This window comes from Nocardia sp. NPDC004654, assembly GCF_040609595.1.
Classification (GTDB): Bacteria; Actinomycetota; Actinomycetes; order Mycobacteriales; family Mycobacteriaceae; genus Nocardia.
Map to the genome: position 1 here is coordinate 230687 of NZ_JBEXKI010000008.1, position 56450 is coordinate 287136.

At 69.1% G+C, this 56450-nt stretch carries 54 protein-coding genes and 1 pseudogene (2 of these 55 running past the window's edge); 26 read left to right on the plus strand and 29 right to left on the minus strand.

Annotated elements, in window-relative coordinates; translation table 11 throughout:
- Positions 1-814, minus strand: the 5' end (the start) of a protein-coding gene (locus ABZV58_RS26390; RefSeq protein ID WP_355002843.1) for a 2-isopropylmalate synthase. Its footprint begins 956 nt before the window's first position; only the first 814 of its 1770 coding nucleotides appear in the window; it begins with the start codon at positions 812-814; the stop codon falls past the left edge of the window.
- Positions 815-984: 170 nt separating this feature from the next.
- Between ABZV58_RS26390 and ABZV58_RS26395 the strand changes: the two genes are divergently transcribed.
- Together ABZV58_RS26395 and ABZV58_RS26400 are read left to right on the plus strand one after the other, a co-directional pair.
- Positions 985-1656: an FCD domain-containing protein gene (locus ABZV58_RS26395; RefSeq protein WP_355002844.1), complete on the plus strand. Its 672-nt coding sequence runs from the start codon at positions 985-987 to the stop codon at positions 1654-1656.
- Positions 1657-1679: 23 nt separating this feature from the next.
- A complete protein-coding gene (locus tag ABZV58_RS26400; protein WP_355002845.1) occupies positions 1680-2483 on the plus strand; it encodes an ATP-binding cassette domain-containing protein in 804 nt (267 codons plus the stop codon).
- A 158-nt stretch (positions 2484-2641) separates the two neighbouring features.
- On the opposite strand, the gene ABZV58_RS26405 is transcribed toward ABZV58_RS26400, so the two are convergent.
- Positions 2642-3148 carry a hypothetical protein gene (locus ABZV58_RS26405; RefSeq protein WP_355002846.1) on the minus strand — a complete coding sequence of 169 codons (507 nt, stop codon included), beginning with the start codon at positions 3146-3148 and terminating at the stop codon, positions 2642-2644.
- The gene (locus ABZV58_RS26410) at positions 3145-3513 is read right to left on the minus strand and encodes a hypothetical protein (RefSeq protein WP_355002847.1); all 369 of its coding nucleotides are present in this window, start codon (positions 3511-3513) and stop codon (positions 3145-3147) included. Before ABZV58_RS26410 ends, ABZV58_RS26405 begins: the two co-directional genes overlap by 4 nt.
- Before the next feature lie 21 nt (positions 3514-3534).
- On the opposite strand from ABZV58_RS26410, the gene ABZV58_RS26415 reads away from it, so the two are divergent.
- Entirely contained in the window at positions 3535-4128 is a 594-nt protein-coding gene (locus ABZV58_RS26415; RefSeq protein WP_355002848.1) for a TetR/AcrR family transcriptional regulator, read from the plus strand.
- A 12-nt stretch (positions 4129-4140) separates the two neighbouring features.
- On the opposite strand, the gene ABZV58_RS26420 is transcribed toward ABZV58_RS26415, so the two are convergent.
- Positions 4141-4794 (minus strand): HAD family phosphatase, encoded by a 654-nt coding sequence (locus tag ABZV58_RS26420; RefSeq protein WP_355002849.1) that lies wholly within the window; start codon positions 4792-4794, stop codon positions 4141-4143.
- 220 nt (positions 4795-5014) lie between these two features.
- Here ABZV58_RS26420 and ABZV58_RS26425 point away from each other — a divergent pair, with 220 nt between their 5' ends.
- Positions 5015-5722 (plus strand): PaaI family thioesterase, encoded by a 708-nt coding sequence (locus tag ABZV58_RS26425; RefSeq protein ID WP_355002850.1) that lies wholly within the window; start codon positions 5015-5017, stop codon positions 5720-5722.
- A gap of 7 nt (positions 5723-5729) precedes the next feature.
- Here the strand turns inward: ABZV58_RS26425 and ABZV58_RS26430 are convergent, their stop codons facing one another.
- The 4 genes from ABZV58_RS26430 to ABZV58_RS26445 form a co-directional block, all read right to left on the minus strand.
- Positions 5730-7193 (minus strand): NAD(P)/FAD-dependent oxidoreductase, encoded by a 1464-nt coding sequence (locus tag ABZV58_RS26430; RefSeq protein ID WP_355002851.1) that lies wholly within the window; start codon positions 7191-7193, stop codon positions 5730-5732.
- A 641-nt stretch (positions 7194-7834) separates the two neighbouring features.
- Positions 7835-8998 (minus strand): sulfotransferase, encoded by a 1164-nt coding sequence (locus tag ABZV58_RS26435; protein WP_355002852.1) that lies wholly within the window; start codon positions 8996-8998, stop codon positions 7835-7837.
- A 17-nt stretch (positions 8999-9015) separates the two neighbouring features.
- Positions 9016-9792, minus strand: a complete 777-nt coding sequence (locus ABZV58_RS26440; RefSeq protein ID WP_355002853.1) for an SDR family oxidoreductase — start codon at positions 9790-9792, stop codon at positions 9016-9018.
- Positions 9792-10955, minus strand: coding sequence for a hypothetical protein (locus ABZV58_RS26445; protein WP_355002854.1), 1164 nt, complete (start codon positions 10953-10955; stop codon positions 9792-9794). Before ABZV58_RS26445 ends, ABZV58_RS26440 begins: the two co-directional genes overlap by 1 nt.
- 84 nt (positions 10956-11039) lie before the next feature.
- On the opposite strand from ABZV58_RS26445, the gene ABZV58_RS26450 reads away from it, so the two are divergent.
- The 11 genes and pseudogenes from ABZV58_RS26450 (at position 11040) to ABZV58_RS26500 (ending at position 24321) form a co-directional block, all read left to right on the plus strand.
- Positions 11040-11948 (plus strand): helix-turn-helix domain-containing protein, encoded by a 909-nt coding sequence (locus ABZV58_RS26450; RefSeq protein WP_355002855.1) that lies wholly within the window; start codon positions 11040-11042, stop codon positions 11946-11948.
- Positions 11949-11980: 32 nt separating this feature from the next.
- On the plus strand, positions 11981-12913 hold the full coding sequence (gene cysD / locus ABZV58_RS26455; protein WP_355002856.1) for a sulfate adenylyltransferase subunit CysD: 933 nt from the start codon (positions 11981-11983) through the stop codon (positions 12911-12913).
- A complete protein-coding gene (gene cysC / locus ABZV58_RS26460; protein WP_355002857.1) occupies positions 12913-14754 on the plus strand; it encodes an adenylyl-sulfate kinase in 1842 nt (613 codons plus the stop codon). The genes cysD and cysC overlap by 1 nt, the downstream gene beginning before the upstream one ends.
- Positions 14751-15434, plus strand: a pseudogene (locus ABZV58_RS26465) (3'(2'),5'-bisphosphate nucleotidase CysQ); the annotation flags it as partial. The gene cysC and the pseudogene ABZV58_RS26465, both read left to right, overlap by 4 nt.
- Positions 15435-15577: 143 nt before the next feature.
- Positions 15578-17374 carry an acyl-CoA dehydrogenase gene (locus tag ABZV58_RS26470; protein WP_355002858.1) on the plus strand — a complete coding sequence of 599 codons (1797 nt, stop codon included), beginning with the start codon at positions 15578-15580 and terminating at the stop codon, positions 17372-17374.
- A gap of 220 nt (positions 17375-17594) precedes the next feature.
- Positions 17595-18350 (plus strand): GntR family transcriptional regulator, encoded by a 756-nt coding sequence (locus tag ABZV58_RS26475; protein ID WP_355002859.1) that lies wholly within the window; start codon positions 17595-17597, stop codon positions 18348-18350.
- Entirely contained in the window at positions 18351-18578 is a 228-nt protein-coding gene (locus ABZV58_RS26480) for a ferredoxin family protein (RefSeq protein WP_355002860.1), read from the plus strand.
- A gap of 13 nt (positions 18579-18591) precedes the next feature.
- Complete coding sequence (locus ABZV58_RS26485) at positions 18592-20019, plus strand: ABC transporter substrate-binding protein (RefSeq protein ID WP_355002861.1); 1428 nt, start codon at positions 18592-18594, stop codon at positions 20017-20019.
- On the plus strand, positions 20016-20849 hold the full coding sequence (locus tag ABZV58_RS26490; protein ID WP_355002862.1) for an ABC transporter permease: 834 nt from the start codon (positions 20016-20018) through the stop codon (positions 20847-20849). The genes ABZV58_RS26485 and ABZV58_RS26490 overlap by 4 nt, the downstream gene beginning before the upstream one ends.
- A complete protein-coding gene (locus tag ABZV58_RS26495) occupies positions 20846-21610 on the plus strand; it encodes an ABC transporter ATP-binding protein (protein ID WP_355002863.1) in 765 nt (254 codons plus the stop codon). The genes ABZV58_RS26490 and ABZV58_RS26495 overlap by 4 nt, the downstream gene beginning before the upstream one ends.
- Positions 21607-24321 carry a fumarate reductase/succinate dehydrogenase flavoprotein subunit gene (locus ABZV58_RS26500; RefSeq protein WP_355002864.1) on the plus strand — a complete coding sequence of 905 codons (2715 nt, stop codon included), beginning with the start codon at positions 21607-21609 and terminating at the stop codon, positions 24319-24321. Before ABZV58_RS26495 ends, ABZV58_RS26500 begins: the two co-directional genes overlap by 4 nt.
- A gap of 303 nt (positions 24322-24624) precedes the next feature.
- Here the strand turns inward: ABZV58_RS26500 and ABZV58_RS26505 are convergent, their stop codons facing one another.
- The 10 genes from ABZV58_RS26505 to ABZV58_RS26550 form a co-directional block, all read right to left on the minus strand.
- Positions 24625-25125, minus strand: coding sequence for a MarR family transcriptional regulator (locus tag ABZV58_RS26505; protein WP_355002865.1), 501 nt, complete (start codon positions 25123-25125; stop codon positions 24625-24627).
- Positions 25126-25399: 274 nt separating this feature from the next.
- Positions 25400-26671 carry an acyl-CoA dehydrogenase family protein gene (locus ABZV58_RS26510; protein ID WP_355002866.1) on the minus strand — a complete coding sequence of 424 codons (1272 nt, stop codon included), beginning with the start codon at positions 26669-26671 and terminating at the stop codon, positions 25400-25402.
- An 8-nt stretch (positions 26672-26679) separates the two neighbouring features.
- Positions 26680-27261, minus strand: coding sequence for a phosphotransferase (locus ABZV58_RS26515; RefSeq protein ID WP_355002867.1), 582 nt, complete (start codon positions 27259-27261; stop codon positions 26680-26682).
- A gap of 76 nt (positions 27262-27337) precedes the next feature.
- A complete protein-coding gene (locus ABZV58_RS26520; RefSeq protein ID WP_355002868.1) occupies positions 27338-28258 on the minus strand; it encodes an NAD(P)-dependent oxidoreductase in 921 nt (306 codons plus the stop codon).
- A gap of 106 nt (positions 28259-28364) precedes the next feature.
- On the minus strand, positions 28365-29810 hold the full coding sequence (gene gndA / locus ABZV58_RS26525) for an NADP-dependent phosphogluconate dehydrogenase (protein WP_355002869.1): 1446 nt from the start codon (positions 29808-29810) through the stop codon (positions 28365-28367).
- Between the two features lie 159 nt (positions 29811-29969).
- Positions 29970-31292, minus strand: coding sequence for an APC family permease (locus tag ABZV58_RS26530; protein ID WP_355002870.1), 1323 nt, complete (start codon positions 31290-31292; stop codon positions 29970-29972).
- A gap of 7 nt (positions 31293-31299) precedes the next feature.
- Positions 31300-32097 carry an SDR family NAD(P)-dependent oxidoreductase gene (locus ABZV58_RS26535; protein ID WP_355002871.1) on the minus strand — a complete coding sequence of 266 codons (798 nt, stop codon included), beginning with the start codon at positions 32095-32097 and terminating at the stop codon, positions 31300-31302.
- A 44-nt stretch (positions 32098-32141) separates the two neighbouring features.
- Positions 32142-32561, minus strand: a complete 420-nt coding sequence (locus ABZV58_RS26540) for a VOC family protein (RefSeq protein ID WP_355002872.1) — start codon at positions 32559-32561, stop codon at positions 32142-32144.
- A 118-nt stretch (positions 32562-32679) separates the two neighbouring features.
- A complete protein-coding gene (locus ABZV58_RS26545; protein WP_067778871.1) occupies positions 32680-33096 on the minus strand; it encodes an organic hydroperoxide resistance protein in 417 nt (138 codons plus the stop codon).
- Positions 33097-33238: 142 nt separating this feature from the next.
- Complete coding sequence (locus ABZV58_RS26550; RefSeq protein ID WP_355002873.1) at positions 33239-33520, minus strand: hypothetical protein; 282 nt, start codon at positions 33518-33520, stop codon at positions 33239-33241.
- Positions 33521-33807: 287 nt separating this feature from the next.
- On the opposite strand from ABZV58_RS26550, the gene ABZV58_RS26555 reads away from it, so the two are divergent.
- Positions 33808-33954, plus strand: a complete 147-nt coding sequence (locus ABZV58_RS26555) for a hypothetical protein (RefSeq protein WP_355002874.1) — start codon at positions 33808-33810, stop codon at positions 33952-33954.
- 84 nt (positions 33955-34038) lie between these two features.
- A complete protein-coding gene (locus ABZV58_RS26560) occupies positions 34039-34392 on the plus strand; it encodes a hypothetical protein (RefSeq protein ID WP_355002875.1) in 354 nt (117 codons plus the stop codon).
- 13 nt (positions 34393-34405) lie between these two features.
- Here the strand turns inward: ABZV58_RS26560 and ABZV58_RS26565 are convergent, their stop codons facing one another.
- Both ABZV58_RS26565 and ABZV58_RS26570 read right to left on the minus strand, forming a co-directional pair.
- Entirely contained in the window at positions 34406-35353 is a 948-nt protein-coding gene (locus ABZV58_RS26565; RefSeq protein WP_355002876.1) for an antibiotic biosynthesis monooxygenase, read from the minus strand.
- 10 nt (positions 35354-35363) lie between these two features.
- Positions 35364-36773, minus strand: a complete 1410-nt coding sequence (locus ABZV58_RS26570; protein WP_355003090.1) for an amidohydrolase family protein — start codon at positions 36771-36773, stop codon at positions 35364-35366.
- Between the two features lie 136 nt (positions 36774-36909).
- Here ABZV58_RS26570 and ABZV58_RS26575 point away from each other — a divergent pair, with 136 nt between their 5' ends.
- The 5 genes from ABZV58_RS26575 to ABZV58_RS26595 all read left to right on the plus strand — a co-directional run bounded on the left by ABZV58_RS26575 (position 36910) and on the right by ABZV58_RS26595 (position 45205).
- On the plus strand, positions 36910-37911 hold the full coding sequence (locus tag ABZV58_RS26575) for a hypothetical protein (RefSeq protein ID WP_355002877.1): 1002 nt from the start codon (positions 36910-36912) through the stop codon (positions 37909-37911).
- A 374-nt stretch (positions 37912-38285) separates the two neighbouring features.
- The gene (locus tag ABZV58_RS26580) at positions 38286-39035 is read left to right on the plus strand and encodes a hypothetical protein (protein ID WP_355002878.1); all 750 of its coding nucleotides are present in this window, start codon (positions 38286-38288) and stop codon (positions 39033-39035) included.
- A 115-nt stretch (positions 39036-39150) separates the two neighbouring features.
- A complete protein-coding gene (locus tag ABZV58_RS26585; RefSeq protein ID WP_355002879.1) occupies positions 39151-40164 on the plus strand; it encodes a glycosyltransferase in 1014 nt (337 codons plus the stop codon).
- Positions 40161-43205, plus strand: coding sequence for a trypsin-like peptidase domain-containing protein (locus ABZV58_RS26590; RefSeq protein ID WP_355002880.1), 3045 nt, complete (start codon positions 40161-40163; stop codon positions 43203-43205). Before ABZV58_RS26585 ends, ABZV58_RS26590 begins: the two co-directional genes overlap by 4 nt.
- Entirely contained in the window at positions 43205-45205 is a 2001-nt protein-coding gene (locus tag ABZV58_RS26595) for a glycosyltransferase (RefSeq protein WP_355002881.1), read from the plus strand. Before ABZV58_RS26590 ends, ABZV58_RS26595 begins: the two co-directional genes overlap by 1 nt.
- On the opposite strand, the gene ABZV58_RS26600 is transcribed toward ABZV58_RS26595, so the two are convergent.
- Both ABZV58_RS26600 and ABZV58_RS26605 read right to left on the minus strand, forming a co-directional pair.
- Complete coding sequence (locus ABZV58_RS26600; protein ID WP_355002882.1) at positions 45179-45505, minus strand: CU044_2847 family protein; 327 nt, start codon at positions 45503-45505, stop codon at positions 45179-45181. The genes ABZV58_RS26595 and ABZV58_RS26600 overlap by 27 nt on opposite strands.
- 182 nt (positions 45506-45687) lie before the next feature.
- Positions 45688-46047, minus strand: a complete 360-nt coding sequence (locus tag ABZV58_RS26605) for an Rv2640c family ArsR-like transcriptional regulator (RefSeq protein WP_355002883.1) — start codon at positions 46045-46047, stop codon at positions 45688-45690.
- A 100-nt stretch (positions 46048-46147) separates the two neighbouring features.
- On the opposite strand from ABZV58_RS26605, the gene ABZV58_RS26610 reads away from it, so the two are divergent.
- On the plus strand, positions 46148-46651 hold the full coding sequence (locus tag ABZV58_RS26610; RefSeq protein ID WP_355002884.1) for an ArsI/CadI family heavy metal resistance metalloenzyme: 504 nt from the start codon (positions 46148-46150) through the stop codon (positions 46649-46651).
- A gap of 92 nt (positions 46652-46743) precedes the next feature.
- Here ABZV58_RS26610 and aztD read toward each other — a convergent pair whose 3' ends face one another.
- Genes aztD through aztB form a run of 3 tightly spaced genes read right to left on the minus strand, consistent with a single transcriptional unit; the run spans position 46744 to position 50824 of the window.
- On the minus strand, positions 46744-47904 hold the full coding sequence (aztD, locus tag ABZV58_RS26615) for a zinc metallochaperone AztD (RefSeq protein ID WP_355002885.1): 1161 nt from the start codon (positions 47902-47904) through the stop codon (positions 46744-46746).
- A 32-nt stretch (positions 47905-47936) separates the two neighbouring features.
- Positions 47937-48848: a zinc ABC transporter substrate-binding protein AztC gene (gene aztC, locus ABZV58_RS26620; protein WP_355002886.1), complete on the minus strand. Its 912-nt coding sequence runs from the start codon at positions 48846-48848 to the stop codon at positions 47937-47939.
- On the minus strand, positions 48845-50824 hold the full coding sequence (aztB, locus tag ABZV58_RS26625) for a zinc ABC transporter permease AztB (protein WP_355002887.1): 1980 nt from the start codon (positions 50822-50824) through the stop codon (positions 48845-48847). Before aztB ends, aztC begins: the two co-directional genes overlap by 4 nt.
- Positions 50825-50863: 39 nt before the next feature.
- Between aztB and aztA the strand changes: the two genes are divergently transcribed.
- Together aztA and ABZV58_RS26635 are read left to right on the plus strand one after the other, a co-directional pair.
- Positions 50864-51574: a zinc ABC transporter ATP-binding protein AztA gene (gene aztA / locus ABZV58_RS26630; protein ID WP_355002888.1), complete on the plus strand. Its 711-nt coding sequence runs from the start codon at positions 50864-50866 to the stop codon at positions 51572-51574.
- A gap of 10 nt (positions 51575-51584) precedes the next feature.
- Positions 51585-52394 carry an APH(3'') family aminoglycoside O-phosphotransferase gene (locus ABZV58_RS26635; protein WP_355002889.1) on the plus strand — a complete coding sequence of 270 codons (810 nt, stop codon included), beginning with the start codon at positions 51585-51587 and terminating at the stop codon, positions 52392-52394.
- A gap of 6 nt (positions 52395-52400) precedes the next feature.
- Here ABZV58_RS26635 and ABZV58_RS26640 read toward each other — a convergent pair whose 3' ends face one another.
- The 4 genes from ABZV58_RS26640 to ABZV58_RS26655 form a co-directional block, all read right to left on the minus strand.
- Positions 52401-53540 (minus strand): hypothetical protein, encoded by a 1140-nt coding sequence (locus ABZV58_RS26640; RefSeq protein ID WP_355002890.1) that lies wholly within the window; start codon positions 53538-53540, stop codon positions 52401-52403.
- Entirely contained in the window at positions 53527-54831 is a 1305-nt protein-coding gene (locus ABZV58_RS26645; protein WP_355002891.1) for a hypothetical protein, read from the minus strand. The genes ABZV58_RS26640 and ABZV58_RS26645 overlap by 14 nt, the downstream gene beginning before the upstream one ends.
- Entirely contained in the window at positions 54828-55151 is a 324-nt protein-coding gene (locus ABZV58_RS26650; protein WP_355002892.1) for a hypothetical protein, read from the minus strand. Before ABZV58_RS26650 ends, ABZV58_RS26645 begins: the two co-directional genes overlap by 4 nt.
- A gap of 309 nt (positions 55152-55460) precedes the next feature.
- A complete protein-coding gene (locus ABZV58_RS26655; protein ID WP_355002893.1) occupies positions 55461-55763 on the minus strand; it encodes a hypothetical protein in 303 nt (100 codons plus the stop codon).
- A 165-nt stretch (positions 55764-55928) separates the two neighbouring features.
- On the opposite strand from ABZV58_RS26655, the gene ABZV58_RS26660 reads away from it, so the two are divergent.
- Positions 55929-56450 carry the 5' end (the start) of an MDR family MFS transporter gene (locus tag ABZV58_RS26660; RefSeq protein ID WP_355002894.1) on the plus strand. The gene runs 894 nt beyond the window's last position, so 522 of the gene's 1416 nt are visible here — the first part of the coding sequence; the start codon lies at positions 55929-55931; its stop codon lies off the right edge, out of view.

Consider the following 56450-nt stretch of genomic DNA (forward strand, 5'->3'; position numbering starts at 1 on the left):
CCGAGAGGATCACGCTCTCGCGGCGGGCCAGGTTGCGGTGCATGTACTCGATCTGGTCGGCGTACACGTTCGGGGTGGCCACCTCTACGGTCGCGGGCAGGTTCAGCACCACGGGTCGTTGGGGCGTGGCGTCCCACAGGGTCGTCATCCGGTCGCACAGATCGAGCACGAAATCGGGTTCGGTCAGGTTGAACACCTCCGGCGAGAACTCGAACCGCACCGACGGCAGATCACCGGCGAACTCGAGCACGTCGCGGCCGCCCGCCAGGATCAGCTCGCGCAGCGCGTCGCGGTCCTTGCCGAGCACCACCTCCCGCCAGGTCGGCGCGGTGGCCGTGTACATGTGCACGACGACCTCGTTGCGCAAGCCGCGCACCGACTCCACCGTGCGCTCGATGAGGTCGCGGCGGGCCGGGGTGAACACGACGATGGTCACGTCCTCGGGCGCGAGATCGGTCTCGGCCAGCAGCCGGACGAAATCGAAATCGGTCTGGGAGGCCGAGGGATAGCCGACCTCGATCTCCTTGTAGCCCATGGCGACGAGCAACTCGAAGAAGCGCCGCTTACGTTCGGGGTCCATCGGCTCGGCGAGCGCCTGGTTGCCGTCGCGCAAATCCACCGGAACCCAGAGGGGGGCCGTAGTGATTCGCGCGTTCGGCCAATCACGTTGTGTCAGAGGCACTTCCACGCGTTCGTGGACGGGCCGGTAGCGGTGCGACGGCATCGTCGAGCGCCGCTGCCTGTTCCAGTGCGGCGCATCGTCGGCGACGGGGCCCGCGGGGGTGTGGATGGTGGGGAAAACGCGCGTTGTCATGGTCTGCTTTCCGGCCGATACGGCCTGCGCATAGGAAAAGTGACCGGCCACGACGAAGCCCCACGGCGGGCGGCCGGTCGAATCAGGCCCCGCCGTGGCGGCTAAGCAGAAGCATGCGCGTCATGATGGCTAGACTCTACACAACTCCTCAGACAAGTAGAGAGGTTCGGATGGTCTCGCAGGTCCGCCGCCACCCGCTCGCCGCGCAGGCGGCCGAGTTGTTGCTCGCCCGCGTCCGCGCGGGCGAATGGCCGCTCGGGCACCGGCTTCCCGGCGAGACGACCCTGGCCGCGCAGCTCGGCGTCGGCCGCTCCACGCTGCGCGAGGCCATCCGAGAACTGGCGGGCAAGGGCGTGCTGGACAGTCGCCAAGGCGCGGGAGTGTTCGTCACCGCGTTGGATGTGACCGAGGAGTGGGACGCGGTGCTGCGCCGCGCCGCCATCGCGTCGGTGATCGAGGCCAGGATCGCCATCGAAGCCGAGGCCGCCGCGCTAGCCGCCGCCCGGCGCACCCCCGCCGACCTCCGCGCGATCCGCCGCGCCCTGGCGGCACGGGAGTCCCGAGGCGAACCGGTCGACGAGCACGTCGACGCCGACATGGCGTTTCACCGCGCCGTCATCGTCGCCGCGCACAACGACGTGCTGACCCAGCTCTTCGACACCTTCCTGCCGCGCCTGCGCCAGGCCATGATCGACATGCTCAGGATCCGCCCCGTGCCCTCCGAACCCGAGGACCACGAGGCGCACATCCGGTTGGTCGACGCCATCGCGCACCGAAACCCCACGGCCGCATCCGAATTCAGCCGCGCCCATCTCACCGCCCTGAAAGCGGCGTTCTCGTGATCGTTCCGAGGGAGGAAACATTCGTGACCGTGCTCCAGCTGACCGACGTGACCTTCCGCCGCGAGGGCAAGCAGATCATCGACGGCATCTCGCTCACCGTGCGCGCGGGCGAACACTGGGCGCTGCTCGGCCCCAACGGCGCGGGCAAGAGCACCCTGCTCGGCTTCTGCGGCGCCGTCACCTTCCCGACCTCGGGCACGGTGCGCATCTTCGGCGAACGGATGGGGCGGGTCGAACTGGCCGCGCTGCGCCACGCGATCGGGCACGTGAACCCGCGACATCCGCTGCGCTACCCGCTCACCATCCGCGAGGTCGTGCTCACCGACCTCACCGCGACCATCGACATCCCGATGCGCTGGACGCCCACCGCCGAGCAGATGCGCAGGGCCGACGCCATGATCGAGTCCGTCGGGCTGAAGGGTAAGGGCGACAACACTTGGCCGACCCTGTCGCAAGGCGAGCGCGGGCGCACGCTCATCGCCCGCGCGCTCATCGCCGAACCCCGGCTGCTGCTGTTCGACGAGCCGACCACCGGTCTCGACGTGGCCGCGCGCGAACAACTGCTGGAGACGATCGACATCCTCGACCGCACTCACCCCGAGGTCGCCTCGGTGCTGGTCACCCACCACCTCGAGGAGCTGCCGACCAGCACGACCCACGCCCTGCTCATCGCCGAGGGGCGCACCGTCGCCGCGGGCCCCGCCCGGGAGATCCTGACCACCGACACTGTGTCCACGGCGTTCGACCACCCCGTCGAGGTCGCCTACGACCGCGGGCGCTGGACCGCACGGGCCGAGGTCGATCCGTTGCGCACGTTCACGCCCTGACCGCTCACCGCGCCGAACGTGCCCGCCCCTGCGCCAGGCCCGTCATCGTCGTGACGACCAGGCGGGTCGCGTGCTCCATGACAGCTGGCAGTTCCACGCCTTGGCGCGAGCCAGCCGCGGAGCGGCGGCGCCGAACACTTTTCGCCGCCGCGTTCCGTTCACTCGGGCCCGGTGACCGCCCGCCGGGCTTCGGCCTCGGCCAGCTCGCACAAAGTGAGCAGTTGCTTGCGGGTCATGAAGACGTCGCCGAAGGCGAGCAGCCGGTCGACGATCGGCGGTGTACCGAAACGCGCACGGACGACGAGCCGAGTGCCCGCGCCCTCCGGGCGCACGGCGTAGGTGACGGCGATCCGCCCGGAGACGAGCGTGATGTGGCGGCCGAGGACGAACGAGTCGAGGCGGAAGACCGACATGAACTCCTGGCCGATCTCTAGTTCGGTGAGGTGCGGGTCGCGCTCGCGCGGACTGCGGCGCCCCCAGTTGTCCAGCAGGTCGTAACTGTATGGGGCGACCCGCAATTGGCACAGCCAGCGGTACACCACCGTCGGCGGCGCGGCGATGCTGATGGCCCGATCCGCTTGCAGCCCGGTGGGTTCCAGCTCGTCGCAGGGCAGGGAGTCGTCGACTTCGGCTTCGGTTGCGCCCCAGCGCGTTCCGCGGATCATGCCGTGGCCGCGATTCGGCCGAGCATTCGCCGCACCACGAAGGCGTGGCCACCGCTGCCGATCACCAGCGCGCGATAGATCTTGCCGTGCAGACCGGGAAAATCCGCCCTGCTCGTGGCTCGCACCTTGGTTCGGCTCTGCCCCTCGTCCTCGAGTTCGAAGATCAGCTCGTAGCGGGAGAACCAGTGCTGCCCGCTCATCGCGAACCGGGCCGGTTCCTCGGCGGCGTCCAGCACGAATCCGGAGGGCACCGTGGCGGGGTCGTGCGGGTCCGTGCAGACGACTTTCAGCAGCGCTTTCCAGGTCCGATCGCGATTCGCGTCGACTTCTCTGGCATGCTGGTCGATATAGGACAATCGCTCCATATAGAAGGAACGTACTAGTAGATGGCGCCACCCCGCAAGCACGACACCGATGTGATCCTCGACGCAGCACGCGCTCTCGTGCTCGCCGACGGCCCCCGCGCGGCGAGCGTGGCGGCCATCGCCAAAGCCAGCGGCGCGCCGGTCGGCACGCTGTACCACCGCTTCGGCAACCGCAATGGCGTGCTCACCGCGGTCTGGTTTCGGTCGCTGGACCGCTTCCAGCAGCGGACCTTGGCGGCCGCGAACCACGCCGACGCCGTCGAGGCGGGTGTGGCCATGGCCGGTGCCGCCATTCGCTTCGGTCGTGAACTGCCCGAGGACGCCCGGCTGCTGCTCGAGCTGCGCCCGCGCGACCTGCTCGACGGCGGACCGGACGACGAGTTCCACGCCCGGCTCGAGGCCATGAATGCCCGGTTGTTCGAGCAGCTGCGCCGCGTCACCCTCGAGTTGCTCGGCGCGGACGGGCACCGGGAGATCGACGCGGTCAGCCGCGCGGTCGTCGACCTGCCGTATGCCGCGCTGCGCAGGCACGCGCACGCGCCCACGCTGCCGGACTGGCTGGACGACGACCTGGCCGCGGCCGCCCGCACTCTGCTCGAGTCGTACCGCCGCTGACCGGCGGTTCGCTCAGTTCCCCGCGACCAGCGCCGGGGTGAGTTCGTCGAGCCCGTCGATGACCTGATCGGCCAGCGCCCGCGCGTCGGGGTCGAGGGGATACTCCGGTCGCGGCGCGGCGATCACCCGCATGCCCGCGGCGTGCGCGGCGCGCAACCCGTTGCTCGAATCCTCCACGGCCGCACAGTCGGTCGACTTCTTGCGCAGGAATCCCGCGACCGCCACGTACACGTCCGGCGCGGGTTTGCCACGGTCGACCTCCTCGGTCGAGAACGTCACGTCGAAGAACTCGATCAGCCCCGTGCGCCCGAGCACGGTGTCGATCAGCGTTCTCGGCGAGGAGCTGGCCACCCCGAGCGGCCAGTTCTCGCTCATCCGCTGCACCGCGGAGACCGCGCCGGGCAACAACGGCACACTCCGGTCGTACTGCGCGGCCATTCGCTCGATGACGTCGTCGGCCACGCGTTCGGGCGGCTCGCCGACCCCGAGTTCGCCGCTGAGGTACTCCGACCACTCCCCCGTGCTCATGCCCATCAGTCGCTTCTGCGTGTCCGGTAGCCAGCGACCGCCCTTCTCGGCGACGTACTCGCGCCGCACCCGCTCCCAGACCGGCTCGGAATCGATCAGCACGCCGTCCATATCGAACACGACTGCCGTAATACGCATCGGTGCAACGCCTTTCGCCGTTCGCGAGGGCACGACCGCAGGGTGGTCACGGACCGGCCGCGCCGAGCTCGCGTGGTGTATCGGTAGACCTGATGGGTGATCGACTACCCAGCGTAGGGGCAGCGGATTCCGGTCACGGCCGGGGGCCGCCGGAACCGGACCGCCCGCGGTGCCGCCCCCGCCGCGGGAGCATCCGACGGGCAACCGATAACTTGTTCTCATGAACGAACAGCGGGCCGGCGACGCGCTGCCGAGCGAGCAGCTGCCGACCGAACAGCACCAGCTACCGACCGAGGAGCACCACGAGGGCGGATTCCGGCCGATGGCCGAGCTGATCGACGCCGCGAACCAGGACGTCGACATCTCCCGCGGCGGGCCGCACTACGGCGCCTTCATCGAGCAGGTGCGCGGCCTGATGGACCGGGCGCGGTTGTGCTCGCCGACCGACGAGCTGGCGCTGGAGACCATCGCCATCCTCAAGGAGCTCAACGACAAGCTCGACGCCGCCGTCGTCGACGAGTGGTCCGCGCCCACCTGGACCCGGGTCGACCTGCCCGGCCGCGGCAACATCACACTGCCGCCGTTCGTGGTGGACCGGGCGGACCGCGACGGCGTCGAGGCTCGTATCACGTTCCGCACCTACCACCTGGGCGGCAACCGGGCAGCGCACGGCGGCCAGATCGCGATCGGCTTCGACGACCTGCTCGGCATGGCGGCCGCGGTGCACGCGGGCGCCGTCACCCGCACCGCCTCGCTCACCGTCGACTACCGCTCGATCACCCCGTTGAACACCGAACTACGGCTGCACGCGTGGGCCGAGCGCCAGGAGGGGCGCAAGGTCTACGTGCGCGGCACCCTGCACGACGGCGACCGGCTGTGCGCGGAGGCCAATGGCCTGTTCATCGTCCTGAAGCCGGGCCAGCAGTAGTCACCGCTCAGCTTCGCGCGCCCGCGAAGCGGTAGTTGGCCGGGTCCGGCGGTCGCTGCATGAGCGCGCGGTGGCGGGCGGGTGTCCACGGCCACAGTTCCGGGTTGCCGTCCTTGCCGAGGTACCAGCTCTGGCAGCCGGTGGCCCACACCGTCTTGGGCAGCGCGGCGCGCAGTCGCGCGTAGTAGCGCTCGGTGGCGGCCTCGGTCGGTTCGACGGTGTCGAATTCTCCCGCCTGCCAGCGACGAATCCAGCCGAGGATGTGCTCGGCTTGGGTCTCGGCGATGAGGGTGAGCGGATAGTTCCCCACCGGGCTGTGCGGTCCGATCAGCAGGAACATGTTCGGAAAGCCCGGCAGCGCGACGGTTTCGAAGGCCCGGGGGCCGTCCGCCCAGGCCTGGTCCAGCGTCCGGCCGTCCGCGCCGACGAGGCCCATCGGGCGCATGAAGGCGTGCGCGTCGAAGCCGGTCGCGAGCACCAGCACGTCCAGGTCGTGCACGCGGCCGTCGGCCGTGACGACGCCGCGCGGCACGATGTGATCGACGGCGCTGGTCACCACCTCCACGTCGGGCCGCTGCACCGCGCGATAGAAGCCGCCGGAGATCACCAGCCGCTTGCACATCGGCTCGTACTCCGGTGTCAGCGCGGCGCGCAGGGCGGGATCGCGCACCGAGCGCAGATTGGCCCGGCACAGTCGGCCGACCATCTCGCGCTTCGGTCCCGGCTCGATGAGCGCGCCCATCAGGAACTCGAAGATCCGGTGGGTGACCGCGTAGCCGAGCTCGTCGAGCATCGGGAAGCGCCGGTGCGCGGCGCGGGTGAACCGGGTGTAGCGGCGGTTCGGCAGCGGCGCGACCCACTGCGCCGTGCGCTGGAACATGATCAGCCGCTGCGCTTTTCCGGCCAGATCGGTGACGATCTGCACGCCCGTGGAGCCGGTGCCGAGCACGCCGACGCGCTTACCCGCCAGCTCGACGGTATGGTCCCAGCGCGCGGAATGGAAGGCCGCGCCCGCGAAGTCGTCCAAGCCGGGCAGATTCGGTGTGCGCGGATGGTGGAGGATGCCGGTAGCGCACAACACGAAGTCATAGCGCTCGCATGCTCCGTCAGCGGTCGTCACCGTCCATCGCCCGTTGTCGAACTCCGCGCCGCACACCTCCGTGCCGAACCGGGTCCTGCCCGGCAGCCCGTACTCGCGCGCCACCCGGGTGAAGTACTCCTCGATCTCGGCTCCCGGCGCGAAGAATCGCGACCAGTCGGGGTTCTTCGCGAAGCGGAACTGGTAGAACCGCGACGGCACATCGCAGGTCAACCCGGGATAGGTGTTCTCGCGCCAGGTACCGCCGAAGCGATCGGACTTCTCGAAGATCGTGACATCGCGAAAACCCGCGCGCAGCAGAGTGATCGCCATACAGATGCCCGACATACCCGCACCGATCACCGCGACCGCGGGCTCGCGGTCCGCGCTCATTCGGCTCTCCGTTCGGCCGGACGGCAGTCGCGGCGTTGCTGCCATAACTCAACGTTATGACGCGCGACGGCCCGGCGGAAGGTCTCGAGACGACGGGAAGCCGATTCGCCAGGACAACGGCGCCGCCACGTCGGCTGCGGCAAGCGTCGAGCTCGGGTTCCACGGTGGTCGTTACTGTCGAGGGTGAAGTAGCTGTTCAGCGATGGCTCGCACGCGGGCGAGTGTGATGCCGGTTCGCTGTTCCAGGGCCAACGGGTGGTCGGTGGGTTCCAGTTCCACCGTCGGACGAATACCGACGGACTGGCTGTGCATCTTGGTTCTGCCGGCTACGTGTCGGAACGCAGTACGCGCAAGACTCGAGATGCGGACACGCGTTTCAACGGTGGCAGGTGGGCCATCGAGGCGGTACGGTCGTGGTACACGCGGCCACCGACGACGACATCACGCATGGATTGCACTTGGTGCAAGTGTGCGCCGGATATCTTATCCAGAATGGAATCCGGAGCCCGAAGGTGAAAGGCACTGCGCCACAGCTTGATTCGCAGATCTGCCGTACTTCTCTGCCGTAATTGCATGCGGTGCAACTTTGCGGTGCGTGTCGGATTCGCCGGTCGACCGTGTCGCCGACCGGCGAAACCCCGTCAGCGACCTGGGAAGTGCACCGCCCGGTACTCACCGAACCGTTCGTCGACCTGATCCGCCGTGAGGCCGAAATCGTCCAGCGAGTACCGGTGCGAGGGACGCGCCGCCCCGGACGTGCTCTCGGTGTGCAACGCCGCCATCGCCGCCTCGGCCTCCGGGCTCAGCGGAATGTCGAAGTGGCGGTAGACCGAGCCCACCGTGCCGATCGGGTCGGCCACGAAATCGTCGTAGTACACGTCGATGAACTGAGCGGCGTTGTGCCGCTCGCGGTCTCGCAGGAACCGCTGCGCGCCGCGCGCCCACAGATCCAGCTGCGTCCGGCCGACCACGGGACCGCGGAACTTCTCCGACCATCCCGCCGAGGCCTGCTCGTTGAGGCTGCACACCGACGCGATGATGGTACGCGGGTCGCGGTGCATCTGGATGATCAGCGCGTCCGGGTACACCTCGAAGATGGCGTCCAACGCGAACAGGTGACTCGGGTTCTTCAGCACCCAGCGACGATTCGCGTCCGGCAGCCCGATCAGTTGCAGGTTGCGGCGGTGTCTGCGGTAGGCGTTGGTCCAGTCGCGGCCCGCCAGCCATTCCGAATACCCCGGCAGATAGGCCAGACATTCGTAGGACACCGACATCGCCGACTGCCGCAGCAGCTGCCAGCACTCCTCCACCTGATCGGCCGAGATGTGGTGCACGCCCATGAATTCCGGATGCTCGACGTGGTGCTTCTCGAACGCCGCTTCGATCCGCTGATACACCGGATTGTCGGCCCAGGTCTCACGCGGCGGTCGTGGCTGCGGCATCTCGGTGAGCCACATCTCCAAGCCCTGGTGCGCGGGGTCGGCGTTGAGCAGCCGGTGCACGGCCGTGGTGCCCGAGCGCGGCAGACCCGTCACGAAGATGGGCCGTTCGATCGCCACCTTCGCGTGTTCGGGGTGGCGTTGCCAGGCGTTCTCGCTGAGCAGCCTGGCGATCAGCGCGCCGCGCAGAAAGGCGCGGTTGACCTTGTTGCCGAACGGCGTCAGCTCCGCATCCTTGGCATAGGACTCCAGAAGTACTTGCAGCCCTTCGCGATAGCCGTCGTCACCGAAGTCGTCGAGCCCGACGACCTTGGTCGCCGACGCGTGCAGATCCTCGACGCTGCCGACATCGTCCCTGCCGATCATGCTCTGCTCGCTCCTCATCAGTGGTGGTACTCGCCGCCGTTGACGTCCAGACACGCGCCGGTGATCGCGCGCGCCAGTGGCGAGGCGAAGAACACGACGGCGTCGGCGATCTCGTCCGGCTCGGGCAGCTTGCGCAGATCGATGGTCGAGGCGGTCTCGGCGTAGACCTCCTCCGGCGTGATGCCGCGCTGCTGGGCCAGGTAGTTGAAGTACCACTTCAGGTTGTCGGCCCAGATGTAGCCGGGGGCGACCGAATTCACCCGAATGCCCTTGGGTCCCAGCTCGGTCGCCAGGCTCTGGGCGAGCGCGAGCAGGCTGGACTTGGCCATCTTGTACGGGCCGAAGGTGCGCCGCGAGTGGCGCAGCACCGCCGAATTGATCATCACCACCGAGCCTTTCGTCTCGGTGAGCGCGGGAATGAACAACCGGGTCAGGCGCAGCGCGGCCAGCACGTTCGTCTCGAAACCCGCGCGGACCTGATCGAGATCCACCTCGGCCAGATCCGCCAGCGGCGGAATCGCGAAGGCGTTGTTCACCAGCGTGTCGACCCGGCCGAAGGCGCTCGTCGCGGTCTCGACGAGGTTGGTCACCGCCGCTTCGTCGTTGATGTCGGTGGGCACCACCACCGCGCGCCTGCCGATCTCGGCGATCTCCTTGGCGACCTCCGTCAGCCGCGATTCGGTGCGCGAGGCGAGCACCACGTCCGCGCCCGCCTTGGCCGCCTGCACCGCGATGGCTCTGCCGAGCCCCGGCCCCACACCCGAGACCACAACCACCTTGTCCTGCAACAACATCAGCCGAGCATCCTCTCCGCGACGGCGACCTGACGGGCCGCGATCCTTGCCTTCCACTCCTCCGGTGTCACGCGCGCCCGCTCGTAATACGGCAACCGCGTGGACAATTCGTCGAACTCCACGATCTCCACCGCCGGACCGTCCTCGGGTTTCAGATCCCTGGAGAGCCGCTGCCAGCGGAACTGGAGATAGCCCCTGGCGTGCCCGGTGCGCTCGATCCAGTTGGCCAGCCCGGGGTCGCGCTCGCTGACCACCAGCCGGATCATCCCGTCCGGATCGACGCGCGCCTGGTCGGCGGTGAGGCTGGTCTGGTGGTTGATGTAGTCCAGCGACAGGTACCACATGCTGCCCAGCTGGAATCCCTGGTAGGGCGCGTCCGACTTGGGCACCGTGATGATCATGACCTGGTCGTCGGCGAGTTCGTAGTGCCCCGCCGAGGAGAACTGAGTGGTCAGCCCGCCGGGCGTGGACCTCGGTTCGGTCATCGTGTTCACCGGCAGGTTCAGGTAGAACCACTCCGGGAAGGCAAGGAACGTCTTCAGCCGCGACAGCAGCATCTTGCCCGCGATCCCGTAGCGCTTGGTCAGCAGATCCTTGGTCAGCGGCGGCGGCGCATCACCGATCGTGTCGACCCGCTGGATGCGCAGGGTGCCCGGCTTCTCGGTGGACCAGTCGCTGAACACCTCGCGCACCACCAGCATCGCCGAGTCGGGCGCGAGATGGACGTAGCCGGGGCGGGCCTCGCCCGGTCCGAGCCGCAGCTGATAGGTGCCGTCGGGGGCGACGTCCAAGGCCCGGTCGTCGAAGGCGGTCTCACTGTCGGGCACGTCCACCGGCGAGTAGTTGCCGTTGAGCACCTGGAAGCTCAGGTCCCTTGTGGTGCCGCGGGTACCGGTGACCAGGTATTCCGCGTCCGGGCGCAGGTAGGAGTGGAAGTACAGGGTGTCGGGATTGTCCAGGCCCATCTTGGTGTACGGGCCGGTCGACTGGACGAAGAACGGAAAGTCCCGCTCGCAGGCCCACGCCATCTGCAAGGCCGCGCGAATGCTGCCCGCCAGGTAGTCGTAGCCCTCGACGAGATCCTGTTCGGTTCGGATATGTGGCGCTTCGGTGATGATCTGCTCGGCGGCGGCGATCGCGTCCGCGAACGGCTGGGTCAGCAAGAGGCTCTCCCGGGTGGTCCAAATATGTACCGCTCTGGTACATTTCGATACGAGCAAGATTAGAACGTGTTCTAGGAGTTGTCCATGGTCGCGCGCCGATCCGCCCCCACCGAACGGGTGGTCCAGCTGCTGGATTTCCTCGTCGAGCAGCGCGGCAAGCGCTTCGGGCTCTCCGAGCTGGCCCGCGAACTGGACATGGCCAAGCCCACCTGCCTGGGCATTCTCACCGAGCTGACCGCGGGCGGGTATCTGGTGCGTGACCCGCACACGCACGTCTACGGCCTCGGACCCGCCCTGATCGCGGCCGGTCGGGTCGCCCAGGACAGCTTCGCGATGTCGGCCATCGCCCGTGGCGAGCTGGCCGAACTCAGCGCCAGGTACCGCACGACCTGCACCGCTTCGGCGGTGGTCGGGGACCGGATCTCGGTACTGGAGAGCACGGGCCCCGGGATGGTGAAGATGGGCGCGTCGTACCACTTCGCGCCGCCCGTCGGCCTGATGTACGTGCTGTGGGACACCGACGCCGCGTTCGACGCGTGGCTCGCCACCCCGCCGACCGTCCCACTCCAGCAGGACGAGGCGCGGTTGCGCCAGGTGGTCGCCGAGTGCCGCGAGTGCGGCTACCTGGTCGAGAGCCTCACCGCGGCGGGGCGGCGGCTGTACTCGCTGCTGGCTGGCGTCGCCGCCCGCGATCTGCCCGACGAGCTGCGCGAACTGGTCGGCGAGCTGGTCACCAGCTTGGGCGAGCGGGTGTATCTCGGCGCCGATCTGCGCCCGCGCAAGGAGCACCCGGTGAGCCTGCTCGCCGCGCCGACCTACGGCGGCGACGGCAGGCAGAACATGGTGCTCACGATGTACGTCGGCGCTTCCATCACGGGGGCCGAGATCGCCCGGCGCGGAGCGGCTTTGGTGGCCGCGGCGGACGCGGTGACGAATGCGTCGGGCGGCCGCAAACCCGTCGAAGTCGCAACCGCGGTGCGATCGAACCGTTGACCGCACACCGAAACGTGTTCTAGTTTTGGGTCGTGAGCCAGTACGCGAAGTCGACGGCGATCACCTACGAGCTGCCTCATCTGGACGCGCTCGAGGCCGAGTCGGCGCACATATTCCGTGAAGTGGCAGCCACCTTCGAACGCCCGGTGCTGCTCTTCTCCGGCGGCAAGGATTCGGTGGTGATGCTGCATCTGGCGGCCAAGGCCTTCTGGCCCGCGCCGCTGCCGTTCCCGGTGTTGCACATCGACACCGGACACAATTTCGACGAGGTCATCGAGTTCCGCGATCGCACTGTCGAGCGCCTCGGTCTGCGGCTGATCGTGGGCCGGGTGCAGGACGACATCGACGCGGGCCGGGTCGTGGAGGACACCGGTCCGCGCGCCTCGCGCAACCGGCTACAGACCGGCACCCTGCTGCGCAGCATTCGCGAGGGTCGCTTCGACGCGGTCTTCGGCGGCGCCCGCCGCGACGAGGAGAAGGCCCGCGCCAAGGAGCGGGTCTTCAGCTTCCGCGACGAATACGGCCAGTGGGAGCCGCGCGCCCAGCGTCCCGAGCTGTGGAACCTGTACAACGGCAGGCACCGGCCCGGTGAGCACATCCGGGTGTTCCCGCTCTCCAACTGGACCGAGCTCGACATCTGGAGCTACATCGCGGCCGAGCGGATCGAACTCCCTCCGCTGTACTACGCGCACCGCCGCCCCGTCGTGCAGCGCGACGGAATGCTGTTGGCGCACACCAGGTTCCTGAGCCTGCTCGACGGCGAACAGCCCTACGAGGCGACCGTGCGCTTCCGCACCGTCGGCGACGCGACGTGCACCGGATGCGTGGAATCCACCGCCGCGACCCCCGAAGAGGTGGTCACCGAGGTCGCCGCCGCGCGGGTCACCGAACGCGGCGCCACCCGCGCCGACGACCGCATCTCCGAGGCGGGCATGGAAGATCGCAAACGAGAAGGGTACTTCTGATGGCCACCACCCTGCTGCGTCTCGCCACCGCGGGCAGCGTCGACGACGGCAAGTCGACCCTGATCGGCCGTCTGCTCTACGACTCCAAGACGATCTTCACCGATCAGCTCGCCGCCGTGGAACGCACCAGCCGCGAGCGCGGCGACGAGTACCCCGACCTCGCGCTGCTCACCGATGGTCTGCGCGCGGAGCGCGAACAGGGCATCACCATCGACGTGGCGCACCACTACTTCGCCACGCCGCGGCGCAAGTTCATCATCGCCGACACCCCGGGCCACATCCAGTACACCCGCAACATGGTGACCGGCGCGTCCACCGCCGATGTGGCGCTCATCCTGGTCGACGCGCGCAAGGGCGTCGTCGAGCAGACCCGCCGCCACGCCTTCCTCGCCAGCCTGCTCGGGATCCCGCACCTGGTGCTGTGTGTGAACAAGATGGATCTGGTCGACTGGTCCCCGGAGCGTTTCACCGAGATCCGCGAGGAATTCGCCGGTTTCGCCACCAAGCTCGAGGTCGCCGATCTGTCCTTCTTCCCGGTCTCGGCGCTCCAGGGCGACAACATCGTGCACCGCGGCGCGAGCATGCCGTGGTACGAGGGCACTCCCCTGCTGCACCATCTGGAGGATCTGCACATCGCCTCCGACCGCAATCTCATCGACGCGCGCTTCCCCGTGCAGTACGTGACCCGCAGCCACGCCCAGGATTTCCGGGGGTACGCGGGCACCGTGGCGGGCGGTGTGTTCAAGCCCGGCGACGAAGTGGCCGTGCTGCCTTCGGGTTTCACCACCACGGTCGAGGCGATCTGGGGTCCCGGCGGCGTCGCGGTGGCCGAAGCCTTTCCGCCGCAGGCGGTCACCATGCAACTCGCCGACGAAATCGACATCTCGCGCGGCGATCTGATCTGCCGCCCGGCCAATCGACCACAGGTCGGCCGCGACATCGACGCGATGGTGTGCTGGTTCGCCGAGGACTCCGCACTGACCCCCGGCGCGACGTACTCGGTCCGCCACACCACCCGCGCGGCGACCGCCGAGGTCCGCAGCCTCGACTACCGGCTCGACGTCAATACCCTGCACCGCGACGAGCACGCGGAATCGTTGTCGCTCAACGAGATCGGACGCATTCAGCTGCGCACCCGACAGCCGCTGCTGTTCGACCCCTACCGCCGCAACCGGTCCACCGGCAGCTTCATCCTGGTGGACGAGGCGACCAACAACACGGTCGCGGCGGGGATGATCACCGGCGCGACGCTGCCCGCTTCCCGGGTGGTCTGGCACTCGACCGCGGTGGAGCGCGACGAGCGCGCGACCCGCGGGGCGACGGTCTGGCTGACGGGACTGTCCGGATCCGGAAAGTCCACGGTCGCCGTCGAATTGGAGCGACGACTGGTGGCGTCGGGGCGTCCCGCCTTCCTGCTGGACGGCGACAACCTGCGCCACGGCCTGAACGCCGATCTGGGTTTCTCCGCCGAGGATCGGGTCGAGAACATCCGCCGCGTCGGTGAGGTGGCCCGGCTGTTCGCCGAAGCCGGTGTGGTGGCGGTGGTTTCGCTGATCAGTCCGTATCGCGCCGACCGCGACCGGGTACGCGCCGCGCACGAGTCGGCGGGGCTCCCGTTCGTCGAGGTGTTCGTCGACACGCCGCTGGAGATCTGCGAGGCGCGCGATCCGAAGGGGATGTACGCCAAGGCGAGGGCTGGTGAGATTCGCGGCTTCACCGGCATCGACGACCCGTACGAGGCGCCCACCGCGCCGGACGTGGCGCTGCGTCCCGGCGACGGCGATCCGGCCGCCATGGCCGCGACCGTTCTCGCCCTGCTGGACAATCTGGACCGGCCATGATCACCGATGCCCGTCTCGCCGCCGATCTCGCCGACCGCGCCGGAAGCCTGCTGAGTGCCCTGCGCGAGGAAGGCTTGCCCGATCTCGGGGCGCGCGGCGACGCGCTGTCCAACGACTTCCTGCTCACCGAACTGGCCGCGGCTCGGCCCGGGGACGCGGTCCTCTCCGAGGAATCCGCGGACGATCCGCGCAGGCTCACCGCCGACCGGGTGTGGATCATCGATCCGCTCGACGGCACCCGCGAATACGCCATGCCCGGCCGCTCGGACTGGGCCGTGCACGTCGCGCTGTGGGAGCGCGATCGCGGCATCACCGCCGCGGCGGTCGCGCAGCCCGCGCTGGGCAAGGTGCACGTCAGCGACCAACCGAGTTCGAACGACCCCGCACGGGACGAGCCACGGCTATTGGTGAGCGACTCGCGACCACCCGCGTGGGCGCGCGAGGTGGCCGCCGCCGTCGGGGCGACGCTGGTCCCGATGGGTTCGGCGGGGGCCAAGGCCATGGCGGTGGTGCGCGGGGAAGCCGACGCCTACCTGCACGCGGGCGGCCAGTACGAATGGGATTCCGCCGCGCCCGTCGGCGTCGCGCTGGCCGCGGGGCTGCACGCCTCGCGCGTCGACGGCAGCCCGCTCGAGTACAACCGGCCCCGCCCCTATCTCCCGGATCTGCTGATCTGCCGCGCGGCGTGGCGAACCCCGCTCCTGGACGCGGTGGCCGCGGCCGGATCCGGATAGCCCTGTCCATTCGCGACAAATTGATAGTAACGTATCAAATGCCCCGGGGCCGTTCCGCGCCCCGGCAGTGACGTCGCGAGAGGATGGCCGTGCGCTCGAATCTGATCTCCCGGAGAGATCTCGACTTCCTGCTCTACGAATGGCTGCGGGTCGAGGAACTGACCGCGCTCCCCCGTTTCGAGGAGCATTCCAGGGAGACCTTCGACGGCTTCCTCGATCTCTGTGAGGATATCGCCACCCGGTACTTCGCGCCGCACAACAAGCGCAACGACAGCAACGAGCCGACCTTCGACGGCGAGCGGGTGACGATCATCCCCGAGGTGAAGACGGCCGTCGAGGCATTCACCAAGGCCAACCTCGTCGGCGCGGGCATGGACGAGCAGATCGGCGGCCTGCAACTGCCCGCCGCGGTGGAGGCCGCCGGGTTCAGCTGGTTCCAGGCCGCCAACGTCGGCACCACCGGTTACCTGTTCCTGACCGTCGGCAACGCCAACCTGCTCGCCGCGCACGGTTCCGCGGAACAGATCGAGCGCTTCGTGCGGCCCATGGTGGAGGGCAGGTTCACCGGAACCATGTGTCTGTCCGAGCCACAGGCCGGATCGTCGCTGGCCGACATCGTGACCCGCGCCGAGCCGCAGGACGACGGCAGCTACCGGCTGTTCGGGTCGAAGATGTGGATCTCCGGCGGCGATCACGAGCTCACCGAGAACATCGTGCACCTGGTGCTGGCCAAGATCCCGGGCGGTCCGGCGGGCACCAAGGGCATCTCGCTGTTCGTCGTGCCCAAGTTCCTGGTGCGCGAGGACGGCACGCTGGGCGAGCGCAACGATGTCGTGCTGGCCGGGCTCAACCACAAGATGGGCTACCGCGGCACCACCAATACGGTGCTCAACTTCGGCGAGGGCGGGCACACGCCCGGCGGCGCGGCGGGCGCGGTGGGCTACCTGGTCGGCGAACCGCACCGTGGGCTGTCCTACATGTTCCACATGATGAACGAGGCGCGGCTCGGCGTCGGCCTCGGCGCGACCGCGCTCGGCTACACCGGCTACCTCAAGTCCGTGGAATACGCCAGGCAGCGGCAGCAGGGCCGCGCGGTGACCGCCAAGGATCCCGCCGCGCCGCAGATCCCGATCGTCGAGCACGCCGACGTGCGGCGAATGCTGTTGGCGCAGAAAGCCTATGTCGAGGGCGCGCTTGCGCTGCTGCTCTACTGCAACCGGCTGGTCGACCTGCAACGCACCGCCGCCGACGCGCAGACCGCCCGCGAGCACACGCTGCTGCTGGAAATCCTGACCGGCGTGGCGAAGAGCTGGCCCTCGCAGTGGTGTCTCGAGGCCAACAGCCTCGCCATCCAGGTGCACGGCGGCTACGGCTACACCCGCGAGTACGACGTCGAACAGCACTACCGCGACAATCGCCTCAACCCGATCCACGAGGGCACCCACGGCATCCAGGGCTTGGACCTGCTGGGCCGCAAGGTGATCCAGTACGAGGGCGCCTCGCTGCGCCTGCTCGGCGAACGCATCGCGGCGACCATCGAGGCGGCCACCGAAAAGGGCGGCGACGCCGAGGAATTCGCGGTGGAACTCGACTCGTCCTGGCAGCGCCTGCTGCTCGTCACCGCGGGCATGTTCGCCGCGGGCGACCCGGCCGCGGCGATGGCGAACTCGACCATCTACCTGGAGGCGTTCGGCCACATCGTGGTCGCCTGGATCTGGCTGGAGCAGATGGTGGCCGCGGCCGACCACGAGGGCGACTTCTACGAAGGCAAGCGCGCGGCGGCCCGCTACTTCTTCCGCTACGAGCTGCCCAAGACCGGTCCGCAGCTGGACCTGCTCGACGCGCTGGACCGCACCACGCTGGAAATGCGCGACGACTGGTTCTGAGCGCGCTCGATCGATCATTCGAATCCGCGTGATCGAAACCCGACCCCGGGAAACAGGGTGGCGCAATGGCCCGTAGCCGCCCTGTTTTCCCTGGTCGGCGCCCGTCACCGCTGGCGAAGAAACATCCCTTGATTCGCGCGGTGCGCGAGCTGGATCTCGAGGCCCCTTTTCGCGTCTATCGTCGCTGTCCGTGCAGGTCAGCGAGAGAGAGGCGGAACGGATGGGTGCAGAACCGGCCCCGGTGCGGCAGCTGCGCGCCGATCAGGCGCGCCGCGTCGCCGACGTGCTGCGCCACCAGATCCACGCGGGCGCGTTCGACGAGGTGCTGCCCACCGAACAGCAGCTCGCCACAGAGCATTCCGCGTCACGCAACACCGTGCGCGAGGCACTGGCCCTGCTCAAGGACGAGGGCCTGATCTACCGCGCCCCCAAGGTCGGCACCCGGGTGGGAACCCGCAAGTACGACCACGGCCTCGACGAACTGCTGGGACTTCAGGAGACCCTCAAGGGCCACGGCACTGTGCGCAACGAGGTGCGCACCGCCCAACACATCACCGCGCCGCCCGCGGTCGCCCGCAGGCTCGGTCTCGACCCCGGCGAGCGGGTCGTCTATCTGGAACGGCTGCGCTACCTCGCGGACCGGCCGCTGAGCTTGGACCTGACCTACCTGGTCCCCGACATCGGCGCCGAAGTGCTCGCCAACGACCTCGAGAACACCGACATCTTCGTGTTGCTGGAGAAGATCAGCGGCCGCTCGCTCGGCCACGCCGATCTGGCGCTGGAGGCGATCGCCGCCGACCCGCACACCGCGTCCACGCTCGACACGCCCGACGGCGCCCCGCTGCTGATGCTCGAGCGGCTGACCCGCCTCGACGACGGCAGGCCGGTCGACCTGGAGTACATCCGCATGCGCGGCGACCGAATCACCATGCGCGGCAGTCTGTCCCGCGGCACACCCCAATGGAAGGTCCGATAGATGGCACTCGCGAACCAGCGCGCCGACATCCCCGTCACCATCGACGAATCGCTGTGCATCGAGGGCTGCACCCTGTGCGTGGAGATCTGCCCGCTCGACTCCCTGGCGATCAACCCCGACAACGGCAAGGCCTACATGCACGTGGACGAGTGCTGGTACTGCGGCCCCTGCGCGGCTCGCTGCCCGACCGGCGCGGTCACCGTCAACATGCCCTATCTGCTCCGCTGATCTGGAAAGTCACATGAAAGCACGTCTCGTCCCCGTCCTGCTCGCCGCCGCACTCGCCGCCGCGGGCTGCTCACTGGAGAACTCGAACGACGCCCCCGCGGGCACCGTCAAGGTGGTCGTCGGCTATCAGTCCAAGACCATCAACACCGTCACCGCGGGCACGCTGCTGCGCGCCCAGGGTTATCTCGAACAGCGGCTGCGCCAGATCACCGACAACGGCGGCGCGAAGTATCAGGTGGAGTGGCAGGACTACGACACCGGCGCGCCGATCACCGCGCAGATGGTGGCCGAGAAGATCGACATCGGGTCCATGGGCGATTATCCGTTGCTGATCAACGGATCTCGCACCCAGGCCAACGAACGCGCCGAAACCGCGCTGGTGTCGGTCACTGGTTACAACCCCAAGGGCGCGCTGAACATGGTTGTGGTGCCCAATGATTCGCCCGCGCGCGTGATCACCGACCTTGCGGGCCAGAAGATCTCGGCGAGCGTCGGCTCGGCGGGCCACGGCACGCTCGTGCAGGCGCTGTCGCGGGCGGGCATCGATCCGGCCAAGGGCGTCGAGGTGCTCAACCAGCAGCCGCAGGTCGGCGCGACCGCGCTTGAGTCGCATCAGGTCGGCGCGCTGTCGCAATTCGTCGCCTGGCCCGGACTGCTCGTCTTCCAGAACAAGGCCAAGCTGCTCTACGACGGCGCCGAACTGAACGTGCCCACCTTCCACGGCGTCGTCGCGCGCCGCTCGTACAGCGCCGAGCATCCGGAGGTATTGCAGGCCTTCCTCGCCGCGCAGCTCGATGCCACCAAGTTCCTCAACGAGCGCCCCTTCGAGGCCGCCAGGATCGTCGCGGAGGGCTCCGGTCTGCCACAGGAAGTCGTCTATCTCTACAACGGCCCCGGCGGAACGCATTTCGACACCACCCTCAAGCCGAACCTGATCACCGCGCTGAAAGGCGATGTGCCGTACCTGAAATCGATCGGCGACTTCGCCGAACTGAACGTGGACGGTTTCGTCGACGAGGCGCCGCTGCGCAAGACCTTCGCCGAGACGGGTCAGCCCGACTACGACCGGGCGCTGGCCTCGACCGCCAACCCGAGCGCCATCACCGGCACCGACCCCGTCTGCGGCACCGCGGTCGCCGACCCGGCGCTGGCCGGTGAACTGTGGGTGGACGGCGCCGACCGGCCGCAGCCCGCGGCCGACCCCACCTGCCTGCTGCGCGCCGTGCAGGCCGCCAAGGCCCAGGGCAAGGTGATCCGCGCGGTCTACGTGCCCGACGCCGAGCTGGGCACCCGCTGGTTCGCCGACAAGGCGGTGTGGTTGCGCGACGGCGCGAAGTACCTGCCCTTCACCACGCAGGCCGCCGCCCAGCGCTACCGGCAGACCCATCCCACCGCCACGCCGGTCTCCTACGACCAGGCCGTCACGGAAGTCCGCGGATGACCGCCGTGGCCGTCGCCGCGGTCACCGAGGAGGAGACCGCGAAGGGGCGCGGCGCTTCCGAGTGGGGTTCGCGGGCCCTCCGCGTCGCCTCGGTGCTCGCGGCGGTCGGGTTGTGGCAGCTGCTCACCGTCAACGACGTGCGGGCCGGGCTGCGGTTCGACTCGCTGCCGACGGTGACCGAGATCGTGGCGGAGTTCGGCGAGCACCTCGGCAAGGACCAGTACTACTTGGATATCGCCCAGTCGCTGATCCGCATCGTCACCGGTTTCGGGCTGGCCGCGGTGGTGGGCGTGCTCGCGGGCATCGGGCTCGGGCGCTCCCGGCTGCTGGCCGACGTCTTCGGCACGCTCACCGAGCTGATCCGCCCGATCCCGGCGATCGCGCTGGTGCCGGTGGCGATCCTGCTGTTTCCCAGCGACGAGTCCGGCATCGTCTTCATCACCTTCACCGCGTCGCTGTTCCCCGTCCTGGTGAGCACCAGGCACGCGGTGCGCGCACTGCCGACGATCTGGGAGGACGCCGTGCGCACACTCGGCGCCTCGAGGCGAGATGTGTTGGTGCGCGTGGTGTTTCCCGGCATCCTGCCGGGGGTGTTCAGCGGCCTGTCGGTCGGCATGGGCGTCGCCTGGATCTGCCTCATCTCCGCGGAGATGATCTCCGGGCGGCTCGGCGTCGGCTACCGCACCTGGCAGGCCTACACCATCGTCGACTATCCGGCGGTGTTCGTCGGCATGATCACCATCGGTGTGCTCGGATTCGCCACCTCCAGCCTCGTGGAGTTGGCCGGTCGCCGGATCACCCGCTGGCTGCCCAGGGAGGTTGCGGAATGACCACCACGACAACGGCTCCCGCCGCTCCCGCCACCGTGGGCATGCGGCTCACCCTCGACGGCGTGCGGATCGCCTACGGCTCCCGCATCGTCGTCGACCGGCTCGACCTGGACATCGCCGCGGGCGAAATCCTCGTCGTGGTCGGCAAATCCGGCTGCGGCAAGTCGACGCTGCTGCGCGCCATCGCCGGGCTGCGCAGTCCCGACGCGGGGACGGTGCGCGCGGACGGGTCCACGGTCACCGGGCCGTCGGCCGATCGCGCCCTGGTGTTCCAGGACGACGCGCTGCTGCCGTGGCGCACCGCACGCCAGAACATCGAACTCGCGCTGCACCTGCGCGGCACGCCACGCGCCGAACGCAAGGCGCTCGCGCAGCGCTGGGTCACCGAGGTCGGGCTGACCGGCTACGCCGACTACCTGCCGCGCGACCTCTCCGGTGGTATGCGGCAGCGAGTTCAATTGGCGCGCAGCCTCGCCGGGGCGCCGCGCGCCGTGCTGATGGACGAGCCGTTCGGCGCGCTGGACACCCAGACCAGGGCCACCATGCAGCGGCTGCTGATCGACACTTGGCGGGCCCATCCCACCACCATCGTCTTCGTCACCCACGACCTCGACGAGGCCCTGCTGCTCGGCGACCGCATCGCCGTGCTCGGCAGGCACGACGAGCGTTCCGCCGCGTTGCGCGCCGTCGTCGAGGTCCCCGCTCCGCGCCGGTCGGTGGACCGGCAGGCCGTGCGGGACGAGATCCTGGAGAAACTATGAACAACGCGCCCGGCCGGAGCGGAGGCGGAGGTACGCCCATTCCCGAGCTGTCCGAACGAATCCGGCTCGACTGCGATGTGCTGGTGATCGGTGGCGGCACCGCGGGAACCATGGCCGCACTCACCGCCGCCGAACACGGCGCGAACGTGCTGCTGCTGGAGAAGGCGCACGTGCGCCATTCCGGCGCGCTGGCCATGGGCATGGACGGGGTGAACAACGCGGTGATCCCCGGCAAGGCGACGCCGGAGGACTACGTCGCCGAGATCACCAGGGCCAACGACGGAATCGTCGACCAGCGCACCGTCTACCAGACCGCGACCCGCGGCTTCGCGATGGTGCAGCGGCTGGAGCGCTACGGCGTGAAGTTCGAGAAGGACGAGTACGGCGAGTACGCGGTGCGCCGGGTGCACCGCTCCGGGTCGTACGTGCTGCCGATGCCGGAGGGCAAGGACGTCAAGAAGGCGCTGTATCGCGTGCTGCGCCAACGCAAGATGCGCGAGAAGATCCGGATCGAGAACCGGCTCATGCCCGTTCGGGTGCTGACCGCCGAGGGACGCGCGGTCGGCGCCGCGGCGCTGAACACGCGCACCGGGGAATTCGTCGCGGTCGGCGCCAAAGCGGTGATCCTGGCGACCGGGCCGTGCGGCCGCCTCGGGCTGCCCGCCAGCGGCTACCTGTACGGCACCTACGAGAACCCGACCAACGCGGGCGACGGTTACGCCATGGCCTACCACGCGGGCGCGGAGCTCTCCGGTATCGAGTGCTTCCAGATCAACCCGCTCATCAAGGATTACAACGGACCCGCCTGCGCCTACGTCGCGAATCCGTTCGGCGGCTATCAGGTCAACGCCGAGGGTGAGCGGTTCGTGGACTCCGACTACTGGTCGGGTCAGATGATGGCGGAGGTCAAGCGTGAGATCGAATCCGCGCGCGGGCCGATCTATTTGAAGGTCTCGCACCTGCCCGACGAGACGCTGTCCACGCTCGAGGGCATCCTGCACACCACCGAACGCCCCACTCGCGGCACCTTCCACGCCAACCGCGGCCACGACTACCGCACCCACGACATCGAGATGCACATCTCCGAGATCGGCTTGTGCAGTGGGCATTCCGCCTCCGGCGTGTGGGTGGACGAGCACGCTCGCACCACCGTGCCCGGCCTGTACGCGGCGGGCGACCTGGCCTGCGTGCCGCACAACTACATGATCGGCGCGTTCGTCTACGGCGACCTCGCGGGCGCGCACGCCGCTTCGACGCTCGCGGAACTCGATGCGCCGCAGGAGCTTCCCGAGGACCAGCTGGCCGCCGCGCACGAGCTCGTCTACCGGCCGCTGCGTCAGCCGGACGGTCCGCCGCAGCCCCAGGTCGAATACAAGCTGCGCCGGTTCGTGAACGACTATGTGGCGCCGCCGAAAACGGCCACCAAGTTGTCCATCGCGGTGGAGACGTTCGAGCGGATGCGCGCGGAGGTCGAGGACATCGGGGCGCGCACCCCGCACGAGCTGATGCGCGCGGTGGAGGTCTCGTTCATCCGGGATTGCGCGGAAATGGCGGCACGCAGTTCGCTGACCCGCACCGAATCCCGGTGGGGCCTCTACCACGAGCGCGCCGACCTACCCGAGCGCGACGACAACGCCTGGCGCTACCACCTGAATCTGCGCAAGGACGCGAACGGGGAGATGGAGTTTCTCAAGCGGCCCGTCGCGCCGTATCTGGTTCCCGTACCAGGACTGGACGACGTGCCGTCGACCGATCCCACCATCGTCGGCGTCGAACAGCCCGAACTGCGATCCGGAAGGCCGCCCCAGCGCGAGGACACGGTGGTCGTCACCTCGTCTCCCGCAACTCCCCCTTCGCCCAGGCTGGTCACCCTGCTCGCCTTGGATTCGCCTGCACTTCAGGATCTTTCGAGTTACCTCGCCGATGACGACGCCGGTGTGCGGGCCGCGGCGATCTCGGTGCTGACCGAACACACACCGGACGGGTTCGCGGCCGCCCTCGCCGACGCGCTCGGCGACACGGCCGCGTCGGTGCGGCGGGTAGCCGCCGAAGCTCTGCGGGAACTGGTGGAGATGTTGCCCGACGCGGCCGGACTGCCCGAACACCTGAAGTCCGCCGACCCGCTGGTGCGCGCCACCGTCGTCGACTTGCTGCGCGCTCTGCGCGGGGGCAGCGCGGCGCAGTTCGGCGCGGCGTCTGGTGACGCCGACCATCGGGTGCGCATCGAGGCGGTGCGCGCGCTGGTCTCCCTCGACGATCGCACCGGGGTCGCCGCCTTGGCCGACGACCCGAACCGCGAAGTGCGCATCGCGGTCGCCAACGGCCTGGCCGCCATCGGCGACGGCGGCGTCGACGTCATCCGCGCACTGTCCACCGACCGCGATCCGCTGGTCCGCGCGGCGGCACTCACCGCCTTCGCCGCACTCGGCGCGGACTCCGAGGACGCCGCCAATCTCTCCGGCGCGCTGCGTGATTCGGCCTGGCAGGTCCGGGTCGGCACGGCCCGCGGCCTGGCGGGCGCCGCACCCGACCTCGCGGTTCCCCTGCTCGCCGAGGCCTTGCTCGACCCGCACTTGGACGTCCGCAAGGCCGCGGTCCTCTCCCTGAGCACCTGGCGCACGACCGAATCCGCCCGCGACGCCCTCGAACGCGCGATCGACGACACCGACGCCGACGTCCGCGCCTACGCCCGCCGGGCGGTCGACGCGTGATCGCCCTCTGTACCCACCGCTCGGCAACCCCCTCCCACCGCTTGCGCGCGGTGATGCCGAACCAGCCCGGCACGGCGTCCACCGCCCGTTCTGGTCCGCGCGCGGCGTGGACCATGACGTGCGGCCAGCGTCGGCTCGGGCCACGCCCATTCCGCCGCCCCGCCCCGTAGGCATTCGTCTGCTCCGTCGGATTCGTGCTGGAGCGGCGACCGTTTCCGCGCGGCGGTAACCATTCGAACGCGGCGCGCGGCGCCGATGCCGGTGGCGATCTCCGCTGCCCCGGCACCGGCGCGGCGATCCCGCCTACCGCTTGTCGCGTTCGGCGACGACGGTGTCGAGGCGGGTGCCGAGGGCGGTGACCTGGTCGCGCAGGGCGGTCACCGTTTCGAGGGGGTAGCCGACCTCTTCCATGACCGCGCCGATCATCTGCCTGGCCTGTTGTTCCAGGGCGAGACCCGCCGGGGTGGCGCGGAGGTGCACCGCCCTGCGGTCGCGGGAACTGCGGACGCTCTCGACCAGGCCGCGGTTCTGTAGCCGTTGCACGAGCGGGGAGACGGTTCCGTAGTCGAGTCGGAGCCGGTCTGCGAGCTGTTTCATGGTGATGCCGGGGGTCTCCCAGAGGGCGAGCAGCGTCAGGTACTGCGGGTAGGTCACCTGCATGGCGTCCAGGTAGGGCCGGTAGGCCGCGGTCATCGAGCGCGAGGTCGAGTAGAGGGCAAAGCACAGTTGGGCCGCGAGCGAGAGCACGTCTTCGGTGCCCGCGGCGGCGGCCTCGACCGCGCCGGGATGCGCTTCTTCGGGCATATTCGCACTGTACGCATCCCGGCCGCACCGGGCGGGTCCTCGACGCTCTCGATCTCCGTTCGCGGACCGGCCGATTCACACCATCCGTGTCATGGGCAGTGGCAAGGCGGTGTGCGAGCACGATCTTCCGGTCATCATCGATCCATCCCGGAAGAACGAAGGGGGCGCACATGTGCGGCAGTAAATTGACAGCGAGCGCGGTCGCGCGGATCCGGACCGCCGCCGAGAACACCGAGGAGTGCGAGCAGGGTGCGCGCGCCGCGGACGACCCCGATCAGTCGCGTCCGACGCCCTTGGGCCGAGCCCGGTCCATGAAGCCGAACAGGTAACCGGCCACCCTACGCATCTGGATCTCCTCCGCGCCTTCGGTGATCCGGTAGCGGCGGTGGTGACGGTAGATGTGTTCGAAGGGTGTGTGCCGGGAATAGCCCATACCGCCGTGGATCTGCATGGCTCGGTCGGCGGCCTCACAGCACAGTCTGTTCGCCCAGTAATTGCACATCGACACCTGCTCGGAGACCGCGAACGTGCCGTAGCGGTCCATCGACCACGCGGTCTTGTAGATCAGCGCGCGCAGCATCTCGCATTGCGTGTGCAATTCGACGAGCGGGAACTGGACCGCCTGATTGCGAGCCAACGGCACCCCGAAAGGCTTGCGCCGCTTGGCGTACTCGACCGACTCGTCGATGCAGTACTGGGCCGCACCCAAACTCGACGCGGCCTGCCGAATCCGGTTCTCGTTGAAGAAGTGCTGCACGACGGCGAGCCCGCGGCCGACCTCACCGAACACCGCGCTGTCGGGCACCTCGACATCGGTCAGGGTCACGCGCGCGTGATCGGTCGGCATGTTGAACGTCCAGAGATACTCCTCGATCCGGAATCCGGGCGTCGTGGCGGGAACGAGGAAAGCCGTGATGCCCGCGCTGTCGCCGGGTTCGCCCGACGTCCGAGCGAAAATCAAATCGGCTGCCGCGGTGTGAATTCCGGTGTTCCATGTCTTCTCGCCGTTGATCACCCACGTGTCACCGCGGCGCACCGCGACGGTCTCCATGTGCGTCGCGTCGGACCCGTGCTCGGGTTCGGTGATGCCGAAGGCGAACATCTTCGTGCCCGCCGCCAATTCGTCGACCCACTCGGCCTGCTGCGCGGGCGATCCGTATTCGAGCATCAGCAGCAAACCGACGTTGTTGCCGACGATCGCGTGCTCGTTCTGTAGATCGCAGTGCAAGCCGAGTCCGCGGCGCGCCAAATGCTCACGGATGACGGCCATGCCGAGATCGGTGCCGTCCCGGCCGCCGTACCGGGCGGGAAACGGATAGCGGAAGTGACCGGCCGCGTCCGCGCGGCGGCGTGCCTCGGCCAGCAGCGCTTCCCACTCCGCGCTGGGCAGCCCGCCCCGGTGCCAATCGGTGCGCGCGTCCTCGCGGCGGTGGTCGAAGAAGCGCATGTTGTCGTCGGCCTGTTCGAGCGGAACGATCTGATCCTCGATGAACTCGTCGAGTTCGCGCAGGTAGCTCCGAAGTTCCTCGGGCAGTTCGAAATCCATCGATGCTCCTAAGCAGCCGCCGGTCGGATCTGCATCAGCAGGTCCCATTCGATTTCCGACACTCGCCTGCCGCTGGCGGCCATCACGATGTCGCGGGTCTCGCCGCTGAGATACGCGGCCGCTTGCCTGGCGAGCAGGACGCCCCACGCGACCGTCGACGCCGTCTTCCACCAGCGGAACCGGTCGAGGTCGAAAGCGCCGCCCGCACGCTCGTAGGCGGTGACGTAAGCGGCGCGGTCGACGAGACCGCCGAACTCGCGGGCATCGTCGCCGAAGCGATCCGCCAGCAGCGCGTCGACGCCTTCGTGGATCTCGTGCAGCAGCGCTCGGCCGGGGTCGGCATCCGGCTCGCCGGGAAGGGCGCTCGGCGCGTGGACCGGGTCGATGGCGTGCAGGCGAGCCATCGCCTCGCCGAGCTGGCCCGCGACGCGCTCGGCGAGACCCCCGGTGCGGATCGAGCGGAGTACCCGACGCGGAACGGTCTCGCCCGCGATGCGCTCCGAGAGGAGAAACGGCGCGCCGAGAAAGCGGGGGTCGCCGCAGCAGGCGGGTCGGTACTGCGGCATCCTCGGTCCTTTCGGCGCGCTCACCCGCCCGCGAGGCGATGAGAGATGTAGGGAGACATACTCTCATCGCGAGTGTGCTAGGACAACACTCGTTTCGCTGTCACACCCGCGCGAGACCCTCCGCCACCGAGCGATACACCGGTGCCCATCCCAGCTCCCGCTTCGCCTTGGTGTTGTCGACGCGCAGCGTGGTGTCCGACATCAGGCAGCCCAGGTAGGGCACGGCCAAGCGGAGAAGCCAGGTCGGCATGGCGATGGCGCGCGGGGTGCCGTGCGCGGCCGCGACGGTGTCGAGGAATTGCCGCCAGGTGATCGGCTCGTCGTCGACGATGTTGTAGGCGTGGCCCGCCTTTCCGCGCTCCAGCGCGGCGACGGTCGCGGCCGCCGCGTCGGCGACGTGGATCCAGCTGATCACCCCGCCACCGCCCAGCGGAACCAGCGGAACGCGTTTGCGCAGCAGTCCGGCGAACAGGTCGCTGAACGCGGCGGGACCGTAGAAGAGCCCGTAGCGCAACGAGATACCGTCCAGGTCCGCGGCGAACACCTGCTCTTCGGTGGCGCGGCAGCCCGCGATCACCGGATCGGCGTATCCGCCGTCCTCGATCCCGAACGGGTCGTCCTCGGTGACCCGCCGGGTGCCGTGGTCGACGTACCCGTACCCGGTGATCAGCGATTGGGTGAGGAACCGGCCAGCCCCGAGCTGGTCAGCGGCCGCGAGCAGATTCGCGGTCCCGGTGCGGCGCAAAGCATTCGTGGGATCATCGTCGGTCACGTTGCGGCCTGCGCTCTTCAACGCGGTCGCTTGGTGCAGCACAGCGTCGGCGGAGCGGCCGCGCACCGCGCGCAGCAGCCCCGCTCGATCCATCACGTCCGCGGTGATCGGTTCGGCGCCGAGTTCGCGAATCGTCTCGTCGCTCTTCGGGTTTCGCGCGACGGCGAGCACCTCGTGACCGCCGTCGGCCAGTGCCCGGATGAGCGGCCGCCCGATCGCGCCGGTCGCGCCCGCCAGTAGTACCCGCATTTCGTCCTCCTTGTCGCCCGGTGGCTTTCACCGACTTGGACGAGCGAGCCGAAGGCTTTGTGATGCGATGTGGCGCGAAACACGGTCGGGAGACCGTGCTCCCGGGTCAGCCCGCGGACACCTCGCTGCGGTCACCGCTCCACAGCGTGTGGAACTTGCCCTCGGCGTCGATGCGCTCGTAGGTGTGCGCGCCGAAGAAGTCGCGCTGGCCCTGGGTGAGCGCGGCGGGCAGCCGCTCGGCGCGCAGCGCGTCGTAGTACGACAGCGAGGACGCGAAGGCCGGGACCGGGATGCCGAGCAGGGTCGCGGTGGACACCACGCGCCGCCAGCTGTCGATGGCCGTCTCGATCGCCTCGCGGAAGTACGGGGCGAGAATGAGACTCGGCAGGGCGGGATCCTGGTCGTAGGCCTCCTTGATCCGGTTCAGGAACCGGGCCCGGATGATGCAGCCGCCGCGCCAGATCGTCGCCAGATCGCCGGGGTGCAGGTCCCAGTTGTATTCGGCGCTGCCCGCGGCGATCTGATCGAAGCCCTGCGCGTAGGCGACGACCTTCGAGGCGTAGAGCGCCTGACGGATGTCCTCGGTGAATTGCTCGACGTCCGTCGGCTTTTCGGCCAGCGTGCCGGAAGCGAGGCCGACCGCGGCCTTGCGCTGCGCGCGGGAACCCGACAGCGCCCTGGCGAAAACCGCCTCGGCGATACCGGTCACCGGCACACCGAGATCGAGCGCGGACTTGACCGTCCAGCGGCCGGTGCCCTTCTGCTCGGCGGCGTCCACGATGACATCGACCAGCGGGCGACCAGTCTTGGCATCCACCTGCGCGAGCACCTCGGCGGTGATCTCGACGAGGTAGCTCTCCAGATCACCGGAGTTCCACTGGGTGAACACGTCCGCGATCTGCTTGGCGTCGAAGCCGAGCGCGTCGCGGAACAGGTGGTAGGCCTCGCCGATGAGCTGCATGTCGGCGTACTCGATGCCGTTGTGCACCATCTTGACGAAGTGCCCGGAACCATCGGGTCCGATGTGGGTGCAGCACGGGGTGCCGTCGACCTGTGCGGCGATCGACTCCAGCAGCGGGCCGAGCGATTCGTAGGACTCCTTCGGGCCGCCCGGCATGATCGCCGGACCGTTGAGCGCGCCCTCCTCGCCGCCGGAGATGCCCGCACCGACGAAGTTCAGCCCGCGCTCGCGCATGGCGGCTTCGCGGCGGATGGTGTCGGTGTAGAGCGCGTTGCCGCCGTCGATGATGATGTCGCCCGGCTCCATCGCGGAAGCGAGTTCCTCGATGACGGCGTCGGTCGCGTCGCCCGCCTTGACCATGATCAGCACGCGGCGCGGCTTCTCCAGCGCGGCGACGAACTCCTCGATGGTCTCGGTGCGCACGAAATCGCCGTCGCCGCCGTGCTCGGCGAGCAGCGCGTCGGTCTTGGCGACAGAACGGTTGTGCAGCGCGACCGTGTAACCGTGCCTGGCGAAGTTGCGGGCGATGTTGCTGCCCATGACAGCCAGGCCGGTAACACCGATGTGTGCACGCGCTTCAGAGGTCGGCATCGATCAGCTCTCTTCGTTCGTCAGGTCCGGTGGGGTGTGCGAAAACTGGTTCCGCGGCGGCCTCGTCGGCTCCTTCGAACCGCGGCCACCCTGCGTGCCAAGCTACTGGATGGCCGGTCGGCAGCGCGGACACGGGTGGGACGCGGCATGCCCTGTAGCTCATACCCGCGTCGGCTCGTCCGCGGATTCCGGCCCACTCGTCGAACGCGAACGGAACGCGTTGACGACGCCGAGCAGCAACCCGAGCCCGAGCAGGATCGCCCCGCGCAACCACACCTCCGCGCCGATGCGGGTGAACAGGAACAGACACGACGCGAGGCCCAGCCAAGGCACCACCACCGGCACCTGGAAGTACTCGGCGTCGACCGGCTCCCGGCGCAGGATCAGCACGGCGGCATTGACCGCGGTGAAGACGACGAGCAGCAACAGCACCAGCGTCTCGGCGAGCGATCCCACCTCACCGGTCAGCGCGAGCGCCAGCGACACGGCGGTGGTGGTGAGGATCGCCACCCACGGCGTGCGGCGGCCGGGCAACACCCTGGCCAGCGCGGCAGGCAGCAGACCGTCGCGCCCCATGCCGTAAGCCAGCCGCGAGGCCATGATGCCGGTCAGCAGGGCGCCGTTCGCCACGGCGACGAGCGCGATCACCGCGAACAGTCGCTCCGGCACGCCGCCCGCCACCCGGACCACCTCCAGCAGCGGTCCGCTGGATTCGGCGAGAACCTCGGTGGGCACGACGGCTCCCGCGACCGCACCGAGCAGCACGTACACCGCGCCCGCGGTGAGCAGCGCGCCGAACAGCGCCCGCGGATAGGTGCGGCGCGGATCGCGCACCTCCTCGGCCAGATTCACCGAGGTCTCGAAGCCGACGAACGAGTAGTACGCCAGCACCGCGCCCGCGAGCACCGCGCCGACCGCTCCTCGCTCGGCCGTCTCCACCTGGGTGAGCCTGCTCGGGTCGCCGTCGCCGCGCAGCAGCACCCAGGCACCGAGACCGATGACGAGCAGGAGGCCACCGAGTTCGATCGCGGTGGCGACCACGTTCGCGCCGAGCGACTCCTTGATGCCGCGCAGATTCAGCGCGGCGAGGGCGGACAGAAAGACCACCACAACGGCGAGGGTCGGCAAAGTCACCAGCGCGGCGAGGTAGTCGGACGCGAACCCCCTTGCCAACGCGCCAACAGAGACGACGCCCGCGGCGAGCATGCAGAATCCGACAAAGGTGCCCGCCGCCGGACCGAGCGCCCGAGTCACGTAGTGCGCCGAGCCGCCCGCCCTCGGATATTTGGTGGCCAGCTCGGCGTAGGAGCCCGCGGTGAGGCAGGCCAGCACGAGCGCGGTGAGCAGCGGCAGCCAGAGCGCGCCGCCCGACGCCCCCGCGATCTCGCCGATCAACACGTACACCCCCGCGCCGAGCACGTCGCCGAGGATGAAGAAGTACAGCAGGGGCGTGCGGACGACGCGGTTCAACGCGACGGCCATGGACAGCTCAGTGCCGGTGCGGCAGCGGAGCCGCCGAGGCGACGCGGTTGGCCGCGGCCTTCACCGAATCGGGGAGGACGTGATTGATCGTCGTCAGCACCTTGGTGCCCAGCGAGGCGGCCGCCACCTTCTGGTCGCCGCGCAGCAACGCCTCGACGCCTTGGCGCGCCACGTCGGCGGGGTCGTCCTTGGGTCCCTTGCCGACCACGGTCTCCAGCATCTTGGCCCTGCGGAAGAAGTCGGTGTCGGTCGGACCCGGCATCAGCGCGGTGACCGTGATGCCGGTGCCGCGCGTCTCTTCGCGCAGCGCCTCAGCGAAGGACTGCACGAACGACTTCGACGCGTTGTACACCGCCTGCTTCGCGCCGGGCATCGTCGCCGCGATCGAGGACGTGAACAGCAGTTTGCCGGTGTCGCGCCGCACCATGTCGCCGAGCACGAGCTTGGCCAGGTGCACCGTCGAGCGCACGTTGAGGGCGATGATGTCGAGTTCGTCGTCGAGGTCGGTCGCCACGAAGTCGCCGCCGCGGCCGACGCCCGCGTTCAACGCGACGGCGTCGAGCGGCCGCTCGTCCATGGTCGCCGCCGAGTAGAGCCGCTCCACGCCTTCGGGCGTGCGCAGATCCACTTGCACCGCGCGGACTTCCACGCCGGGACGGCGCACCTGATCGGCGGCGGTCTCGATGGCCGCGTCCTCCGCGGCCACCACCACGTCGTAGCCGTGTTCCACGAACTGCTTCGCGAGTTCCAGGCCGATTCCGCTGGAAGCTCCGGTGACAAGGGCGAGGGGGCGTGTCTGGGTCATACCGCCCGCCTACCCACGCCGCGCGAGTTGTATCCGACGCGGCCTCATCGGCCGTGCGACCAGACCAGGCAGAAAGGGTGCCCGACCGGGTCGGCGTAGACGCGGAACCGGTCGTCGTCGCTGGCCTGCACCGGACGCGCGCCGAGCGCCAGTGCCTTGGTCTCGGCGACGTCGATGTCGTCGACCAGGATGTCGAGGTGGATCTGCTGGGACGCTTCCGGATCCGGGAAGCGCGGCGGCTTGTAGCGCGGTGCGGTCTGGAAGGCCAGGCGCCTGCCGTCGGGGTCGACGACGACCACCCAGGTGTCGTCCTCGTCCTCCTCGTCGATGACCACCCCGCCGAGCAGCGCGGCGTAGAACTTCGCGAGCTCGCGCGGCTCCGGGCAGTCCAACACCACGCTGCGCAGCCGTCCGACCGCGGTATCCGCCGCCACCTCGGTCGCCACCGTGCTGTCCGATGTCATGAGCGCCTCCTTCGCCGGTAAGGGACGCTTCTCACCTACCCGCCGCGCGCACCGGACAAACCGGTGCGGGCGCGAGCGGGGCTCAGGCGCTTCGAATCTACTACGCGGACTTGCGGATTCAGGCGACGACCAGGTCGACGTCGATGTTGCCTCGGGTGGCATTGGAGTACGGGCAGACCTGGTGCGCCGCGTCGACCAGCGAGCGCGCCACACCGGACTCGAGGCCGGGCAGGTCGATGGTGAGGGTGACGGCCAGGCCGAAACCGTCGCCGTTCGGGCCGATGCCCACCGCGCCGGTCACCGAGGAGTCCGCGATCTTCACCTTCTCGCGGCGTGCGACCAGCTGCAGCGCGCTGTGGAAGCACGCGGCGTATCCCGCGGCGAACAGCTGCTCGGGGTTGGTGCCCGCGCCACCCGCGCCGCCGAGCTCCTTCGGCACGCTCAGTTCGAGGTCGAGCGCCTGGTCGGAGGAGCGGACCTGTCCGCCGCGTCCGGCGCCGGTCGCGGTGGCCTGTGCGGTGTAGAGGGTGTTCATGGGGTGCCTTTCTGGGAGAACCTGCCGTGCCCCATGAACGGTAGCGAGCAACTGAGTTGCGTACAACTAATAAGCGATGTGAAAAGGGTCGCACACCGCGGGCGGAGTCGGTTCCGTCCGCGGTGCGCGACCCTTCCGGCGGCTAGATCACCGCGTTCATGATCGTCCCCGCGCTCGTGGCGACAGCACCTCCCGCCATCGCGCTGGCGATCATCTTCGGCGACTGCAAACCGCCGCCGTTCCACTTCTCCCAGGCGAAACGGCCACCGCCGTAGGTGATGGCGGTGATCCCGGACAGCTGGACCAGCCAGGTGAAGTACCGACCCATCTGCATGAGCTTGTCCGCCAGCGGCGGCGCTTCCGGGGTCGGATTACTCACCTGCGCGAGGACTGTGTCGTGTAGCGCGCAGAGGATCGTGCTCACTGTCATGCTCCTTCGCGGATGCTGAGGTGATGCTGGGGATTCGTCTTCACGAGGGCGCGTTACTTCGAAAAACTCGTCGACCTGTTCAATTCAACCTCAGCAAGATCATGTGATGTGGCAGACACACCGAAATCGGCATGACCCGACTCACAGCTGTTCACCCGTGCCACACGAGCCCCGCAGTTCTAGGATTCGAAGGGTGCAGGGGGATGGAAGAAAGGGCACGGGCGCGACGCGGCGCCGTCCCTGTTTCGACGCCGACCTCACACCAATTCCGGGGAGGGCACATGGCTTTTCTGCTTCCACTGCTGTTGCTGATGCTCGTTGTGACCGCGTCCGTCGTCGTTGCCGCCTACGGCACGGTGTTCGCCACCTACTGGTTCGAAATGCGTCATCACCACACCGACCCGCCGGATCTGTCGGCCACGCGCTGACCGCTCGCGTTTGAGACCGGCCGGTCCGGCAACTCCGGTCACGGGTGTCGCCGACTCCCGTGACCGCGAGCGGAGGTGAGCCGGATGGTGAACGATGTCGAGAAGCGCTGGTCCGATCCGGAGGGATTACGCCAGGCCGTCCGCTACGATCTCGCGATTCTCGGTACGACCGCACTCGTCGCTCTGGTTGCCGCGGTCTGGGCCGCCGGGCGGGACGAGTGCCTCTCCGGTCCGCTGCTGTGCGATGCCGCCTCGGGCATCGCGGTCCTGCTCGTCCCCGCCGTCATCCTGCTGGCCGGTGGGATCGGCGCGTTCGTGATCACGTATCTGCGCTGGCGGCAGGGCCGGGTCTGGCCGATCTGGCAGGGCGCGGGCTGGTTCCTGTTCATGGTGATGCTGGTCTACGTCTCGATCGGCGGCACCGCAATGTCCCAGTGACACGCGGGCACGCTCAACGGTTGTAGTCCCAGTAGTGCAGCCATTTCACCGTGGCGAACAGCAGCAACGTCAGTGCGTAGAGGACGACGACTATGGCGGCGCCGAGCGCGCTGATCCGCCATCCCGCGCCGTCGACCGGATCGAGCCAGCGCCGGAAACAGGCCGCGACCGCGGGCGAGAGGATGTAGCTCATCAGCGCGACGCTCACGATCTGGCTCAACCACATCGCCAGCCAGGGCGGCGCTCCGTTCTCGTCGAGCACCGGGCCGAGGAAACGAGACAGCGTCATCACCGTCGGATAGAGCACAAGAAGCACCAGCATCGCGATCTTCCAGGTGGGCGTCACCCGCGTCCGCCCGTCGACGGTGCGCAGCGTGGATCCGAACGGCGTGGTGTGCGCGACGACCGAGAAATCCTCGGTCAGTTCGGCGCGCAGTGCGGGCAGGGCCGCGGCCCGCTGCTCCGAGCGCATCCAGTCCGACAAATGCTGCGCGGTGCGGAATCGGAGCACCGAGAACCACCGGCCGGTGTCGCCGCGACAGAACAGCGCGACGCCCTCGAATCCGGGGAACGTGGCGCTCAAAGTGACCAATTCCGCTTCCGCCGCAACGAAATCGGCGGCCTTACCGTCGGCCACGCTGTGGTGGAACACCCCGACACCCGGCGGCGGCAACTCACCCTCGACGATGACCAGATCCGAGCTCTTCCGGTGGATTCCGAGCGCCTCGCCCTCGGCGAGCACCCGGGATCTGGCCGCCGAGTCCAGGAATTCGTTCACCAGCGCCTCGGAGCGGAAGGTGACGCTGAATCCGGGTTCCAGCGCGGGATCGTCGCTCACCGCACGACAGCACTCCACGAATCCCTCTGCGGCGAAGGCGGTTTCGCCCATCCAATCCAGCCAGGCTTCGAAGGACTCGGCGTCCGGTGGGCGGTGGAAGACCGTGACGGCGGTGGCGTTCATCGGCGGTCCGCTAACGGTCGTCGATGCGGCGACCCTGGACGTAGACCTGCGCGACCGCCGCCTCGCCCATTCCCATCAGCAACGCGAACAGCGTCTGATCGCGCGCCAGGACCGGGTCGTCGGACCGGATCCCTTGCGCCAGTACGCTTTCCAGCGCCTGTTCGAACGCCGGGTCGACCACGACGAAGTCGGCTTCCTTGCCGAGATCGAAGTTCCCGAAGCGGTTCTCCATGTCGAGGGCCCGCGCACCGGCCAGCGTTCCGGTGAACAACATCTCGGCCGGATGCATCGACACACCGTCCGCGCCCGATTCGGAGATGTGCACCTTGAACGCCGCCGCGAGCACCCGCGGAATCGACCATTCGTCGCCGCCGCCGTAGTCGGTGCCCGCCGCCACCGTGACGCCGGAGGCGATCGTCCGCTTCCATGGCATCGTCCCCGAGCCGAGGAACTGCTGGGACACCGGACAGTGCGCGATCGAACTGCCGGTCTGCTTCAGCCGCCGCAGTTCCGCGTCCTGACAGTGCACGCAGTGCGCGAGGATGCTGCGCCTGCCGAGCAGGCTCTTGCCGCCGACCTGCGAGCCGGGCAGGAACTTGCCGTCGTAGGTGTCGAGGTACGAATCCACTTGGTACGCCTGCTTGGTGCTGTCCACCTCGCCGGTGCCGGGACGGTTGTTCTCGTTCAGGTGGCTGTGGAAATAGACGCCGCGACCGCGCACCGAGTCGTAGAGCTCACCGAGGTTGTGCAGCGTCTCGCGGGTCACCGACAGCGAGAAGCGGGGCACGATCGCCACGTGCAGCAAAGCGGTGTCGACGTCGCCGGTGTCGGCGGCGTGCCAGGTGTCGATCTCCGCCTTGGTCAACTGGATCGCCTCGTCCTCGGAGGTCAACAGCGGTGCGACCGACTCCTCCTCCCCCGTGGTCTGAATTCCGCGACCACCGACCATGCGCAGCCCCCGGCGGCGCGTCTCGCCGAACAGCGCGTCCTGCGCGTGCGGGAAGGCCGACCCGAACACCATCGCGGCGGTGGTGCCCACGGCGATGCGCCTGGCACAGAATTCGACGGCCGCCCGCTGTGCGTACACCGGATCGGCGAGCCGGGATTCCGCGGGATACATGCACAGCGTCAGCCATTCGAGCAGCTGGCCGCCACCGTAGGCGTCACCGGCGAAGGTTTGCGGGAAGTGGATGTGCGCGTCGACGAAACCGGGAAGCAAGAAGCCTGGGCGGTGGTCGAATTCGTCCGCACCGCGAAATTCGGCGGGAATCTCGTCGCGGCCGCCGCAGTAGGCGATCCGACCGTCGTCACCGACGACCAACGCGCCGTCCGGCACGGAGACCAGCGCGTCCGCCGCGTTCTGGACGGTGGGGCGCCCGGCGACGTGAAAGATGTGCCCCAAGTGCACTTGGCTCACCAGTCGAGCACAACACAGCGGACGGCGCCATATCGGCGATTCCCGGAAAAGGCGCGCCTACCTGCGGCTCAGTCGCTGTTCACCACCTACCGCAACGGCTCCGCAAACCGCCGGTCACCTCGTGCCATACTCGATAGGCATGACCGCAGAAAACGCTCGTGCCGGATCTGCAGTTCCCGACGCATCGGCCGTCGCCGCCGCGCTGCAGATCGCTCGCCGCGCTCCCTCCCTGCACAACTCCCAGCCTTGGCGCCTGATCTTCGACGGCAAGCGGCTGCACCTGCACAGCGATCCCGATCGGTCGCTGCCGATGGCCGACCCGGACGGTCGCCAGCAGGTGATCAGCTGCGGCGCCATGCTGCACCACACCAGGACCGCCTTCGCCGCGAACGGCTGGCACACCGACGTCGTGCGCCTGCCCGATCCAGCGCGGCCGCGCTATCTGGCCGCGCTGGCCTTCCGGCCTTGGCCCGACCCGCCCGAACGCATTCGCACGCAGGCCAAAGTCATCGGTCGCAGGTACTCCGACCGGCTCCCGATGGACGAACCCGAGGGCTGGGACGCGCTGCTGCCCGGCGTCACCGAAGTGGCGCGAACGTGCGAAGTCACCCTCGACGATCTGCCCGGCTCGGTGCGCGAGCGGCTCGCCGCCGCCTCCGATCAGGCCGAGGCGTTGCGCCGCTACGACAAGCCGTATCAGAGCGAATTGCGCTGGTGGACCGGGCATTTCGACCTTCCCGAGGGCATTCCGCCGACCGCGCTCGCTACCGCGGCCGAGGCCGGACGCGTGCCCGTGCGCCGCGACTTCCCCACCGCGCCGGGGCCCACCCGCCGCGCGACGCCCGAGGATCGGGCCCGGCTGCTGACGCTGAGCTCGGCCGAGGACTCGCCCGCGCACTGGTTGCGGACCGGCGAGGCGCTGTCGGCGGTGCTGCTGGAATGCACCGGCGCCGGACTCTCGACCTGCCCGCTCACCCACATCACCGAGCTGCCCGCGGCGCGCCGCGTGATCGCCGGACTGCTACCCCACCACCTGCGACCCCAGGTCGTCGTCCGGGTCGGCTCCGCGCCGGAGCCCGATCCCATGCCGCCGACGCCGCGTTTGCCGATCGAGGACATCCTGACCGTCACCACCACGTAAGCCTCGGCGCGGATTCCCACCGGGACTCGGCCAAGCGCCGACGCGTACCACGACCGTCGAAGTGTCGAATACGAGAATCGGACGAGGTGCCCGTGCGAGCCGTGACCGCCGAGGCGTTGTCGACCGGAACAGGACGAAGCGGACGAGATCGCGCAGTCCGCTAACGACCGAGCGCGGATCATCGATGGACCTCGTGTCGATGACGACACCGGCACCGGCGGTCCGGTGCCGCGTGTGCCGTCGCTTTCTCCGGCCGTGCGCAGGCCGGGGACGGATCTGGTCCCGTGCCGCCCAGTAGGCTGTCTTCGCACGTCAGCGCCGGGCGCGTCGCGCTCCCGGTCCGCCATCCGGTACCCACCTGTCAGGGAGTTCACTTGGCTCGGCAACGTCGCATCACCCGCCCGTCCGCTTCCCGTCGCGGCGCGCTCGTCACCGCCGCGCTGGCGGTCGCGCTCACCGCCGGCATCGGCGCCGCCACCGCGCGCCCGATCGGCGCCTTCGATGTCGGGGGCGCCATCGAGGTCGAATACGACCAAGCGGGCGGGCCCGCCGTCTTCGGCGACCCGGTCTCCCCCGAACTCGACGCCGGTCGCGGCGGCCGCTACCAGACCTTCGAGCGCGATGTCGCCATCTACTGGCATCCCGAGGTCGGCGCGCACGGGGTCGGCGGCTCGATCCGGAAGAAGTGGGGCGCGCTCGGCTCGGAGAACGGCGTGCTCGGCTACCCCGTCACCGGGGAACTCGCCACGCCCGGCGGGCCCGGCCGCTTCAACCACTTCCAGGGCGGATCCATCTACTGGTCGCTCGGCACCGACTCCCATCAGGTCGGCGGCGCCATCCGCGACAAGTGGGGCGCGCTCGGCTGGGAAAGCGGCGCCCTCGGCTTCCCCATCACCGACGAAGCCACCTCCGCAGGCAACGGCCGCTACAACCTCTTCACCGGCGGCGCCGTCTACTGGTCCCCGCGCACCGGCGCGCACGCCGTCTGGGGCGCCATCCGCGACGACTGGGTCCGCGCGGGCGCGGAGAACGGCCGCTACGGCTACCCCACCGGCGAGGAGTACGACTACGAAGGTGGCAAAGCCCAAGACTTCCAAGGCGGCCGGATCACCTGGCTGCCTTGAGCCGAGGCGACCCGACGAACTACCGGCCCACGGTCCCGCGCAGATCGTTTCTCGCGCTACAGGTTTCACGCCGATCCGGCTTGCCCGGACCCGCCCGTGAACTAATCTTGATCGCATGCTGGTCGGCGTCTGCGATTTTCCGAGCAAGTACGCATTTCCGCCGACCGGCTATGCGGGCATCGAACGCTGGCTGTGGGCGGCGGCGGTCGGGGCGCGCCGCGCGGGGGCCACGGTGCATCTGATCGGCCCGCAGTGGCGCGGCGAACTCGCGGACGACTGGACCGTTCGGCCGACCCGACTCGAAATGCTCAGCGGCCCAGGCCGAGCCGAATTGCGCGCCACGGGATACGACCTGCTCGTGGCATGGCACGAATACCCGGCCATGCCCACGTGGCGGCACACGTGGGAAACACTGGATTGTGCCGTGGTGGCATTTCAGCACGGCGCCGACAAACCGCAGCCCGACGGCACGTTCGACGGTCGCCGATCACGGTTGTACTGCTATTCGCCGGAAATGATGGTGCGCTACGCGGGACAGCGTCCACGGGCGGAATTGGCGGTGCACCTCGATCTGGAGGCAGACGAGCCGTCGGCCGTCGACGGCTCCGATCTGGTCTGGGTGGGCCGCATCGAGCCCGTGAAAGCACCGCACCTTGCGATTCTGGCCGCACGCCTGCTCGGCAGGCGAATACGCATCGCCGGGCCCGTATTCGACGAATCCTACGTCCGGCAACACCGGGAACTGTTCGCCGCCGAGCACGTCGAATTCGTCGGTGAACTCGGCGGCGCCGCGAAAACGGCAGCGTTCCGCGAGGGCCGGGTGTTCGTCTATACCTGCGCCCGCGACTATGTCGAGGCCGGCGCGGCGGTATTCGGTGAATCATTACGTGCGGGTACGCCGGTCGCCGCACTCGCCTGGCGCGGCGGGACGTGCGCCGAAGCCGCGTTGTGTGACTCCTCCGGCCGTATCGCCGCCGTGGATCCCGGCGCGTGCGACGCGACAGCGGCGGCGGTTCTCGCGAATGCGATCGAGGAGGCCGCCACCCTGAAGGCCGCATCGGTGCGAGAACTGGGGCTCGCCCGGTTCGACCCGGTTCGACATTTTCGCGCACTGGCGGGGGCGGCATGAGCGAGTCGGTGGGACGACTGCTGAGCGCGGGACCGCGGGAGCGGTTTCTCGGCACGGCGTTCGCCGTCGACCACTCGACATTGGTGACGGCCTTTCACTGCGTCGGCGATCGCCGGACCGGCGAAATACATTTCCCGCAGACAGTGTGGAATATCGGCGATACCGCCCTCACCGCACGATTCGCCGCGGGTGATCCAGCCGCCGACTGCGCCGTCCTCCGGCTCGACGAGGCCAGGCCGGATCTCATCGATCCGCTCCCGTTGGCGACCCAGGTGACCGCACGATTCTGGCGTGCGACGGGTTTTCCGGCCAGCCTGTCCGATCTGGGCCGCGTCACTGTGTCCGGGACGATCACCGCGGTGGACGGGCAATTGCGTGGCGTACCGGCGATTCAGCTCTACGCCGAACAGGCGGTCGGCGGCCTCGCCCTCGGCGGCTTCTCCGGATCGCCGGTATTCGCGGGCAGTGCCCCCGGCGTGATCGGACTGATCAGGTACAACCCGCCGAATCCGGACGCGCCCGAGCGCGGTGTCGGCGGCATCGTGTTCGCCTGTCCACTCGCGGCGATCCGGGCGTTGCTCGACTCCGTCGGCGCGGCACCGGTACTGGACGCCACGGGAGTCGCCGTACCCGGCCTGGTCATCGGCGCGTCGGCCGCGGGTCGTCAGACGGCTCTACCGCCGGACCGGCGCGAATTCACCGGACGCAGCGCGGAGACCGAAGAACTGGTCGCCGCGCTGACCGCGCCGGGCGCCGCGCCGATCGTCGCCATCCATGGCCAACCCGGGGTCGGCAAGTCCGCGCTCGCCATCCACATCGCCCATCTCGTCGCCGACGCGGTTCCGGACGCCCGCCTGCACATCGACTTGCGCGGTGCGGATCAACGACCGATCGCCGTCGCCGATGCGCTCGAACGACTACTCGTCGCGCTCGGCTTGCCCGCCGACGCGGTGGCGGGCACCGTGGAAGCGCGCACCGAGCAATACCGAAACCTGCTGTCCGGCAAGCGAGCCCTGATCGTCCTCGACAACGCGAGTTCCGCGGCGCAGGTGCGAGCGCTGCTTCCGCACACATCGAGCTGCCGCGTCCTCGTCACATCGCGGCGGCCGATGGGAGCCATAGACGATGCGATCACAGTGCCGCTGGGCACGCTGTCTCCCGAGGACGCAACCGATCTGCTCGCGGCGATGCTCGGCGCCGATCGTCGGGCCACCGATCGCGCGGGCATCGAGGAGGTCGCGCGTCTGTGCGGCAATCTGCCGCTGGCGATCCGAATCGCCGCGGCTCAGCTGCGATCCCGTCCGCATTGGACCATCGCGCACCTCGCCGGCCGGCTGGCCGACGAGCGCCGCCGATTGTCGGTACTGGCTGTCGACGATCTCGCGGTGCGCGCGAGCTTCGACAGCAGCTACACAGCGCTCGATACCGAACTCGCGACCGCGTTCGCGGCGCTCGGCGCGATTCGCGCTCCCGACTTTCCCGCCTGGACGCTCGCCGGTTTGCTGGACATTCCGTTGTTCGACGCGGAGGAACTGCTCGACGAACTCGTCGACGCGCAACTGGTCGCCTTCGCCCGATTGGATCTCACCGGTGGTCACCGATTCCGCTGCCACGACCTGTTACGGGTGTACGCGAGCGAGAAAGCGGCCGAGCGCCTTTCCGATCACGAACGGTCGCAGGGCAGAAGCCGGCTGTTCAGCGGATACCTGACGCTACTGCTCGAGGCGATGGCGTCACTCGGGCCGGGCAAGGATCTCTTTCTCGCCGAGTCCGTGCCGATCGTGTGGCGTCCGCCCGCCGAGATACTCTCGTCGACCCGGAGCATCAGTGCCGCGGAGTGGTTCGCCGATGAGCGTCCCGGGTTGGTCGCCGCCGCACGCCAGGCTTACGACGACGAACTGTGGCCCTACGTCTGGGGTCTCGTCGACGTGCTGAACGGTCTGTTCGTCGCGCAGCGCCACGGCGAGGAATCCCTGGAAATGAAGGATCTGGCTCTCCGCGCCAGCCGCGCGGCCGCCGATACCGTAGCCGAGACCGGGGTCCTCTACTCCTACACCGGCTACTACATGGGCAAAGGCGCCTACGCGGAAGCGGTCGCGGGGCTACACGACGTCATCGACCGCTACACCGAACTGGGGATGTCCGACCGTCAGGCACGCGCCACACTCAGCCTCGCCGTGGTCGAACGAGACCGAGGCAGGCTGGCCGTGGCCAAGCCGCTGCTCGAGCAGTGCATAGACCTCTTCACCGGCGGAGACGACGAACTGGTGCTCGCCTCCACTCGACAGAACTACGCCGTCGTCCTCCGGGACCAGGGCTGGCTGGCCGCCGCCGACGCCAATCTTCGACTGTGCCTGCCGATTTTCCGTGCTCATGACGACAATTCCGCCTGCGGACGCGGACTGCACACCCGATCGGTGCTGCATCTGCAGCTGGGCCGCCTCACCGAGGCCGCAGCCGACCTGGACGAGGCGAGGCCGCTGTGCGTGAAGGCCGGCGACGCCAGGTGGACCGGGATCGTCGACCTGTTCAAGGCGCGCTTGCTCGGGCATCAGCGGCGGTGGCCGGAGGTGCTCGCGGCCCTGCCCGCATGCGAACGCATCTTCGACGACAGCGACGACGATCTCGGCCGCGCGCAGGTGTGGCGCACGCGGGGCAGCGCGTTGCGTGCGCTCGGCGACTTTCCCGCCGCACTGGCGGAATACGCGCGTGCGAACGAGATGTACGACGCGACCGGCGAGGACCGCATGAAGGCGAGACTGCGGTACGGCACGGCGCTGACCCGGCTCCGCGCCGGGAACGCGGACGAAGCGTTGTCCGGATTCACCTCGGCCGCGGCGATGTTCGAGGAACTCGACGACCAACCCTGGTTGCTGCGGACGCGACGGTGGCTCGCCACGCTGCGATCGGACGACGAATCGGCATCCGACTGGACGGAAGTACGACGCATCGCGGAGTTGTTGATCGACCGAGCCGGTCCCGGGTACTTCCCGGTCTGGCTGCGTCCGATCCTCGACGACGCGGTCGCGAAGGGGGGATAATGCGTATCGCATACGTATGCCGTGACCTCGCCATCGGCACGATGACGGGTCCGGACGCCCACGTCTTCGCCGTGGCCGCCGCCATGGCGCGGCACGGCCACGAGGTACACCTGATCAGCGAACGGCTCGCGGCGCCGTGGACGCGAATGCTGCGGAATATCGTTGGGCTGCACTGGCAACCGACGCTGCCGGAGCGAGAAGGGCATTGGTATTTCACCGACGAGCAGTCCTACGCGGATCGGGTGTACGACACGCTACGGCTGCTCCACGAGGGTTCGCCGCTCGATGTGATCGACTTTCTCGACGCCGGTGGTGAGGGGCTGACGGTGCTGCGCGCCCATCGGCTGCTCGGACAGTTCCACACCAGCCGCATCGTGGTGTCGCGACACCCCTGGGCGAGCGCGAGCGACGGTCCCCAGGTTCAGCGACCAGCGACATTCCACAGGGAACTGACCACGTTCGCCGAGCGGTACACGCGGCGGCACGCGGATCTCGTGTTGACCTGCGGCGGCAACGCGACCCGGCTCGACACCGACCACGGTGGCCGGGTCCGGGCGTACCCGCCTGCCCTGCCGGATCTCGATCCGGGGAACCGCCGTATCGCTTGGCGGGCCTCGGGCACGATTCTCTGGCTCGGAACACTCTGCCCTGGAGCGGGTATCGATACGATGATGCGGGCAATGGAGCTCGTTGTGGCGCGAATACCCGACGCGCGCTTGGTGATACGTGGCAGCGATACCCCTACCGATCCGGTCGGTAGGTCCTATTGGCGGCACACCCATGCCAGCCTGTCGGCGGAGTTGCGCCGGGCCGTGACCTTCGCCGGGCCGATGCACCCGGACGCCGTTCGGGAACAATCAGCGATGCTCTGCGTGCTGGCCGCGGGTTCCGCGAGTACACCGGCAGATGCGTTGTGGGCCATGAGCGTCGGCTGCCCTCTCATCGTTCCCGACGACAGTGTCGGCGTGGGTTTCGTCGACGACGACCGAACCGGACGTATCGTCGCCGTCCGCGATGCCGACGCGCTCGCCGCGGCGATCATCGACGCGATGCTCGACGCGGAGGCCGCTGCACGACTCGGATCTGCCGCACGCGCGGCCGTCCGCACCGATCACGCCAGCGCACGGATCGCGGAAAGTCTCACCGCCGCTTACCACTCGGCGTCGCCGCCAGCACGATTGCCGACGCCGACCGGGCTGGTCTCCGTGGTCATTCCGCTGTACAACTATGGCCGATTTCTGCCCGCGGCGGTGGCGTCGGTACGCGAATCCGGTTATGCGAATGTGGAAATCGTCGTAGTCGACGACGGATCGACCGACCCGGAGACCGCCGCGGTGCTGGACGACATGTCCGGCGTGACGAAGATCCGGCAGCCGAATCGAGGCCTCTCGGCCGCTAGGAACACCGGAATCCGCAGCAGCCGAGGGGATCTCGTGCTCGTCTTGGACGCCGACGACCGGATTCGTCCCGGCTTCCTGTCCGCCGCCGTCGCCGCCATGCGGAGCGATGACACACTCGGCTACGTGGGTGGCTATGTCCGCTACTCGGGACTCCTCGACCTCGTCTACGTCCCGGCGGGCATGGTTCCCGAGCTCAACCTCGTCCTGCACACGCACCTCAAATCCATGGTGCTCTATCGCAAGCGGGCACTCGATGAGGTCGGCGGCTACGACGAGAACCTGCCGGCGTTCGAAGACTGGGAGCTACAACTGCGCATGGATCTTTCCGGCTATGCGTCCGATGTCCTACCCATCGTCGGCCAGCTCTACCGACGCCACGCCGAATCCATGTCGTTCCAGCACAGCAACGGGATGCGCAACGAACTCGTTCAATACCTGGTGAGCAAGCACGCGGGCGCACTCACGCCCGCGCGACTCACCGCACTACTGCTGATCCTGGTCGACATGTGGAAAACGGGTTATGAGCCGAGCACTTCGGTCATGCTGCAGCGCGAGCAGCACCCGGCAGACCGGTTACCCGACGGCGTTGTCGCGCCGTGACCAGGTCAGACTCGCCTGAAAGGTGCTGCCCGCCTTCGCCTTCGAGATGATGACACCGACCTCGGATTCCAAGTTCAGCGAGAACTGAAGGCTCGCTTCGGACAACTGCCATCCGCCCTCGGACGGCTCGTCGAGCTGACTCGCGAGGCTCTCGCGCAGTCGAGACGCGATACCCGCCAACGCCTCCCCCAGTTCTCCCACCCGATCACCGAACTTGTCCACCAGATCGGAGGGACCGAGATCCCCCGCGTATCCAGGCTGCGGCACGATCTCGACGCGAATATCGCCGTTGTCAGTCATGCCGACAAGTATCGCCGCCCGTTGTTTCGCCCGCAGCCGATGCGGACACGACCGTGCGGCTTGCTCGGTGGTCGGCGTGATGACAACCGGCTGGCTCGCCGTTCTCCACCACGACCGCCGCACGCAGAGTAGGACGCCCGCGCTGAACGCATGAACGCGTCGAAGACGGTCGCCGACCGCGACTACGTGCAGCAGTTCGGGTCCAGTACGACGCACAGCGCCGACAGCGCCTCTCGCCGCGCGCGGTGGTAGATGTTCATGCCGCGGCGTTCGGATTCGATCAGGCCCGCCTTCTTCAGCTGGCCGAGGTGGTGGCTGACGGTGGATTCGGCGAGGCCGACGACGGCGGCGAGGTCGCCGGTGTTCCGCTCGCCCGCCGTGGTGGTCAGCAGCAGCGACATCAGTTTGACCCGCACCGGGTCCGCGATCGCCTTGAGCCGCAGAGCCACCTCCAGCGCGGCAGCGTCGTCGATCGGCCCCGCGGCGACAGGTGCGCAGCAGACGGGAGCGGACATATCGATCACGGGCAGAGCCTTCGGCATGCGACCAATCCTACGCACCTTGTTGACATATGTCGAAAAGGGGACGAGACTTCAGGTCGGAAGTTCTTCGATATATGTCTCACAAGTGGAGGTGTCCGTCATGTCTCGCATCCAACTCGCCCTCAACGTCGACGATCTCGATCGGGCGGTGACGTTCTACTCGACCCTGTTCGCCACCGAGCCCGCCAAGCGCAAGCCCGGTTACGCGAACTTCGCCATCGCCGAGCCCCCGCTGAAATTGGTGCTCCTGGAGAACCCCGGCCACGGCGGCAGCGTCAACCACCTCGGCGTCGAGGTGGAATCCTCGGAGCGAGTGCACGCCGAGATCGCGCGACTCTCGGACGCGGGCGTGTTCACCGAGGAGGAGATGGCGACGACGTGTTGTTTCGCCACCCAGGACAAGGTCTGGGTGACCGCGCCGGACACCGAACGGTGGGAGGTCTACACGGTGCTCGCGGACAGCGAAACCTTCGGCGCCGCACCGCGATCCGCGAGCGAGGAACCATGCTGCGGCACCACCGAGGAGGCGGTCGCCGAGGGCGCGTGCTGCGGCACGTCCGCCAAGCGGGATGCCGTCGCGTCGGGCGCCGCCTGCTGCGGATGACCCTGCGTTGCCCGGATCCGGCCTCCCCTCATGACGGCCGGAATCCGGGCCTTACCGCGCACTCGCGCCCACGACGCTGCCGCGAGTACGGCTCAGTGCGCCAGCACGCCGCTCAACTCGTTCGGGCTGTCCGGCAGGGTGGCCGACGCGGTGACCGCGCCCGTGGCGAGGTCGACGCGGTGCACCTTCTTGGTGGCGGGATCGGAGACGTAGGCGACGCCGCCGCGGACGAACAGGGCCGGGCGGGCCTGCTGCCACTTCAACGGCTCCTGCCAGGAGTCGATGACCGGGATGGTGCGGGTGACCGTGCCCGCGACCGGATCGATGACGTGGATGCGGCCGTCGGTGCCGAGCACCAACGCCTCGCCCTGCGGGCCGCGGCCGAGCGAACGGAATGTGTAGCTGGTGCCGATGTCGACCAGGCGCAGGGTGCCGGCGGCCGTGTCGATCAGCGAGACCTGCTGCGGCCGTTCGAGTTCCGCGTCCTTGTCCTTCTTGTAGTCGCCGAGCACGATGGTCGATTCCGGGCTGCCCGCCTGGTTGCCGATGCGGCCGTAGGGTGTCGAGCTCGCCACCTTGGTGATGACGCCGCCGCGGTAGACCAGCGCGCCGGTCTGGCAGCCGACGACCACGGTGTCGCCCGCGGCGGTTGCCTCGCCGTGCACGCCGGGGCAGTCCTCGTTGCGGGCGATCTCCTTGCGCTGGGCGTCGAGCACCGTGATACCGGTGCGCTTCTCCTCGGTGCCGAGCGTGACGACCAGCGACCCGTCGGCCAGCTCGATGGCGACGCCGTGGTGCGGCGCGGCCGACTTGTAGACCTCGGTGGCGGGCTTTCCGTCGGCCAAGCGCGCCGGGTCGAAGGAGGTGACTTCGCCGGTACCGTCGGCGAACAGCACCGTCCGCCCGGCGTGCTGGACCACGTGACCCGGTTCGGCGCCGGAAAATTCGATCTCGGTGAACTCGGCCGCGACGGCGTCGTAGACGCGGAACCCGTCTTTGTGCGACACCATCAGATGCCGGTCGTCGCCCGCCGGGTTGAGGCGGTTGAAGCCGTCGAGCGCTGTGCTGCCGCGCAATTCGAGTGTCGCGCCGTCGAGCACGTGGATGCCGCCGTCGTAGGTGACCGCGATGGGCTCGGCGATCCGCTTGCCCGCGGGCTCGTCCTGGTCCGAGCCGCATCCGGCCAGCGCGAGCGCCGCGGTGAGCAGACCGGACAGCGCGAGCGCGGTGCCGTTCCGTGGCCGAAAGTGCATGTGGTGCTCCCTTTTTCGTTCCAACTCTGCGTTCATGGGGCCAGTCCGCGGGTGATCGCCTCGGTGTTGGCGCGCATCATCTCCAGGTAGGTCTCGGCGCCGCCGCCCGGCCCGGTGAGCGATTCGGAGTACAGCGGGACGACTCGGACGTGCAGCCCGGCCTGTTCGGCGAGCACGCGGGCGAGTCGGTCGGGCTGGGCGGAGTCGGCGAAGATCGCGCCGACTCCCGCGCCGCGCACGGCTTCGGCGAGTCCGGCCAGATCCGACGGGCTCGGGGAGGCGAGCGTGGTGCCGCCGGGAATCACGGCGCCGATCACCTGGAAGCCGTAACGCTCTGCGAGATAACCGAATACGTGATGGTTCGTGACCAGCTTGCGCCGTTCGGCCGGGATGGCGGCGAACCGCTCGGTCATCCACCGGTCGAGCCGATCGAGTTCGCCGAGGTAGCGCTCGGCCCGCTCGCGGATCGCCGCGGCATCCACGCCCGCGACGTGCGCGATCACCTCGTCGCGGATGATCTCGACGGCGCGGCGGACGCGCACCGGGTCGGTCCAGAAGTGCGGGTCGGGGCGGTCGGCGCCGACCTCGGGGCGATAACGCAACGGATCGATCTGGTCGCCGACCGCCACCGTCGCGACACCGGCGTGCGCGGCGGCGTCGACGTGGCGCTGCACGCCTTCCTCCAGCCCGAGACCGTTGTGCACGATGAGCCCGGCCCGCTCCAGCCGCGCGGCCTGCTGCGCCGAGATCGCGAAGTAGTGCGGGTCGGCGTCGGGCCGCATGAGCACCGCCACCTCGGCGGCGTCGCCGACGATCGCCTCGGTCAGATCGCCGAGGATGTTCGTGGTTACCATGATCTCGCGGCGCTCGGCGCCCGAGGACACGCATCCGGCGAGCACGAGCACCGCGGCAAGGAGCATCCCGAGGTGAGCCGACGCCCTCATTCGCCCGCCTCCGCCATCAGCGCGGGGGCGATGTCGAGCGCGAAGGTGCGAGCTGTCCGCAAGTCCGAGTAGTCGATCTCCCATACTTTTCGTCCGCCGGGATCGTTGACGTAGGCGCGGCTCGAATCGACCACGATGTCCGCGGCGGAGCCGGGCGCGACGAGCTGCTTGCGGGTGCGTTCGGTACCCGTCGCGGGGTCGTAGGCGTGCAGCACGCCGTCGGCGGACAACGCGAGCAGCGGCGCGCCTTCCCCCGCCGTGTTCGTCGCGAGCACCGGCCCGGTCTCGACGAAGGTCCATGTCTTGCGGCGGGCGTCGAGCAGCCACGTCCCGCGCTCTCCCGCCCTGGCCGCCAGGGTGGCGCTGCCGGGGCGGTGCCGGAATTCGACAGCGCGCTCGGCCTGGGGAACCGGACGCGGGTACGCGATCTTGGTCGCGGTGGCGCTTCCCTCCTGGACGTTCACCACCAAAGCGCCGTCGGCACAACCGAAGACGACGCCGATCCGGGTCTGCGCCGTGCCGCGCGGTTCCGGGCACGGCTCCGCGACCGCGGCGACCACCGCACCGTCACGTCCGCGAACCTCCACCCGGCCATCGGTCCGGCGGGTCACCACCGTGTGTTCCCCCGACGGCACGGCCAGGCCGCCCGCGTGCGCGCCGCGGTCGGGTACCGAGCCCGCGTCCAGCGCGGCGCGGTCCAGCAGCGCGGTGTCGCCGCTGTCGAGCACGAGCGCGGCCACCGACGGGTCCGCGGCCGCGGCGATCACCGGCCCGGCGGAGTACACGCCGACGTCTCGGATGGGCGCCTTGTAGTAATGCACGTGGTCACCGTGATCCACCAGCCAGGTACCGGTGTCGACGATTCGAATCCCCTCCGGCGTGGCCAGATACGCGTAGCGACCGTCGCTCGCTACGCGGGTGACGCCCGCCGCTGGCGCGAGATCGGTGACCCGCTCCGAGAGCAGGTCCAGCACTCGCACCGCGCCGGACTCCCTGTCCGCCAGAACGAGTCGCGGCTGCGGTTCCGCGGCCTCCTCCGCGCCCTCGACGTAGCCGTGCGGCGCCGATTCGGCGTCGTCGGCAACCCGATCGGCGCCACAACCGACCAACGGCAGCACGGCTGCCAGCGCCAAAGGCCCGAACTTTCTGCCCGAGAATCGGATTCGACTCCGCAACGCGGAGAACGACGCGGACACGAAGAACAGCGCCACCGCGACGGCAGCGATGGTTGCCCCCGCCGCCGTACCGAGGTGCCAGGAGATCAGCAGTCCGGTCACCGTCGCCAGCGCACCGAGCAGCCCGGCCACGGCCATGATCACCGGAAGCCGGTGCGCCCAGAACATCGCCGCGGCGGGCGGTGCGATGAGCAAGCCGAAGACCAGCAACGTGCCGACGATGTGGAACGAGGCCACGATGGCGAGCGTGATGAGACCGACCAGGGCCACCTGCGCGACCTTCGGCCGCAGCCCGAGCGTATGCGCGGTGCGCGGATCGAAGGCCAGCGCCACGAACGCCCGGTGGCCGAGCACCGCGACAGCGGCCGCACCCAGCAGTGCGACGACCAGGTAGACCAGATCCCGGTCGCGGATCGCCAGCACGTCGCCGAACAGGAAGCCGGTCAGGTCGACGGCGAAAGACTGTGCCCGCGAGACGATCACGACACCGATCGACAACATGCCGACGAACAGCAGTCCGATGCCGATGTCGGCCGAGAGCCGTGCGTTCCTGGTCAGCGCGGATACCCCGAGCGCCATCGCGCCCGCGCTGAACGCCGCGCCCACCAACAGGTTTCCGCCGAGCAGTGCCGCGATCGCGATGCCGGGCAACATACCGTGCGCCATCGCGTCGGCCAGAAAAGCCATGCCGCGCACCACGACCCAGGTGCCAGCGATGGCGCACAGGCACGAGACGAGCAAGCCGCCCCAGAGAGCCCGCTGCACGAACGACACCTCGAACGGGGCGATCAACCACTCCATGAGGCGACACCATAGAATGAAAACGGTTATCATTTCAAAATGAGTGACGGGAGACACAGTGTGAACCGAGCGGACCTGCGACTGGCCGGATTGTCGGCGGGCTACCGCGGCCGGGCCGCACTGGCGGATGTCACCGCCACCATCCCGGCGGGCCGGATCACTGTGGTGCTGGGGCACAACGGCTCCGGCAAGTCGACGCTGCTCGCGGCGCTCGCCGGGGTGCTGAAACCGCTGGCGGGGACCATCGAGCGACCGGGCATCCGGCGGACCGCGTTCGTCGTGCAGCACAGCGCGGTGCCCGCGACGCTGCCGATCACGGTGCGGGAGACGGTCGCCATGGGACGGTGGGCGCACCGCGGACCGTGGCGGCGACTGCGGCGAACGGATCGCGCGGTCGTCGCGGAATGCCTGGCGCGCATGGACATCGCCGACCTGGCCGACCGACGCCTCGACACACTCTCCGGCGGGCAGAGACAGCGGGCGCTGCTGGCGCAGGCGCTGGCCAAGGAGGCCGACCTACTGCTCCTCGACGAGCCCACCACCGGGCTGGATACCGAAGCGCGGCAACGGATCACGGATCTGCTCGAAGACGTCGCCGACCGCGGCGTCACCGTCGTGCACGCTACCCACCAGCGCGACGAGGCGCTGCGCGGCGGCCATTGCCTGCTACTGGAGAACGGCAGGCTGCTCGCCGAGGGCGATCCGGTGTCGGCCCTCGCGCTCGGTTCCGCGTCTCGAGCGCGCTGCTAACGTCGATACAGTGTCCGACGCGCTGACTCGATTCCGCTCCGTTCTCCCGGCCGACACCGAGTGGGAGCCGGTCGAGGGTGGGGAGTCCGGGGCCGCCGTGTTCCGCGCCGCCGACGGCTCGCGGTACGCGAAATGCGTCGCGGAGGAGTTGGTGACCGAACTGCGCGAGGAGTGCGACCGGGTCGAGTGGTTCAGCGGCCAAGGCATTCCCGGGCCGCATCCGGTCTTGTGGCGACGCACCGGCGAGGCCGCCTGCCTGGTGACCACGGCCGTATACGGCGTGCCCGCCGCCCGCGTGTCCGCCGAGGAGCTGTCCGCCGCCTGGCCATCGATCACCGAGACCGTGCGCACGCTGCACGAAATACCCACGGACACTTGCCCGTTCGAACGCGACGTCACCAAGATGTTCGCCAAGGCCGAGGACGTGGTTGCCCGCGACGCGGTGAATCCCGAATTCCTGCCCGAGGAACAGCTGACCATACCGACGCGGGTCCTCTTGGCGCGGCTACGCGCTCAGCTGGACGTGCGGATCGCGCAGGAGGCCGCGGAATACGTGGTGTGCCACGGGGATCTGTGTCTGCCGAACATCGTCCTCGACCCGAACACCTTGTCGGTCACGGGATTCCTCGACATCGGCCGTCTCGGCGTGGCCGATCCGTACGTCGACATAGCACTGCTGCTTGCCAATTCACGGGAAGTGTGGCCGGACGAGCGAAGCGCCCTGGACGCCGATCGGCGCTTCGCCGAGCGCTACGGCATCGACCTCGACGCCGACCGGCAGCGCTTCTATCTCCACCTCGACCCGCTCACCTGGGGGTGAGGCGAATCAGGCCATCGAGATGCCGGTGATCAGGGTGCGGCCGGTGACGGTCTTGGTGGTGATGATCTGGGTGAAGGTCTTCGGCTGCTGACCCGGATACTGCTGGGTGAGCCGGACTTCCCAGTGCGACTGCCCATCTCCCGCGCCGACGGCGGTGCGGGTGATCTGGACGCAGTAACGGGTCCCGACCGGCACCTGGTCGATGCCGCGCTGAATCTGCTCGGCGGGCGGGACCGTCGCGTCCGCGGCGACGACGGCGCGCGCCGCCGGACCCGAACGTTGCACGTAGTAGGCGCGTTCGAAGGCGAGGATCGCCGAGGGTCCGTCGGTGGTGCCGCCGATGCCGGTGCCCGAGACGACATCACCGGTGCGGCGCTGTTCACACCCGGGAGTCGCTACCGCCGTGGGGGAATCGGGTCCCGTCGGGGTAGGTGACGCGGGCGCCGGTGCGTCGTCGGCCGCGGGGACGGAGCTGGTCGGCGCCGTCACGGTGCGGGTTCCCGAGCTGGGCAACACCGCCCAGACGATCGAGCCGATCCCGACGAGCAGACCGAGGACGATCAGCACAGCGATGATCCTGTTGCCCCGTTCGGGTTGCTGTTCCTGCGGGCGCGGGCGCGGACGGCGCAGCGCGGGACCGGGATTGCCGCCGGTGCGGTCGATGATCGCGGGCACGAACGTGTTGCTGTCGTCGGTGCGGCGATCCGGTTCCGGCTCGTCGTCTACCGGTACCCGGATCTCGACCGTCGGCTGCTCGGGGAATTCCTCGGCGCGGGTCGGCGGGTCGAGCCATTCGGCCCACTCGCCCATCCGGCGCTGCGGCTTCCGTACCGGCGGCGCGGCGGGCGGCTCCAGCGGGTAGGCCTGTTCCGGTGTGCGCGGCGATCCGGAAACCAGCGGCAGTCCGGATACGTGCGGCGGTTCGAAAACGCTCGGTGGCTCGGATACGTGCGGCTCGGGTATCCGCGGCGGCTCCGGTGCGCGCAGCGGCGCGCTGTACGACGACCCGGGTCGACGTCCCGTGGGCCGCCGCCGTCGACGCTTGCCCGTGGGAGGCGCGGGCAAGCGCAACATCGGCAGACCCGTGTCGAACGGATTCGGCTGTCCCTGCTCCTTGTTCGACGGGCCCTGGTCAGGGCGCGTCATCGCCGAAGTCGCCGATCACGGCGGCTGGGACGGTGACCGATTCGGGGATCATCGCGGCCGCGGGCACCGTGACTCCGAGCTGGCCGTCGCGCGGCCTGCGGTCCTGATCGCCGCCGATCGGCGGCGGCATCGCGACGCCGCCGTGCGTGCCGGGCGGCCCGGTCGGTTCCGGCGCCGGCTTGGGCGGCGGCGCGTCCTGCGGCGCGGGCGTGGGCGGGATGATCGAAGCGGGCGGGGCGGGCCTGGCCTCCGGCTTCGGCGCATCCGGCTTCGCGCTCGGTCCGGTCGAGTTCTGCGCCGGATTCGACGGCGTCGAGCCGCCGCCGAAGTCGATCACCTTCGACGGGGTGCCGGACGTGCCGCCGCCGTTGCCGTTCGTGGTGCTGCCCGGGTTGATCAGCTCCGGGATCGCCTTGTCGATCGCCTTGTCCGCCGAGGCGGCGACGGTGTCCATGGCGTGCGTGCCGACCTCGACGATCTTGTCGATGAGGTGCGTGCCGATGTCGACGCCCGCCGAGATGGCCGCGGTCCCGAGCTGCACGCCCGCCGAGATGAGCTGCTGCTGGAGGTGCAGCTGGGCGGCCTGCTGCGGGTCCAGCGGCTGGCCCTGCACCGTGGTGCCGGGGACCGTGGTCGTGGCGGTGCCGCCGAGGGACGGCTGACTCGTGCCGCCGATGCCGCCGGGCTGCGTGACGGTGAGCGGGCCCATCTCGTCCAAACGGCGGGTGTGGTCGTTCATCTCGGTGCGCGCGGTGCCGACCGTGGCGATCGCGTCACGCAGCGCCTGGGCCGCGCGCTCGATGACCGCGTCGGTGTCGGGCGCGGCGGTCGCGTTGCCGAGAATCACCCGCGCGTCCCGGCGGAAGTCGGCGATGATCTGATCCACCCGCCGCGCGGCGCGTGCGCTGGTGGCCTGGGCGTCGCCGAGCACCGACAGGTAGGCGGGGCCGCGATCGGTGATCTCGCCGATCTCGGTCTGGGTGGTGCGCAGCGCGGGCACGGCGGCGTCCGCGCCGCGCGAGGTCCAGGTGGACTCCAGCGCGTACAGACCGTCTCGGTGCGGGCCTTCGGAATCGGCGGCGTGCGTGGACGCCGCGGACAGCGCGCCGGTGATCGCGCGGTCGGGCAGGGTGGCGCCGGTGCCGAGGGTGGCGCGCAACGAGAGCATCGGCTGCACGAGCGCCGCGACGATCGGCGGGTCCGAGGTCGGATCGTTGCTGACGACCGGCAGCGTGTCGGTGCTGGTCTGCTCGGTGGGTCGCCGTCGGCGTAGACCGCTGAGCCGCCTCATGCCAGCTCCTCCCCGGTCTTCGCCAGAGCGGCCGCGGTCTCCGCGTCACCGGTCCGCATGGCGGCGTCGTAACCGCGCAGCACCTGACCGTAGGCGGCCACCAGCTGGCCCGCGGTGGACAATGCCTGGGTGTGCTCGGACACCGCGGCGGTGAACCGCGCCACGAACTCCGCGCCGACCATGCCGAGATCGGCGTCGAGCTTCTGCGGGTTCACCGCACCGGACGCGGCGGCCGAGGCCTGCGCCAACTGCTGCGCCACGGTCTCCGCTATCGCGGTGTAGGCGGCCATTGCCGCCGGGTCGAGCTTCAGCGTGTCCATCGTTCCCCCTTCACGGAAAACCAAACTCTCGCTGTCGCATCACGGTTGAGCCGAGCTTACTGGCCGGGTCCGACACCTGCGCCGGATCACCACGAAACACCGGCGGCACCGCCTGGCCGTGCCGTGCGGGTGTGCCCATCACCGATGATGTGCGCCCGCCCGGTTCGCGACCTTCGTCCAATAGTCGCACGACTCGCCCCGAGATCGTCGGTCTGTCTTGCAATCAGCGGCGCGGCGGGTCGGATGCCACACAGCTGGAACGCTTTCCACGACAGGCGACCTGGGTCTTTCCCGAAGCAGGTCGCGGTCTCAGCGGGACAGGTCCGGCCACGGCGGGCGCCGCACGATGGCGAGCAGGGCGAGCGTCGCCGACACCAGGCCGATCGCCTGGCCGAACAGCGCGATCCGAGTGGCGTCGACGGCGGGCGTCCAGGTGGCCTGGCCGTCCTTCACGACGTACACGCCGACCGGTCGCGCGGCCGACCGGAGAAGCCCACCGGCCCTGGCGACCGTGACGATGACCGACCCATCGGGAGTCTCCTGCGGGGTTCCATAGACGAGAGCACTCGCGTCGCCCGGCCGCGTCGCGCCGAATTGTTCCAGCAGTGACATTTCCGCCCCTTCGTTCCGTGGCCCGCGCCGCGGCGGAAGCCGAGCGCCCCGCCAGCCTAGTGAAGATGAGGCGCCCCAAGGCGCGAGAAAATTCCATGCGGGAATAGCCGAGGTGGCGATACGTTCGATGAAGATGGTTAGTCGAACGAACGAAAGGGGCCGCCGGTGGCGACCGAGACAGCGCAGTCGTCCATCGGGCTCCGGTCCGAACGCGGAGCGATCCTCGGCTCGCTGATGCTGGCGACCGGACTCGTCGCCCTCGATTCGACCATCATCGCCACCGCGGTGCTGTCCATCACCGACAGCCTCGGCGGGTTCGCCCAGTTCCCTTGGCTGTTCTCGATCTATCTGCTCGCACAAGCGGTGACGGTGCCGATCTACGGCAAGCTCGCCGACACGGTCGGACGCAAGCCGGTGATCATGTTCGGCATCGCGGTGTTCGCGCTGGGTTCGCTGCTGTGCGGGTTGGCGAGCAGCATGGTCGCACTGATCGTCTTCCGCGCGGTGCAGGGCATCGGCGCGGGCGCCATCCAGCCGATGACCATGGTGATCGCGGGCGACCTGTACACGCTCACCGAGCGGGCGCGGGTCCAGGGCTATCTGGCCAGCGTGTGGGCGATGTCCTCGGTGGCGGGTCCGCTGCTGGGCGGCGTCTTCGCCGACTTCGTCAGCTGGCGCTGGATCTTC

Excerpts from the sequence above, each read along its gene's own strand:
- gndA (WP_355002869.1), bottom strand. The coding sequence starts at position 29,810 with ATGCCGACCTCTGAAGCGCGTGCACACATCGGTGTTACCGGCCTGGCT.
- ABZV58_RS26555 (WP_355002874.1), top strand. The coding sequence starts at position 33,808 with ATGGCTTTTCTGCTTCCACTGCTGTTGCTGATGCTCGTTGTGACCGCG.
- ABZV58_RS26415 (WP_355002848.1), top strand. The coding sequence starts at position 3,535 with ATGGCGCCACCCCGCAAGCACGACACCGATGTGATCCTCGACGCAGCA.
- ABZV58_RS26395 (WP_355002844.1), top strand. The coding sequence starts at position 985 with ATGGTCTCGCAGGTCCGCCGCCACCCGCTCGCCGCGCAGGCGGCCGAG.
- ABZV58_RS26500 (WP_355002864.1), top strand. The coding sequence starts at position 21,607 with ATGAACAACGCGCCCGGCCGGAGCGGAGGCGGAGGTACGCCCATTCCC.
- ABZV58_RS26475 (WP_355002859.1), top strand. The coding sequence starts at position 17,595 with ATGGGTGCAGAACCGGCCCCGGTGCGGCAGCTGCGCGCCGATCAGGCG.
- ABZV58_RS26485 (WP_355002861.1), top strand. The coding sequence starts at position 18,592 with ATGAAAGCACGTCTCGTCCCCGTCCTGCTCGCCGCCGCACTCGCCGCC.
- ABZV58_RS26430 (WP_355002851.1), bottom strand. The coding sequence starts at position 7,193 with ATGAGCGCGGACCGCGAGCCCGCGGTCGCGGTGATCGGTGCGGGTATG.
- aztA (WP_355002888.1), top strand. The coding sequence starts at position 50,864 with ATGAGTGACGGGAGACACAGTGTGAACCGAGCGGACCTGCGACTGGCC.
- ABZV58_RS26435 (WP_355002852.1), bottom strand. The coding sequence starts at position 8,998 with ATGATCGGCAGGGACGATGTCGGCAGCGTCGAGGATCTGCACGCGTCG.
- ABZV58_RS26520 (WP_355002868.1), bottom strand. The coding sequence starts at position 28,258 with ATGCGGGTACTACTGGCGGGCGCGACCGGCGCGATCGGGCGGCCGCTC.
- ABZV58_RS26495 (WP_355002863.1), top strand. The coding sequence starts at position 20,846 with ATGACCACCACGACAACGGCTCCCGCCGCTCCCGCCACCGTGGGCATG.
- aztD (WP_355002885.1), bottom strand. The coding sequence starts at position 47,904 with ATGCACTTTCGGCCACGGAACGGCACCGCGCTCGCGCTGTCCGGTCTG.
- aztC (WP_355002886.1), bottom strand. The coding sequence starts at position 48,848 with ATGAGGGCGTCGGCTCACCTCGGGATGCTCCTTGCCGCGGTGCTCGTG.
- ABZV58_RS26420 (WP_355002849.1), bottom strand. The coding sequence starts at position 4,794 with ATGCGTATTACGGCAGTCGTGTTCGATATGGACGGCGTGCTGATCGAT.
- ABZV58_RS26490 (WP_355002862.1), top strand. The coding sequence starts at position 20,016 with ATGACCGCCGTGGCCGTCGCCGCGGTCACCGAGGAGGAGACCGCGAAG.
- ABZV58_RS26535 (WP_355002871.1), bottom strand. The coding sequence starts at position 32,097 with ATGACCCAGACACGCCCCCTCGCCCTTGTCACCGGAGCTTCCAGCGGA.
- ABZV58_RS26560 (WP_355002875.1), top strand. The coding sequence starts at position 34,039 with ATGGTGAACGATGTCGAGAAGCGCTGGTCCGATCCGGAGGGATTACGC.
- ABZV58_RS26605 (WP_355002883.1), bottom strand. The coding sequence starts at position 46,047 with ATGCCGAAGGCTCTGCCCGTGATCGATATGTCCGCTCCCGTCTGCTGC.
- cysC (WP_355002857.1), top strand. The coding sequence starts at position 12,913 with ATGGCCACCACCCTGCTGCGTCTCGCCACCGCGGGCAGCGTCGACGAC.
- ABZV58_RS26650 (WP_355002892.1), bottom strand. The coding sequence starts at position 55,151 with ATGGACACGCTGAAGCTCGACCCGGCGGCAATGGCCGCCTACACCGCG.
- ABZV58_RS26585 (WP_355002879.1), top strand. The coding sequence starts at position 39,151 with ATGCTGGTCGGCGTCTGCGATTTTCCGAGCAAGTACGCATTTCCGCCG.
- ABZV58_RS26645 (WP_355002891.1), bottom strand. The coding sequence starts at position 54,831 with ATGAGGCGGCTCAGCGGTCTACGCCGACGGCGACCCACCGAGCAGACC.
- ABZV58_RS26545 (WP_067778871.1), bottom strand. The coding sequence starts at position 33,096 with ATGAACACCCTCTACACCGCACAGGCCACCGCGACCGGCGCCGGACGC.
- ABZV58_RS26540 (WP_355002872.1), bottom strand. The coding sequence starts at position 32,561 with ATGACATCGGACAGCACGGTGGCGACCGAGGTGGCGGCGGATACCGCG.
- ABZV58_RS26480 (WP_355002860.1), top strand. The coding sequence starts at position 18,351 with ATGGCACTCGCGAACCAGCGCGCCGACATCCCCGTCACCATCGACGAA.
- ABZV58_RS26530 (WP_355002870.1), bottom strand. The coding sequence starts at position 31,292 with ATGGCCGTCGCGTTGAACCGCGTCGTCCGCACGCCCCTGCTGTACTTC.
- ABZV58_RS26590 (WP_355002880.1), top strand. The coding sequence starts at position 40,161 with ATGAGCGAGTCGGTGGGACGACTGCTGAGCGCGGGACCGCGGGAGCGG.
- ABZV58_RS26405 (WP_355002846.1), bottom strand. The coding sequence starts at position 3,148 with ATGATCCGCGGAACGCGCTGGGGCGCAACCGAAGCCGAAGTCGACGAC.
- ABZV58_RS26575 (WP_355002877.1), top strand. The coding sequence starts at position 36,910 with ATGACCGCAGAAAACGCTCGTGCCGGATCTGCAGTTCCCGACGCATCG.
- ABZV58_RS26595 (WP_355002881.1), top strand. The coding sequence starts at position 43,205 with ATGCGTATCGCATACGTATGCCGTGACCTCGCCATCGGCACGATGACG.
- ABZV58_RS26640 (WP_355002890.1), bottom strand. The coding sequence starts at position 53,540 with ATGACGCGCCCTGACCAGGGCCCGTCGAACAAGGAGCAGGGACAGCCG.
- ABZV58_RS26510 (WP_355002866.1), bottom strand. The coding sequence starts at position 26,671 with ATGGATTTCGAACTGCCCGAGGAACTTCGGAGCTACCTGCGCGAACTC.
- ABZV58_RS26565 (WP_355002876.1), bottom strand. The coding sequence starts at position 35,353 with ATGAACGCCACCGCCGTCACGGTCTTCCACCGCCCACCGGACGCCGAG.
- ABZV58_RS26440 (WP_355002853.1), bottom strand. The coding sequence starts at position 9,792 with ATGTTGTTGCAGGACAAGGTGGTTGTGGTCTCGGGTGTGGGGCCGGGG.
- ABZV58_RS26425 (WP_355002850.1), top strand. The coding sequence starts at position 5,015 with ATGAACGAACAGCGGGCCGGCGACGCGCTGCCGAGCGAGCAGCTGCCG.
- aztB (WP_355002887.1), bottom strand. The coding sequence starts at position 50,824 with ATGGAGTGGTTGATCGCCCCGTTCGAGGTGTCGTTCGTGCAGCGGGCT.
- ABZV58_RS26655 (WP_355002893.1), bottom strand. The coding sequence starts at position 55,763 with ATGTCACTGCTGGAACAATTCGGCGCGACGCGGCCGGGCGACGCGAGT.
- ABZV58_RS26505 (WP_355002865.1), bottom strand. The coding sequence starts at position 25,125 with ATGCCCGAAGAAGCGCATCCCGGCGCGGTCGAGGCCGCCGCCGCGGGC.
- ABZV58_RS26600 (WP_355002882.1), bottom strand. The coding sequence starts at position 45,505 with ATGACTGACAACGGCGATATTCGCGTCGAGATCGTGCCGCAGCCTGGA.
- ABZV58_RS26410 (WP_355002847.1), bottom strand. The coding sequence starts at position 3,513 with ATGGAGCGATTGTCCTATATCGACCAGCATGCCAGAGAAGTCGACGCG.
- ABZV58_RS26610 (WP_355002884.1), top strand. The coding sequence starts at position 46,148 with ATGTCTCGCATCCAACTCGCCCTCAACGTCGACGATCTCGATCGGGCG.
- ABZV58_RS26450 (WP_355002855.1), top strand. The coding sequence starts at position 11,040 with ATGGTCGCGCGCCGATCCGCCCCCACCGAACGGGTGGTCCAGCTGCTG.